44 protein-coding genes and 4 pseudogenes (1 of these 48 running past the window's edge) are annotated in these 57,671 nt (G+C 70.2%); 31 read left to right on the top strand and 17 right to left on the bottom strand.

What is annotated here, in order from left to right; all coding sequences use genetic code 11:
• A protein-coding gene (locus ABT114_RS45940) for a class I SAM-dependent methyltransferase (protein WP_351152051.1) crosses the window boundary here: on the top strand, positions 1-390 show its 3' portion. Its footprint begins 357 nt before the window's first position; the window shows 390 of its 747 coding nt (coding positions 358-747); the start codon falls outside the window, past its left edge; the stop codon is at positions 388-390.
• Positions 391-532: 142 nt separating this feature from the next.
• Here the strand turns inward: ABT114_RS45940 and ABT114_RS50795 are convergent.
• Positions 533-718, bottom strand: a pseudogene (locus ABT114_RS50795) (hypothetical protein); the annotation flags it as partial.
• Between ABT114_RS50795 and ABT114_RS45935 the strand changes: the two are divergent.
• Both ABT114_RS45935 and ABT114_RS45930 read left to right on the top strand, forming a co-directional pair.
• Positions 690-932, top strand: coding sequence for a WYL domain-containing protein (locus tag ABT114_RS45935; protein ID WP_502988510.1), 243 nt, complete (start codon positions 690-692; stop codon positions 930-932). The pseudogene ABT114_RS50795 and the gene ABT114_RS45935 overlap by 29 nt on opposite strands.
• Positions 933-1,027: 95 nt before the next feature.
• Positions 1,028-2,854 carry a rhamnogalacturonan lyase gene (locus tag ABT114_RS45930; RefSeq protein ID WP_351152097.1) on the top strand — a complete coding sequence of 609 codons (1,827 nt, stop codon included), beginning with the start codon at positions 1,028-1,030 and terminating at the stop codon, positions 2,852-2,854.
• A 159-nt stretch (positions 2,855-3,013) separates the two neighbouring features.
• Here the strand turns inward: ABT114_RS45930 and ABT114_RS45925 are convergent, their stop codons facing one another.
• Together ABT114_RS45925 and ABT114_RS45920 are read right to left on the bottom strand one after the other, a co-directional pair.
• Entirely contained in the window at positions 3,014-5,680 is a 2,667-nt protein-coding gene (locus ABT114_RS45925; RefSeq protein ID WP_351152048.1) for a cellulose binding domain-containing protein, read from the bottom strand.
• A gap of 106 nt (positions 5,681-5,786) precedes the next feature.
• Positions 5,787-8,705: a glycoside hydrolase family 48 protein gene (locus ABT114_RS45920; protein ID WP_351152045.1), complete on the bottom strand. Its 2,919-nt coding sequence runs from the start codon at positions 8,703-8,705 to the stop codon at positions 5,787-5,789.
• A gap of 252 nt (positions 8,706-8,957) precedes the next feature.
• On the opposite strand from ABT114_RS45920, the gene ABT114_RS45915 reads away from it, so the two are divergent.
• The 4 genes from ABT114_RS45915 (at position 8,958) to ABT114_RS45895 (ending at position 14,234) form a co-directional block, all read left to right on the top strand.
• Positions 8,958-10,439, top strand: coding sequence for a cellulase family glycosylhydrolase (locus ABT114_RS45915; RefSeq protein WP_351152042.1), 1,482 nt, complete (start codon positions 8,958-8,960; stop codon positions 10,437-10,439).
• A 79-nt stretch (positions 10,440-10,518) separates the two neighbouring features.
• Positions 10,519-12,231 (top strand): glycoside hydrolase family 6 protein, encoded by a 1,713-nt coding sequence (locus ABT114_RS45910; RefSeq protein WP_351152039.1) that lies wholly within the window; start codon positions 10,519-10,521, stop codon positions 12,229-12,231.
• 252 nt (positions 12,232-12,483) lie between these two features.
• Complete coding sequence (locus tag ABT114_RS45900) at positions 12,484-13,401, top strand: class I SAM-dependent methyltransferase (protein ID WP_351152036.1); 918 nt, start codon at positions 12,484-12,486, stop codon at positions 13,399-13,401.
• A 131-nt stretch (positions 13,402-13,532) separates the two neighbouring features.
• Positions 13,533-14,234, top strand: a complete 702-nt coding sequence (locus ABT114_RS45895) for an SDR family oxidoreductase (protein ID WP_351152033.1) — start codon at positions 13,533-13,535, stop codon at positions 14,232-14,234.
• 13 nt (positions 14,235-14,247) lie between these two features.
• Here the strand turns inward: ABT114_RS45895 and ABT114_RS45890 are convergent.
• The 4 genes and pseudogenes from ABT114_RS45890 to ABT114_RS45875 form a co-directional block, all read right to left on the bottom strand.
• Positions 14,248-14,535, bottom strand: a pseudogene (locus ABT114_RS45890) (glycoside hydrolase family 75 protein); the annotation flags it as partial.
• A gap of 156 nt (positions 14,536-14,691) precedes the next feature.
• Positions 14,692-15,528, bottom strand: coding sequence for an aldo/keto reductase (locus ABT114_RS45885; RefSeq protein WP_351152030.1), 837 nt, complete (start codon positions 15,526-15,528; stop codon positions 14,692-14,694).
• 108 nt (positions 15,529-15,636) lie between these two features.
• A complete protein-coding gene (locus ABT114_RS45880) occupies positions 15,637-17,463 on the bottom strand; it encodes an AMP-dependent synthetase/ligase (protein ID WP_351152027.1) in 1,827 nt (608 codons plus the stop codon).
• Between the two features lie 511 nt (positions 17,464-17,974).
• Positions 17,975-18,838, bottom strand: a complete 864-nt coding sequence (locus ABT114_RS45875) for a LysR substrate-binding domain-containing protein (RefSeq protein WP_351152024.1) — start codon at positions 18,836-18,838, stop codon at positions 17,975-17,977.
• Positions 18,839-19,040: 202 nt separating this feature from the next.
• Here ABT114_RS45875 and ABT114_RS45870 point away from each other — a divergent pair, with 202 nt between their 5' ends.
• The gene (locus tag ABT114_RS45870; RefSeq protein ID WP_351152094.1) at positions 19,041-20,051 is read left to right on the top strand and encodes a bile acid:sodium symporter family protein; all 1,011 of its coding nucleotides are present in this window, start codon (positions 19,041-19,043) and stop codon (positions 20,049-20,051) included.
• A gap of 64 nt (positions 20,052-20,115) precedes the next feature.
• Here ABT114_RS45870 and ABT114_RS45865 read toward each other — a convergent pair whose 3' ends face one another.
• Positions 20,116-21,033, bottom strand: coding sequence for a quinone oxidoreductase family protein (locus ABT114_RS45865; protein WP_351152021.1), 918 nt, complete (start codon positions 21,031-21,033; stop codon positions 20,116-20,118).
• 103 nt (positions 21,034-21,136) lie between these two features.
• Between ABT114_RS45865 and ABT114_RS45860 the strand changes: the two genes are divergently transcribed.
• Both ABT114_RS45860 and ABT114_RS45855 read left to right on the top strand, forming a co-directional pair.
• The gene (locus ABT114_RS45860) at positions 21,137-21,592 is read left to right on the top strand and encodes a MarR family winged helix-turn-helix transcriptional regulator (protein WP_351152019.1); all 456 of its coding nucleotides are present in this window, start codon (positions 21,137-21,139) and stop codon (positions 21,590-21,592) included.
• A gap of 6 nt (positions 21,593-21,598) precedes the next feature.
• Positions 21,599-21,856: pseudogene (locus ABT114_RS45855) on the top strand (cysteine hydrolase family protein); the annotation flags it as partial.
• A gap of 116 nt (positions 21,857-21,972) precedes the next feature.
• Here ABT114_RS45855 and ABT114_RS45850 read toward each other — a convergent pair.
• Entirely contained in the window at positions 21,973-22,692 is a 720-nt protein-coding gene (locus ABT114_RS45850) for an SDR family oxidoreductase (RefSeq protein WP_351152016.1), read from the bottom strand.
• Between the two features lie 140 nt (positions 22,693-22,832).
• Here ABT114_RS45850 and ABT114_RS45845 point away from each other — a divergent pair, with 140 nt between their 5' ends.
• Positions 22,833-23,672, top strand: coding sequence for a LysR family transcriptional regulator (locus ABT114_RS45845; protein ID WP_351152014.1), 840 nt, complete (start codon positions 22,833-22,835; stop codon positions 23,670-23,672).
• Positions 23,673-23,744: 72 nt separating this feature from the next.
• On the opposite strand, the gene fdhD is transcribed toward ABT114_RS45845, so the two are convergent.
• Genes fdhD through ABT114_RS45820 form a run of 5 tightly spaced genes read right to left on the bottom strand, consistent with a single transcriptional unit; the run spans position 23,745 to position 30,230 of the window.
• Positions 23,745-24,593, bottom strand: coding sequence for a formate dehydrogenase accessory sulfurtransferase FdhD (gene fdhD / locus ABT114_RS45840; RefSeq protein WP_351152011.1), 849 nt, complete (start codon positions 24,591-24,593; stop codon positions 23,745-23,747).
• 7 nt (positions 24,594-24,600) lie between these two features.
• The gene (locus ABT114_RS45835; RefSeq protein WP_351152008.1) at positions 24,601-25,461 is read right to left on the bottom strand and encodes a 2Fe-2S iron-sulfur cluster-binding protein; all 861 of its coding nucleotides are present in this window, start codon (positions 25,459-25,461) and stop codon (positions 24,601-24,603) included.
• On the bottom strand, positions 25,458-27,290 hold the full coding sequence (locus ABT114_RS45830) for an NADH-ubiquinone oxidoreductase-F iron-sulfur binding region domain-containing protein (RefSeq protein ID WP_351152005.1): 1,833 nt from the start codon (positions 27,288-27,290) through the stop codon (positions 25,458-25,460). Before ABT114_RS45830 ends, ABT114_RS45835 begins: the two co-directional genes overlap by 4 nt.
• 4 nt (positions 27,291-27,294) lie before the next feature.
• Positions 27,295-29,262: a molybdopterin oxidoreductase family protein gene (locus tag ABT114_RS45825; RefSeq protein WP_351152002.1), complete on the bottom strand. Its 1,968-nt coding sequence runs from the start codon at positions 29,260-29,262 to the stop codon at positions 27,295-27,297.
• Positions 29,259-30,230 carry a 2-dehydropantoate 2-reductase gene (locus ABT114_RS45820; RefSeq protein ID WP_351152000.1) on the bottom strand — a complete coding sequence of 324 codons (972 nt, stop codon included), beginning with the start codon at positions 30,228-30,230 and terminating at the stop codon, positions 29,259-29,261. The genes ABT114_RS45825 and ABT114_RS45820 overlap by 4 nt, the downstream gene beginning before the upstream one ends.
• 215 nt (positions 30,231-30,445) lie before the next feature.
• Between ABT114_RS45820 and ABT114_RS45815 the strand changes: the two genes are divergently transcribed.
• The 4 genes from ABT114_RS45815 (at position 30,446) to ABT114_RS45800 (ending at position 33,809) form a co-directional block, all read left to right on the top strand.
• Positions 30,446-31,780: an OFA family MFS transporter gene (locus ABT114_RS45815; protein WP_351151997.1), complete on the top strand. Its 1,335-nt coding sequence runs from the start codon at positions 30,446-30,448 to the stop codon at positions 31,778-31,780.
• On the top strand, positions 31,746-31,883 hold the full coding sequence (locus tag ABT114_RS45810) for an MFS transporter small subunit (RefSeq protein ID WP_351151994.1): 138 nt from the start codon (positions 31,746-31,748) through the stop codon (positions 31,881-31,883). The genes ABT114_RS45815 and ABT114_RS45810 overlap by 35 nt, the downstream gene beginning before the upstream one ends.
• Positions 31,884-32,050: 167 nt before the next feature.
• On the top strand, positions 32,051-32,998 hold the full coding sequence (locus ABT114_RS45805) for a beta-ketoacyl-ACP synthase III (protein WP_351151991.1): 948 nt from the start codon (positions 32,051-32,053) through the stop codon (positions 32,996-32,998).
• Positions 32,999-33,131: 133 nt separating this feature from the next.
• Positions 33,132-33,809 (top strand): GntR family transcriptional regulator, encoded by a 678-nt coding sequence (locus tag ABT114_RS45800; RefSeq protein WP_351151988.1) that lies wholly within the window; start codon positions 33,132-33,134, stop codon positions 33,807-33,809.
• Between the two features lie 59 nt (positions 33,810-33,868).
• Here ABT114_RS45800 and ABT114_RS45795 read toward each other — a convergent pair.
• Positions 33,869-34,855, bottom strand: a pseudogene (locus ABT114_RS45795) (low temperature requirement protein A); the annotation flags it as partial.
• On the opposite strand from ABT114_RS45795, the gene ABT114_RS45790 reads away from it, so the two are divergent.
• The 16 genes from ABT114_RS45790 (at position 34,829) to ABT114_RS45715 (ending at position 54,627) form a co-directional block, all read left to right on the top strand.
• Entirely contained in the window at positions 34,829-36,010 is a 1,182-nt protein-coding gene (locus tag ABT114_RS45790; RefSeq protein WP_351151986.1) for an ROK family transcriptional regulator, read from the top strand. The pseudogene ABT114_RS45795 and the gene ABT114_RS45790 sit on opposite strands and share 27 nt — an antisense overlap.
• Positions 36,011-36,171: 161 nt before the next feature.
• Complete coding sequence (locus tag ABT114_RS45785; protein WP_351151983.1) at positions 36,172-37,689, top strand: sugar ABC transporter ATP-binding protein; 1,518 nt, start codon at positions 36,172-36,174, stop codon at positions 37,687-37,689.
• On the top strand, positions 37,686-38,705 hold the full coding sequence (locus ABT114_RS45780) for an ABC transporter permease (protein ID WP_351151980.1): 1,020 nt from the start codon (positions 37,686-37,688) through the stop codon (positions 38,703-38,705). Before ABT114_RS45785 ends, ABT114_RS45780 begins: the two co-directional genes overlap by 4 nt.
• 17 nt (positions 38,706-38,722) lie before the next feature.
• Positions 38,723-39,772, top strand: a complete 1,050-nt coding sequence (locus tag ABT114_RS45775; protein ID WP_351151977.1) for a substrate-binding domain-containing protein — start codon at positions 38,723-38,725, stop codon at positions 39,770-39,772.
• A 59-nt stretch (positions 39,773-39,831) separates the two neighbouring features.
• Complete coding sequence (locus ABT114_RS45770) at positions 39,832-41,043, top strand: Gfo/Idh/MocA family protein (RefSeq protein WP_351151974.1); 1,212 nt, start codon at positions 39,832-39,834, stop codon at positions 41,041-41,043.
• Positions 41,044-41,056: 13 nt separating this feature from the next.
• Positions 41,057-42,055, top strand: coding sequence for a sugar phosphate isomerase/epimerase family protein (locus tag ABT114_RS45765; RefSeq protein WP_351151971.1), 999 nt, complete (start codon positions 41,057-41,059; stop codon positions 42,053-42,055).
• Positions 42,056-42,135: 80 nt separating this feature from the next.
• Complete coding sequence (locus ABT114_RS45760) at positions 42,136-44,640, top strand: PQQ-dependent sugar dehydrogenase (protein WP_351151968.1); 2,505 nt, start codon at positions 42,136-42,138, stop codon at positions 44,638-44,640.
• 16 nt (positions 44,641-44,656) lie between these two features.
• Positions 44,657-45,994 carry a ThuA domain-containing protein gene (locus ABT114_RS45755; protein ID WP_351151967.1) on the top strand — a complete coding sequence of 446 codons (1,338 nt, stop codon included), beginning with the start codon at positions 44,657-44,659 and terminating at the stop codon, positions 45,992-45,994.
• A gap of 111 nt (positions 45,995-46,105) precedes the next feature.
• Positions 46,106-47,278, top strand: a complete 1,173-nt coding sequence (locus ABT114_RS45750; RefSeq protein ID WP_351152091.1) for an inositol-3-phosphate synthase — start codon at positions 46,106-46,108, stop codon at positions 47,276-47,278.
• A gap of 158 nt (positions 47,279-47,436) precedes the next feature.
• On the top strand, positions 47,437-48,417 hold the full coding sequence (locus ABT114_RS45745; protein WP_351151965.1) for an SCO3242 family prenyltransferase: 981 nt from the start codon (positions 47,437-47,439) through the stop codon (positions 48,415-48,417).
• Positions 48,414-49,343 carry a sugar phosphate isomerase/epimerase family protein gene (locus ABT114_RS45740; protein WP_351151962.1) on the top strand — a complete coding sequence of 310 codons (930 nt, stop codon included), beginning with the start codon at positions 48,414-48,416 and terminating at the stop codon, positions 49,341-49,343. Before ABT114_RS45745 ends, ABT114_RS45740 begins: the two co-directional genes overlap by 4 nt.
• Positions 49,340-50,047 carry an EboA domain-containing protein gene (locus tag ABT114_RS45735; protein WP_351152088.1) on the top strand — a complete coding sequence of 236 codons (708 nt, stop codon included), beginning with the start codon at positions 49,340-49,342 and terminating at the stop codon, positions 50,045-50,047. Before ABT114_RS45740 ends, ABT114_RS45735 begins: the two co-directional genes overlap by 4 nt.
• Positions 50,047-50,895: a TatD family hydrolase gene (locus ABT114_RS45730; protein WP_351151959.1), complete on the top strand. Its 849-nt coding sequence runs from the start codon at positions 50,047-50,049 to the stop codon at positions 50,893-50,895. Before ABT114_RS45735 ends, ABT114_RS45730 begins: the two co-directional genes overlap by 1 nt.
• Positions 50,896-50,898: 3 nt before the next feature.
• Positions 50,899-52,104: a metabolite traffic protein EboE gene (gene eboE, locus ABT114_RS45725; protein WP_351151956.1), complete on the top strand. Its 1,206-nt coding sequence runs from the start codon at positions 50,899-50,901 to the stop codon at positions 52,102-52,104.
• Positions 52,101-53,498: an alkaline phosphatase family protein gene (locus tag ABT114_RS45720; RefSeq protein WP_351151953.1), complete on the top strand. Its 1,398-nt coding sequence runs from the start codon at positions 52,101-52,103 to the stop codon at positions 53,496-53,498. The genes eboE and ABT114_RS45720 overlap by 4 nt, the downstream gene beginning before the upstream one ends.
• 88 nt (positions 53,499-53,586) lie before the next feature.
• Positions 53,587-54,627, top strand: coding sequence for a sugar phosphate isomerase/epimerase family protein (locus tag ABT114_RS45715; protein ID WP_351151950.1), 1,041 nt, complete (start codon positions 53,587-53,589; stop codon positions 54,625-54,627).
• A gap of 104 nt (positions 54,628-54,731) precedes the next feature.
• On the opposite strand, the gene ABT114_RS45710 is transcribed toward ABT114_RS45715, so the two are convergent.
• Together ABT114_RS45710 and ABT114_RS45705 are read right to left on the bottom strand one after the other, a co-directional pair.
• Positions 54,732-56,138, bottom strand: coding sequence for an OFA family MFS transporter (locus ABT114_RS45710; protein ID WP_351151947.1), 1,407 nt, complete (start codon positions 56,136-56,138; stop codon positions 54,732-54,734).
• Between the two features lies 1 nt (position 56,139).
• The gene (locus ABT114_RS45705; protein ID WP_351152085.1) at positions 56,140-57,531 is read right to left on the bottom strand and encodes an OFA family MFS transporter; all 1,392 of its coding nucleotides are present in this window, start codon (positions 57,529-57,531) and stop codon (positions 56,140-56,142) included.
• Positions 57,532-57,671 lie beyond the last annotated feature (140 nt).

Here is a 57,671-nt window from a genome sequence, read left to right as displayed (position 1 = left end):
GTCGCCGAGTGCGCCAGGGTCCTGCGGCCGGGCGGGGTGTACGTCACCACGGTCGACAAGGCCGCCTCCCACAACGTGGGCAGCGACATCGACGCCGTACTCGCCTCCCGGCCACCCCGGGCGGCCCGTGACGGGGCGGCGCTCGTGGAGTCGTACGCCCTCGCGCGTGGCCTCGCCCCGGCCGGGCAGGCACGCTTCGCCGGCCGCGGCCAGGGCCGCAGCCCCCGCCGAACGGTCGCGGACCTGCGGCGCGGCTGGTTCGTCACGCTGCCGCCCGGCGAACCGCTCGGCGAGCGGTTCGCCGCCCGCCTCCAGGCCCTCCCCGACCAGGACCGCCCCCGCCCCGACCCCCGCTTCACCCTGCGGGCCTACCGGAAACCGGCCGGGTGAACTCCATGATCCAGTCGGTCAGCCAGGTCTCCCCGCCGTCCGCCGAAAAAGCCCTAGTCGCTGCCCGGGTCGAGGAAGTCGGTCCTGCGGCGGTTGTGGATCTCCCACTCGCCGTGGAAGAAGTCGAAGTCGTGCGGGCTGTTCATCGGCGGCCCCCTGTCGTGCCCTCGGGCAGGGAATCGGTCAAGTAGGCGTCCAGATCCGGGACTTCGGGTGCGAGCAGGTGCCGTACCCAGGCGTTCCGTTCGTGCAGGATCGGCGGCAGCTCCCACACACAGCCGATCCACGGCACATCGGGCGTGACGAAGTGCGCGGGGTCGCCGGCGGGAGCGGCGGTCGCCGCCAACGGCTGTACCGGAGAGGACGGTTGGACGCTGGCCACCGTCCCCATCGAATCCGTCGACCACGCGCACGGCGAGTTCCTTCGCCTGGGCGCGGACGTCGAGGTGCTCGAACCGCCCGAGCTGCGCGCGCGAATCGCCCGCACCGTAGCGGAGTTGGCCGAAAAATACGGCAACTCCCTTGCTGTCGGTGGCAACTGAGAGGACGGAACCCGCCTGTCCCTTCTTCTCAGGAGGTACGACCCGTGCAGCACCCGCACAAGCACCGCAGACGCAGCACCGCAGCCCTCTCCGCGATGATCGCCGTCGCGGCCCTGGTCGGCGCCGGACTGACCACGCTCGTCACCGACACCGCCGAAGCCGCCACCGCCCGCCAGGTCGAGGCCCTCGACCGGGGTGTGGTCAGCGTGCACACGGACAGCGGCAATCTGGTCAGCTGGCGCTGGCTCGGCACCGACCCGGGCGACGTCTCCTTCAACGTCTACCGGGCCGGTACGAAGGTCAACTCGACGCCGATCACCGGCTCCACCAACTACTTCCACTCCGGCGCTCCGGCCCAGGCCGACTACACCGTCCGCGCCATCGTGGGAGGTGTGGAACAGGCGGACTCCGTCCACGCGATCCAGTTCCGTACCGGATACAAGGACGTCCCCATCACCCCACCGGCGGGCGGCACGACCCCGGACGGCGTCGCCTACACCTACGAGGCCAACGACGCCTCCGTCGGCGACCTCGACGGCGACGGGCAGCTCGACTTCGTGCTCAAGTGGCAGCCGACCAACGCCAAGGACAACTCCCAGTCCGGCTACACCGGCGACACGATCATCGACGGCATCAAGCTCGACGGCACCCGCCTGTGGCGCGTCGACCTGGGCCGCAACATCCGCTCGGGCGCCCACTACACCCAGTTCCAGGTGTACGACTACGACGGCGACGGCAAAGCCGAGGTCGCCATGAAGACGGCGGACGGCACGGTCGACGGCACGGGCACGGTCATCGGCAGTTCGTCCGCCGACTACCGCAACTCCAGCGGATACGTGCTGTCCGGCCCCGAGTACCTGACCATGTTCAACGGCCAGACCGGCAAGGCGATGGGGACGGTCGACTACGTTCCCGCCCGCGGCACGGTCTCCTCGTGGGGCGACTCCTACGGCAACCGGGTCGACCGCTTCCTCGCCGGCACCGCCTACCTGGACGGCTCCCGCCCCTCCCTCATCATGGCCCGCGGCTACTACACCCGCACGGTGATCGCCGCGTGGGACTGGCGCGGCGGCGCCTTCACCCGCCGCTGGACCTTCGACACCAACTCCTCCACCAACAGCGGCAAGGGCTACGACGGCCAGGGCAACCACCAGCTGTCCATCGCCGACGTCGACGCCGACGGCAAGGACGAGATCGTCTACGGCTCGATGGCCGTGGACGACAACGGCTACGGCCTGTGGACGACGAAGAACGGCCACGGGGACGCCATGCACGTCGGCGACCTGGACCCGTCCCGGGCGGGCCTGGAGGAGTTCAAGGTCGACGAGGACAGCTCGAAGCCGTCGTCCTGGATGGCGGACGCCGGCACGGGCCAGGTCCTGTGGTCCACGCCCGCCAACGGCGACAACGGCCGGGGCACGGCAGGGGACATCTGGGCGGGCAGCGCGGGCGCCGAGTCGTGGTCGTCGGCCGAGAGCGGCATCCGCAGCCCGTCCGGCACGGTCGTGGCGAGCCGTAAGCCCTCCAGCACCAACTTCCTGTCCTGGTGGGACGGCGACACCGTCCGCGAACTTCTCGACGACACCCACATCGACAAGTACGGCACCTCGTCCGACACCCGCCTGCTCACCGGGGCGTCCGTCCACTCCAACAACGGCACCAAGGCGACCCCGACCCTGTCCGGCGACATCCTGGGCGACTGGCGCGAGGAGGTCGTCTGGCCGACGACCGACAACACCGCGCTGAGGATCTACTCGACGCCGTACGAGACCAGCACGAAGATCACGACCCTGCTCCACGACACGCAGTACCGCACAGCATTGGCCTGGCAGAATACTGCATACAATCAGCCGCCTCACCCGAGCTTCTTCATCGGCGACGGGATGGCGACCGCGCCGCGCCCAGTGGTCTACACCCCGTGAACGGGTAAGGCGCCCCCCGGACGGGAGGGCGCCACCGAGGCGGTCGCCGGCGTAATGCGGGCGACCGCCCCTCACTCGGCCCCAGGGGCCTTGATGATCTTGCCGTTCTCCTACCTGGTACGGAGGGCGCGCGCTGTGGTCGGCACGCGCCCTCCGGGGTCAGCTCACCGTGCAGCTCTGGTCGCCCAGCTTGAACGAGCTCGGTTTCGTGTTCGCGCTCGTCCAGCTGCCCGTGAACCCGAAGCTCACGGACGAGCCCGCCGCCACGTTGCCGTTCCAGCTCACGTTCTTCGCCGTCACCGCCGTTCCCGACTGGGTGTAGTCGGCGTTCCACAGCTGTGTGATCTTCTGGCCGTCGGCGAAGGACCAGCCGAGTGACCAGCCGCTCCAGGCGCTCGTCCCCGTGTTGGCCAGCTGTACGTCCGCCTGGAAGCCACCCGACCACTGGTTGGTGATCTTGTACGTCACCGCGCAGGCGCCGGTCGGTGCGGGGTCCGTGGGATCTGTGGGATCCGTGCCCCCGTCCCCACCGCTGGTGTCCGACGTGTCGCCGTAGATGACACCCCGGCCGTTCGTCGACACGTACACACGCCCGTACACCCTCGGGTCACCCGTGATCGCCGCACCCGTCCAACCCCACTGGTGCGCGTCGTCGTTGACGCGCGTCCAGGTCGCGCCCTCGTCGGTCGAGCGGAAGATGCCGCGTACGCCGCCGATCTTGGCGCTGGTGTAGAGCGTCTGGTACGACGCCCCTGTCGCCGCCTTGCCGAAGCCGACGGTGTCGGCCTGCTCGACGTTGGACAGTTTGGTGAAGGTCGCACCGGCGTCGGTCGAGTGCCACAGGCCATACGCCCCGTCCGTCGCCCCGCCCGCCAGCCAGACGTCGCCCTTCGTACCGGGCAGCGCCTTGAAGCGCACACTGTCGCCGCTGGGCAGCCCGGTCGCGGCGGATGCCGTGAAGGTGGCACCGCCGTCCGTACTGACGTAGAACTTCCCGGACTTGAAGCCGTAGAAGGTCTTGGCGTCCACCCGGTCCGACTCCACGATCGCGCCCGCCGGGATACCGCTCGACGCCGACCACGACGAGCCGAAGCCCGTCGTGTACTGCACGCCGGTGCCCTGCGGGCTCCACACGAAGCGGCTGCCGTCCGACGCGGCCGCGACCGTGCCGCCGCCGGAGACGCCCGAAGGGTCCGTGCCGGCGAACCAGTTGGCGCCGTTGTCCGTCGAGAACGCCACATGCGGACCCGAGTCCAGATTGCCGACCCGCACCACCGTGTTCGGGTTCGTCTCGGCGAAGTCCAGGCTGGTGGTCGTGGTGAAGTTCGGCGAGGTGTACATCATCGACGGGACCGTGGTCAGGTCCGTGTGGCGGAAGCCACCGATGTCACCCAGGGCGCTGAGCAGAGGGGCTCCCGACGGGGGCGACGCCAGGTCGTTGACGGCCGTCTCCTCCAGGCCCTGCACCATCGGCTTGATGGCGATCTGGCCGCCACTGTCCCAGTTGGTGAGGTTCTCCGTGCCGTAGATCGTGGCACCCGTCCCGTACATCATCCGGGCCGAGTTGAACGGGTCGATCTCCAGCGCCTCCGTCATCCAGCCCAGCTTCGGGGTCTGTTCGGGCGGCGACGGGTTGGCGCCCCAGGTCAGCCACGGCGAGGACGACACGTCCATCGTGAAGCGGTTCGAACGGTTGGGGTACGACGTGTAGTCCCACGCCTTCGTCCAGGTGGCGCCGCTGTCCGTGGAGCGGAAGATCTGGGTGTCCGGCCACCAGGAGCTGTACGCGGTCGCCATCACCGTGCCCGGGTGCTGCCGGTCGACGGTCAGGCCGCTGAAGCCGTAGTAGGTGTCGGCTTCGGCGACCGGGCTGATGTTCGTCCAGGTCCCGGTCGTGGTCGCGTACCGCCACAGCTGGCCCTTGCCGCCGTCGTACGGGCCACCCTTGTCGCTGTATGCGATATACAGAAAGCCGTTCTCGGCATCCAGTACACCCTTGTGCGCCAGGTATCCCGTCGGCTGGTCGGCCAGCCGCGTCCAGGTCGCCCCCGCGTCCGTCGACCGGTACACCGCGTTGTCCTTGTCGGCGACTCCGACGTAGATCGTCTTCGTCGCGCTGCCGGACGTGCCGGTGGACTCGTCGAAGGTGACCCAGACGATGCCCTGGTTGTCGTTGGCGTAGCCGGACGTGTCGCTCGGATCCTGCGCGTAGTTGCCGACGTTGGGGAAGTTCGTGACCTGCGACCAGGTGACGCCGGAGTCGGTCGACCGCCACAGGCCCTTGCCGCTGGGCGCGCCCAGGTACAGCACACTGTCGTTGTTCGGGTCGACCGCCAGGCGCTCACCCATGCCACGGCCGGGCATGTTGCCGCCCAGTTTGAACGGCAGGTCCGTCTTCTGCCAGCTCGCGCCCCGGTCCGCGGACCTGAGCACGGCGCCGTTCCCGGGATCCCAGCTGTTCGTGTACGTGCCGACGGCCGCATACACCTTGTTGGGATCCACCGAGTCGGAGGCGAGACTGACGACGCCCGTGTGCCCCCAGTCGTCCCAGCCCACCGAGTCCAGCAGTGGCGTCCACGTCTTCGTCGACTCCTGCCAGCGGTAGGCGCCGCCGATGTCGGTACGGGCGTAGGCGAGGTTCTTCTCGGAACGGTTGAAGACGATGCCGGGGACGAAACCTCCGCCGTCGATACGGGCGTTCTTCCAGGTGTACGACTCGGCGGCGATCGTCACCTGCTCGCTGTGCGCTGCCAGTGCGGGGGGTATGCCCGCGAGCAGGCCGGCCGCGAGCGCGAGCACGGCCGTGAGGATGCGGGTTCTTCGCACGGTGGGGGTCCTTCCTTGATGGGGGGCAGGAGGAGACGCGACGACCGGGCGGCCCCCAGTGCGGGTGGGGGCCGCCCGGCGCGGTACGCGGAGCATTAGCGGGGACTTATTCGAGGAGCTCCGCGTACGAACCCATGGCCAGGGCGATGTCCGCCTGGGCCCAGAAACGGTGGTACGTGAACACGGGCGCGGCACCGCCCGCGAGGTAGCTCTCGATCTTCGACCAGGCCGGGTCGTTCTTGTAGAACGACCTGAGCGAGATGAAGGTCGAGGACGAGCTGATCGTGTCGCCGTTCGGCATCTTGCCGCTGAAGGTGCTCGGCACGTACACGCTGTCGTCGAAGCGGTTGTAGTCGGCCCGGGTCTCCGGGACGGCGACACCCAGGCTGTCCTGGTAGTTGCCCCACATGCCGTCCAGCAGCGCCTTCGCCGTCGTCTTCGCCTCCGTGTCACCGGACTTGGCGGCGTAGTACGTCAACGTCTTCGCGTACGCGGCCGCCACCCCGACGTCGTTGGTGTAGTCGGCGACGGTGACGTGAAGTCCGCTGTTGGCACCGGGACTTGACGCGTTCCAGGTGTCGGGCTGGCCGGACCACTGCAGCGTGGAGGGGATCAGGTAGGTGCCGTCCGGGTTGATCGTGGTCTTGGACAGCGCCCAGTCGACCCACTTGTCCAGGACCGCCTTGGCGCCGGCGTTCCCCGTCTGCTGGTAGTACTCGGCGACCCGCTCCATCGACCAGGCCTGGAAGCCGAACCACTGGTTGGACGGCGGGTCGTGGTAGACGGGCTGCTGGTCGTAGTACATGCCGTAGAAGGTGGACGTACCGGCCGGCGGGGTCGCGTACCGGCCCGCCCAGCTGTTGGTCGCACCGCCCGCGATGGCGCCCTCGTCGGACTGCAGCCAGCGGTAGAACTCCAGCTGCCGGTCGAGCGACTTGGCCCAGTCAGCCTGCCCGGTCGCCGACTTCGGCTTCAGGTCGGCGTTGTTGCTGAGCGCGTACGCCGCCAGGGGGTTCTGGTAGCCGCCGTGGACATGGCTGGAACCGATGCGCCAGGCCCAGCCGGCGCTCGTGTCCGTGGCGCCGCCCCAGGCGTAGTACCAGGACATCAGGTAGGACGAGGCGTCCTTGCCGGTGCCGGCCGCGCAGGTCGTCGGTCCGACGCAGTTGCCGATCTTCTTGAAGTACTTGTCGTACATGGAGTAGCGCAGGTAGTCGCCCATCTTCGCCGCCTTGCCGACGGTGGCCGACACGTCACTGCCCTTGCCCTGCGCCTTGGCCCACACGTCCGCCCAGTAGGCGGCCTGCACCGCACGTGCGTCCGCGTCCGGGGCGTTGGTGAACTTCCACTGCTTGGCGTACGAGGAGTCGCCCGTGAAGAGGTCCAGGTACCCGTTCGTGCCGCCGTACTTGAAGGCGTCGCAGGTCGGCTGCGGCACCGTCTCCCACACCGACTCCTGCGCGCCGCGCTGGAAGGTGTTGATGTACGACGGGCCGGTCGCCGTCGGGCCGGCCTCGCACTGGCCGGGCTCGTTGCCGTAGCCGTAGACATTGTCGACGTCCTGGAGCCAGTGCATACCGTATACGTCGTCCGTACCGTATGCAGTCTTCAGCTCACTGGCGATCGGATCCGAACCCACCGAGACCCCGGTGTCGAGCTTCGCCGGGTACTCGTTGGGCGTGTCCAGCTCGGGCGCGTACGTCGCCGGCTTCGAGGCGTTGTAGAAGGAGTTGGTCGGCTGGTCGGCGTGCGTCGGGATCATGTACTTCTCCATGAGATCCCACGCGCCGTTGAACTTGGTCCAGTCGCCCGAGACCTTGCCGTACATGGCCTGCAGCCAGAGAAGGTAGCTGTAGGCCTCCGACGTGGTCTCGTGGCCCTGGTCCGGGGCCTCGACGATCAGCGTCTCGACCGAGTGGTAGGGGATGCCCTCGGGGGAGAAGTAGCCGTTCGCCGGGTTGGTGATCTTCCCGTAGAGGTCCAGGAAGCGGGCGTCGTACTCCTTCGAGGCGGCGATCTGGGTGACCGTCACCGTGGCCTTGGCGTGACCGGTGGCCGTCGACTCGAAGGTGGCTGCACCCGTCCCGGAGGCGGCGGCGGTGACTGTCACCGTCTGTGCGGTGCTCCAGTTCGACGGCGTGAAGGTGAGCGAGGTGCCGCCGGTGATCGACAGGCCCGTGTTGCCGTCGGTCCGTGCGGTGGTGACCGTGACGTTCGCGCTGGGCTGCGTCGACAGCTTCACCTCGTAGGTGGCCGTCTTGCCCTGCTGGACGGCGAGCTGGTTGGTCGAGGCGACCACGGCGGGACCCGACGCGACTGTGATGCCGACCGGAGTGGACTCCGCCGACGCGCCCAGGCTGTCGTAGGCCTTCGCGAGCAGCGAATGACTGCCCACGGTCAAACTTGAGACAGAGAGCGAGTACGGCGCGCTGGTGTCCGTGCCGAGCAGCGTGGTGTCGTCGTAGAACTCGACCTTGCTGATCGTCGCGTTGTCCGCGGCCGCGGAGGTGGCCGCGAGCGGGACCGCGTCACCCTGCGTGTAGACCGCGCCCGCGGCGGGGCTGGTCAGCACCGTCACCGGCGGCTGGTGCGCGCCGGCGCAGGTGGTGCCGTTGATCGCGAACGAGGTGGGGGCGGCGTTGGTGCCGCTGTAGGTGAACTGCGCGCCCGTGCTGACCGCCGCACCGGCGGCGATCGTCCCGTTGTACGAGGCGTTGTTCACGGTGATCGACGTGCCGGACTGGGTCCAGGTGCCGTTCCAGCCGCTCACCAGCTTCTGGTTGCCCGTGTAGGCATACGCCAGCGACCAACCGCTGATGGCGTCCGTGCCGCGGTTGGTGATGGTCAGGTCCGCGGTGAAACCGGAGCCCCAGTCGTTCGTCTTGTAGTCGACGCTGCACTGCAGCGGCGCCGCCTGAGCGGGAGTCGTGCCGACGGCCAGCATCGACAGGGGGAGTGCCAGGGCCGTCACGGCGGCGGCCCACAATCGCCGTACGGCTCTGCGTCTTGAAGGTGGGGGATGCATGGTGCTGGTTCCTCCTTGCGGCTCGTAGAAGTCAAGGCTTGAACCAGTGGGAGCGCTCCCATAGTGGGGATGGGGCTGGGGGTGGTCAAGATGCTTGAAGAGTCGAAAAGATTCGATGAACGCGTTTAGGGAAAGTCAAGCAACTCCCCTGTTCTTTGCCGTCACTTGGCGCTACCTTCCTTCGCACCAGTGGGAGCGATTCCAACAGTCGACGCGTCCGTCACGACGCGCCCGAGCTGCAAGGAGTCGCTCATGCGACACCCCCCGCGTTCAGGAGTTTTAGCCGTCGCCGGCGCGATCGCCCTCATCGGAACCGCGGTCGTACCGGTCGTCACGGCGCAGGCAGCCGCGCCGGCATGCACGGTGGAGTACTCCGTCGTCAGCCAGTGGGACGCCGGCTTCCAGGGCACCGTAAAGATCACCAACAACTCGGCAGCGGTGAGCAGTTGGAGCCTCGCCTTCGACTTCGCCGACGGTCAGAAGGTCAGCCAGGGCTGGAACGCCAAGTGGTCCCAGTCCGGCACGACCGTGACCGCCGCGAACGAGAGCTACAACGGTTCCCTCGGCACCGGCGCGAGCGTCAGTGCCGGATTCATCGCCTCCTGGTCGGGCGGCAATGCCGTACCGACCACGTTCAAGCTCAACGGCACCACATGCAACACCGATGTCGAACCGTCACCGTCTCCGACGCCGACGTCGACCGAGCCGTCCTCGGACGGCAAGGCGCCATCCCTGCACGTCTCCGGCAATAAACTCGTGGACGCCGACGGCACCACCCGTCGCCTGCTCGGCGTCAACCGTTCCGGCGGCGAGTTCATGTGCGTACAGGGGTACGGCATCTGGGACGGTCCGGTCGACGACGCCGCGATCAAGGCGATCGCCGACTGGAAGGCCAACACCGTCCGCATCCCGCTCAACGAGGAGTGCTGGCTCGGCCTGTCCAACATCAAACCCGAGTACGCCGGTGCCAACTACATCAACGCGGTGAAGGACCTGGTGGCGCGGGTCGAGGCGAACGGCATGACGCCGATCGTCGAACTCCACTGGACCTACGGGCAGTACACCGGCAACTCCGCGGGCTGCTCCGACGTCCATGCCACCTGCCAGAAGCCGATGCCGGACATGCAGTACACACCGTCGTTCTGGTCGTCGGTCGCGAGCACCTTCAAGGACGACCCGGCTGTCGCCTTCGACCTGTTCAACGAGCCCTACCCGGACCGTGCCACGTCCACGACCACCCAGGCGTGGCAGTGCTGGCGCGACGGCGGCACCTGCTCCGGCCTCGGGTACGAAGTCGCCGGTATGCAGGATCTCGTCGACTCCGTACGAAACGCCGGAGCGAAGAACCTGATCCTGGCCGGCGGTCTCGCCTACTCCAACGACCTGAGCGAGTGGCTGACCTACAAGCCCACCGACCCGGCGGGCAACCTCGCCGCCGCGTACCACGTGTACAACTTCAACACCTGCGCGAGCGAGAGCTGCTGGAACTCCACGCTCGCCCCCGTGGCCGCCCAAGTGCCGCTGGTGGCAGGGGAGATCGGCGAGAACACGTGCTCGCACTCCTTCGTCGACCAGGTCATGAAGTGGTTCGACGACCGAGGCCTGTCCTACCTGGGCTGGACCTGGAACACCTGGGACTGCTCCTCCGGCCCGTCCCTCATCTCCAACTACGACGGCACACCCACGTCGTACGGCATCGGGCTGCGCGACCACCTGCGCGCCCTCAATGGATGACCCACCACGTAACACCCCATCACGTAACACCCCGTCACAGAACAATCATCATGGAACACCACAAAAGGAACCCGCACTCATGAGTCGTAGCAGAACAGCGGTACTAGCCGCTCTGGCGCTGGTCGCCGGGGCCTCCGGGACGGCCCTCGCGGCCACTCCCGCGGAAGTCGGCATCGCAGCCATCCCCTGCACCGTCGCCTACACGGTGCAGAACCAGTGGGACACCGGCTTCACTGCCGCCGTGACCGTCACCAACAACAGCGCCGCCAAGAGCAGTTGGTCGGTGAAGTGGGCGTACGCCGGCAACCAGCAGATCACCAATGGCTGGAACGCGAAGATCACCCAGAGCGGTACCGCCGTCACCGCCGCCAACGAGAGCTACAACGGGACGCTGGCGACCGGCGGTTCGGTGAGCTTCGGCTTCCAGGCCTCCTACAGCGGCACCAACGCCCTCCCGACCACCTTCACCCTCGACGGCGTGACCTGCAACGTCGAGGACGGCGGCGGAACCACCGACCCCGACCCCGATCCCGACCCGTCCGGCAAGGTCGACAACCCCTACGCCGACGCCAAGGTGTACGTGAACCCGGAGTGGTCCGCGAAGGCAGCCGCCGAGACCGGCGGCAGCCGGATCTCCAACCAGCCCACCGGTGTCTGGCTCGACCGCATCGCCGCCATCAACGGCGTCAACGGCGGCATGGGCCTGCGCGACCACCTCGACGCCGCCCTCGCCCAGAAGGGCACCAGCGAGGAGGTCGTCCAGCTGGTCATCTACGACCTGCCCGGACGAGACTGCGCCGCCCTGGCCTCCAACGGCGAGCTTGGCCCGACGGAGATCGACCGGTACAAGACCGAGTTCATCGACCCGATCGCGGCGATCCTGGCCGACTCGAAGTACGCCTCCCTGCGGATCGTCACCACCATCGAGATCGACTCGCTGCCCAACCTGGTCACCAACACCGGCAGTAAGGCCACTGCCACACCCGCCTGCGACACGATGCTCGCCAACGGCAACTACGTGAAGGGCGTCGGATACGCGCTCAACAAGCTCGGCGCGATTCCGAACGTCTACAACTACATCGACGCCGGCCACCACGGCTGGCTCGGCTGGGACGACAACTTCGCCCCCTCCGCCCAGCTCTTCTACCAGGCGGCCAACGCCGAGGGCGCGACCGTCGACGACGTCCACGGCTTCATCACCAACACGGCCAACTACAGCGCCCTGAAGGAGAACAACTTCACCATCAACGACACCGTCAACGGCACCTCCGTGCGCCAGTCCAAGTGGGTCGACTGGAACCGGTACGTGGACGAGCTGTCGTACGCCCAGGCCTTCCGCAACCAGCTGGTCTCGGTCGGTTTCAACTCCGGCATCGGCATGCTGATCGACACGTCCAGGAACGGCTGGGGCGGCACCGCCCGGCCCACCGGCCCGGGCGCCACGACCAGCGTGGACACCTACGTCGACGGCGGCCGATACGACCGCCGCATCCACGTCGGCAACTGGTGCAACCAGTCCGGCGCCGGCCTCGGCGAGCGGCCGCAGGCGGCCCCGGCGACCGGGATCGACGCGTACGTGTGGATGAAGCCGCCGGGTGAGTCCGACGGTTCCAGCAGCGCGATCGCGAACGACGAGGGCAAGGGTTTCGACCGGATGTGCGACCCGACGTACACGGGCAACGCCCGCAACGGCAACAACCTGTCGGGCGCCCTGCCGAACGCGCCGCTGTCCGGGCACTGGTTCTCCGCACAGTTCCAGCAGCTGATGCAGAACGCGTACCCGCCGCTGTAGAGCGCTGACGTGATCCGCCGGGGTCAGCCCTCCCGGGCCAGGCCCCGGCGGATCGCGAACTCCACGGCCGAATGGTTTCCGTCGGGCCGGTCCAGCTCCAGCGGTGCGTTCAAGTACAGCGGGGGCTGGGCCGTCGCACCCCATTTATTGCCGCATTTCCTACCGCCGTTTTTTGCCGTCCCGGCAACAGAAGTGGCCTCCGCGGGGTGCGTCGGCGCACGCTGACGGCATTCGGACGAGAGGCTGCTTCTCATGGCGCATCATCACCACCACGGCCACGGCCACGGCCACGGCCAGGGCCACGACCACGCCGGCGGCGACCGCGACACCGACATCGACTGGGCCGAGATGGCCACGCATCTGGAAACGCAGGCGGAGCTGTTCACGCCCCTGTACGCGCAGGTTCTTTCCTGGCTCGGAAAGGAGGTGACCGAGCCCGGCCTGATCGTCGACGCCGGCAGCGGGCCCGGGGTCATCTCGTGTCAGTTCGCCGAGACGTTCCCGGGCGCACGGGTGATGGCCGTGGACGGCTCCGAACCGCTGCTGGAGCGGGCGCGAGCGCGCGCGGCCGGCCTGGGTCTCGTGGACCGCTTCGGTACGTTGGCCGGTGAACTCCCCACCGTTCTCGCGGACTTGGAGTACCCGGTCGACCTGCTGTGGGCGGCCCGCAGCCTGCACCACCTCGGCGAACAGCGCACCGCCCTCGCCGCCTTCGCCGCCCGGCTGGCACCCGGCGGGACGCTGGCGCTGATGGAGGGCGGCCTGCCCGCGCGGTTCCTGCCCCGTGACATCGGCATCGGGCGGCCCGGGCTGCAGGCGCGGCTCGACGTGATGGAGGCGGAGTGGTTCGAGCGGATGCGCGCCGACCTTCCGGGCTCCGTCGCCGAGACCGAGGACTGGCCCGCCCTGCTGACCGCCGCCGGTCTGAAGCACACCGGCACGCGCACCTTCCTGCTGGACCTGCCCGCACCCGCGTCCGAGCCGGCCCGTGCCTACGTCGCCGCGTACCTGTCCCGAGTGCGCGAAGCCGGCGCCGACGGCCTCGACGCCGAGGACCACGCCACCCTCGACCGCCTCCTCGACCCGGACGACGAAGCGAGCGTCCACCAGCGGCCGGACGTGTTCGTGCTGGCGGCGCATACGGTATACACGGCCGTGCGGACCGCGTAGACCGCGTAGACCCGTCCCTGGCGACCGGCACAGGCATCACGGCGAGCGAGTGCCCGCGGTGGCGGCGCTTGACTTCGAGAGCACTCCAAGTGATGGACTCCCTCCGTTCGTTCGAAACGCAGGGGGCAATCATGAGTGACTCTCCGGTCGCGCTCATCACCGGTGGCGGCAGCGGTATCGGTGCCGCGGTCGCGCGGCGGCTGCTGGACGCCGGGCAGCGGGTGGCCGTCACCGGCCGTGGGGAGCGGCGGTTGAGGGAGTTCGCCGAGGAGCTCGGCAATCCCGATGGTCTTCTGACGCTCGTCGGGGACGCGGCCGATTATGACCAGATCCGGTCGGCAGTCGACGCCACGCTCAAGGCATACGGTCGACTGGATACAGTCGTCGCCAACGCGGGCGTAGCCACCCACGACTCGGTCGCGGACGGCGACCCCGTTGGGTGGACCGAGATGGTCCTCACCAACGTGCTGGGGCCCGCCCTGCTGATCAGGGCCTCCATCGACGCGCTGAAGGAGACCCGCGGCCGGATCGTGCTGATCGGCAGCGTCGCCGGCTTCGTGCCCACCCCGGGCAACATCTACGGGGCCACCAAGTGGGCGGTGACCGGCCTCGCGGAGAACACCCGCCGCCAGGTCACGGAGTTCGGCGTCGGCGTGACCCTGGTCGCGCCCGGCCGGGTGGAGACCCCGTTCTGGGACGGCAACGGCAGCCTGCCGCCGGGCCGGCTGCTCACCGCCGACCAGATCGCCGACTCGGTCGTCTGGGCCGTCCGGCAGCCGGATGGAGTCGACGTCAACACCGTCGTCGTACGACCGCTCGGACAGCCGAACTGACCCACCAGCCAGGTCAGTTGTCGCCGATGAACTCCCGGGCCGGCCGGTCGCCCAGGTCCACCGCCGCGCTGTGGCTCTCGATGGGGGAGGCCTGGAAGTTCGTGAAGAGGATGTACGTCACGCCGGAGTCCGTGCCGCCCGTCGCCGGGTCCGGATCGATACCGAGGGCCTGGGCGGTGGCGTACGAGGCCTCGCCGATGATCTTCGTGGGGCCGGTGTCGCCGACGACCGCGTACTCGACCTTGTTGCCGTGGATTACCGCGACCACACCGCCGCCCTTGATGCCGGCGCCGGCGTAGTTCCGCCCGTCCGCGGTTCCCCCGGCCCGCCGGCACACGCGCACCGGTAGACGCGCGTCGGCACACGCGCACCGGCACACGCGCACCGGCACACGTACGCCGACACACGTGCGCCCCGGGCCCGTACGGGCCCGGGGCGCACGCCCCCTACGGCCGGGTCAGCCCATGTCGAACGTCGCCGGGTCGGGACCGAGCCGCCGGTCCTCGTTCAGCGCGCTGATCGCCGCGAGGTCCTCGGCGTCCAGGCTGAAGTCGAACACGTCGATGTTCTCCTTGATCCGGGACGGCGTCACGGACTTGGGGATCACGATGTTGCCGAGCTGGAGGTGCCAGCGCAGCACGACCTGGGCCGGCGTGCGGTTGTGCTTCTGGCCGATGGCCACGATCGCCGGGACCTCCAGCAGGCCCTTGCCCGAGCCGAGCGGCGACCAGGCCTCGGTGGCGATGCCCTGCTGCGCGTGGAGCTCACGGGCCGCGTGCTGCTGGAGGTGCGGGTGCAGCTCGATCTGGTTGACCGCGGGGATGACCGAGGTCTCGGAGATCAGCCGCTCCAGGTGCTCCGGCAGGAAGTTGGAGACGCCGATGGCGCGGACGCGGCCGTCCGAGTAGAGCTTCTCGAACGCCTTGTAGGTGTCGACGTACTTGTCCCGGGACGGCAGCGGCCAGTGGATGAGGTACAGGTCGAGGTAGTCCAGGCCCAGCTTCTCGAGGGACGTGTCGAACGCGCGCAGTGTCGCGTCGTAACCCTGGTCGCTGTTCCAGAGCTTGGTGGTGACGAAGACGTCCTCGCGGGGGATGCCGGCGGTGGCGATGGCCTTGCCGGTGCCCTCTTCGTTGCCGTAGATCGCCGCTGTGTCGATGCTGCGGTACCCGGCCTCCAACGCGGTGGCGACGGCCCGCTCCGCCTCGTCGTCCGGCACCTGCCAGACGCCGAAACCCAGCTGGGGCATCTCGACGCCGTTGTTGAGGATGATCGGGGGGACCTTGCTGCTCACGAGCTCTTGATCCTTCGGTTGTCCGTCAAGTGGTACTCCCATCGTCAACGATCACGGGCCGTGATGCATTCCTGAAGCGGGAATCCGCCCGAATGCCCAGGGCGCGGGTCAGGCGTGGTAGAGCGCCTCGACCTCGCCCGCGTAGGCGTTCTCGATCGCCTTGCGCTTCAGTTTCAGCGACGGGGTGAGCAGGCCGTGCTCCTCGGTGAACGGCTGGGCCAGGATGCGGAAGGTGCGGATCGACTCGGCCTGCGAGACGAGGGTGTTGGCAGCGACCACCGCGCGCCGCACCTCGGCCTCCAGGTCCGCGTCGCGCACCAGTTCGGCCGGTGACATCCGGGGTTTGCTGCGCATCTGGAGCCAATGCTCGACGGCCTCTTGATCGAGGGTGACCAGGGCCGCGATGTACGGGCGGTCGTTGCCGACGACGATGCACTGGTTGACCAGGGGATGGTCCCGGACGCGTTCCTCGAGCACCCCGGGTGAGACGCTCTTGCCGCCGGAGGTGACCAGGATCTCCTTCTTACGGCCGGTGATGGTGAGGTAACCGTCCTCGTCCAGGGAGCCCAGGTCGCCGGTGGCGAGCCAGCCGTCGTGCAGGGTCTCGTCGGTGGCCTTCGGGTTGTTGAGATAGCCCTGGAAGACGTTGCCGCCGTGCAGCCAGATCTCGCCGTCGTCCGCGATGTGTACGGTCACGCCCGGGATGGCCTGGCCGACGGTGCCGTAGCGGGTGTGCTCGGGCGGGTTGGCGGTCGCGGCGGCGGTCGACTCGGTGAGGCCGTAGCCCTCGTAGATCTGCACCCCGGCGCCCGCGAAGAACAGGCCGAGGCGCCGGTCCATCGCGGAGCCGCCCGACATCGCGTTGCGGATGCGGCCGCCCATCGCGGCGCGCACCTTGGAGTACACGAGCTTGTCGAACAGCTGGTGCTGCATGCGCAGAGCCGCCGAAGGGCCGGGCCCGATGCCCCACGCCTTGGCCTCCACCGCGTCCGCGTACTTCACGGCGATGTCGACGGCCTTCTCGAACGGGCCGGCCTTGCCGTCCTTCTCCGCCTTGCGGCGGGCCGCATTGAACACCTTTTCGAAGATGTACGGCACGGCGAGGATGAAGGTCGGTCTGAAGGCGGCCAGGTCGGGCATCAGGGCGGCGGCGTGGAGCTGCGGCTGGTGGCCGAAGCGGACCCGGCCGCGGATCGCGGCGACCTCCACCATCCGGCCGAAGACGTGCGCGAGCGGCAGGAACAGCAGTGTCGCCGCCTCGTCGCCCTTCTTGGAGTGGAACACCGGTTCCCAGCGGTCGATGACGGTGTCCGCCTCGAACATGAAGTTGCCGTGCGTGATGACGCAGCCCTTGGGACGGCCGGTCGTGCCCGAGGTGTAGATGATCGTCGCGATGGAGTCCGGGGTGACCGCCTGGCGGTGTCTGTGCACCACCTCGTCGTCGAGATGGGCGCCGGCGTCGTACAGCTCCTGCACGCAGCCGGCGTCGAGCTGCCACAGCTGGCGCAGCTGCGGCAGCCGGTCGATGACGGTGGCGATCGTCATCGCGTGGTCCTCGTGCTCCACGATCGCCGCGGCCACCTCGGCGTCGTACAGCATCCAGAAGCACTGCTCGGCCGAGGAGGTCGGGTAGACCGGCACCACCTGGGCGCCGATGGTCCACAGCGCGAAGTCGAACAGCGTCCACTCGTAGCGGGTGCGGGACATGATCGCGACGCGGTCGCCGAACCGGATGCCCCGGGCCAGCAGGCCCTTGGCGAGGGCGAGCACCTCGTCGCGGAACTCGGCGGAGGTCACGTCCCGCCACTGCTCCAGTTCGTCCTTGCGGCCGAGCGCGATGTGCAGCGGGTCCTCCTCGGCATACCGGAAGACGACGTCGGCCAGGCCGCCCACCGGCGGTGCCAACGCCGACGGAGGGTTGGTGAACTCGCGCAAACCCCGCTCCCCGCTCCTTGTGGCGCTCCGCACAGCGCCGTGAAAGCTACCCCACCGGGCGACGGGGCGGGAGGGGGTGCGAAGTCATGCAGTGCTCATGTCAGCCCTGGTCAGTGGAGGAAAATGGGCTCACATGGGGAAGGGTCGGACAGAAAACTGACGGTTGAGTAAGTTTCGAGACCGTAATCTCCACCGAATCTGTACGACTTTGTACGACTCGATGGTCGAGCCCGTTCCGTTCCGACGACGGGGTCAGCCGCGAGGTGTCGTCGTCTCCTCTGCCAGCGTCGGTGCGGCGGATTTCGTCACTCCGGTCTGTTCCGCCGCGGGCGTGCGCACCAGCAGTAGCACCACTGCCCCGGCCGCCATGCCCGTCCTCTGCCTGACCCGGCACCGCAGCCCGGCCCTGTCGGTCCTCACGTACGTGCTGCCCTCGCGTCAGGGCCTGTCGATCCGGTTCGACGGTTCGACGGTTCGGCGGTCCGGCATACCTGCGGACCGTGATCCGCGCCTACCGCCGGTGCAACCGGTCCCCGCCGCCGAGGATCGCCCCCGCCAGTGCGTCCGCCGCACCCTGGGCCGACGGCTGCCGCCGCCCGTGCATCAGGACGAAGTCGACCCGCCCCAGCTCCGGCAGCCCCGCCCGCTCCGGCAGCCGCACCAGACCCGGCGGGATCAGGCCCTTTGAGTGGGCCATCACGCCGAGCCCCGCCCGGGCCGCCGCGACCAGCCCGTTGAGGCTGCCGCTGGTGCACGCGATCCGCCACTCCCGCCCCTGCCGCTCCAGCGACTCCAGGGCGAGCGCCCGGCTGATCCCCGGCGGCGGGTACACGATCAGCGGCACCGGACGGTCGGGGTCCAGGCGCAGCCGCTCCGCGCCGATCCACACCAGCTCGTCGTGCCACACCAGCTCGCCGCGCGGGTCCTCGGGGCGCCGCTTGGCCAGCACCAGATCGAGCTTCCCGGCCGTCAGCTGCTCGTGCAGCGTGCCCGACAGCTCCACGGTCAGTTCCAGGTCGACCTCGGGATGGTCGTGGCGGAAGCGCTCCAGGATCTCCGGCAGCCGGGTCAGCACGAAGTCCTCCGACGCGCCGAAGCGCAGCCGGCCCCGCAGCCGCGTGCCGGCGAAGAACGCCGTCGCCTGCTCGTGCACCCCCAGGATCCGGCGGGCGAAGCCCAGCATCGCCTCGCCGTCCTCCGTCAGCTCCACGGAGTGGGTGTCCCGGGTGAACAGGGTCCGGCCGGCGGCGTCCTCGAGTCGCCGCACGTGCTGGCTGACGGTCGACTGGCGCAGCCCGAGCCGCCGGGCGGCCTGCGTGAAACTCAGGGTCTGCGCCACCGCGAGGAAAGTACGCAGATGGGAGGGGTCGTACACACCCACCACCGTACCTGGCTATCGGGAAACACGATGACAGTCAGAGCGGTATGACGGATTCCCGATCACGGGTCGTAAGAGGACGATGGAGAGGGGACCCCTTGAGCCGGTCCAGCCCGAGACGAGCAAGCCCGGGACGCGAGCAAACCCGTAACACGCGAGCAAGTGGAGCACCGTGAAACGCCTGCAATGGCCGAGTTGGATGCCGATCGATCCGTACATCCTGCTGCTGCTCGGGACGGTGGGCCTCGCCGCGCTCCTCCCGGCGCGCGGATCGGGCGCCGATGTCGCCTCCGGCGCCTCCACGGCCGCGATCGCCTTCCTCTTCTTCCTCTACGGCGCCCGCCTGTCCACCCGTGAGGCGCTCGACGGACTGCGGCACTGGCGGCTCCACGGCACCGTCCTGGCCTGTACCTTCGTGATCTTCCCGGTGCTGGGCCTGGCCGCCCGGGGACTCGTCCCGGTGTTCCTGACGCACCCCCTCTACCAGGGCCTGCTCTTCCTCACCCTCGTCCCCTCCACCATCCAGTCGTCGATCGCCTTCACCTCGATCGCCCGGGGCAACGTGCCCGCCGCGATCTGCGCCGGCTCCTTCTCCTCCCTCGCGGGCATCGTCATCACCCCGCTCCTGGCGGCCGCGCTGCTCGGCAGCAGCGGCGGCGGCTTCTCCGCCGACTCCCTCGTCAAGATCGTGCTCCAGCTGCTCGTGCCGTTCGTCGCCGGACAGGTGCTGCGGCCCTGGGTCGGCGGCTTCGTCGCCCGGCACAAGAAGCTTCTCGGCTACGTCGACCGCGGCTCCATACTCCTTGTGGTCTACACCGCGTTCAGCGAGGGCATGGTCCAGGGCATCTGGCACCAGGTCAGCCCGGCCCGGCTCGGCGGACTGCTCGTCGTCGAGGCCGTCCTGCTCGCGGTGATGCTCGCCCTGACCTGGTACGGCGCGAAGGCCCTGCGCTTCGACCGCGAGGACCGTATCGCCATCCAGTTCGCCGGTTCGAAGAAGTCCCTCGCATCCGGACTGCCCATGGCGAGCGTCCTGTTCGGCGCGCACGCCTCACTGGCCGTACTGCCGCTGATGCTCTTCCACCAGATGCAGCTCATGGTGTGCGCGGTGATCGCCAAGCGCCGGGCGCGCGACGCGGAACCGGTCACCGCGACCGCGCCGGCCGCACCGTCACGAACCGCGGTCGGTACCGGGACACGTTCCCGTTGACGCTCGCCGACCCGCCCTCGTCGCCGCCACTCTGGAGCATCCGGCGCCCCACGAGAAGCGTGCGTCAGGGGATCAGGACGACCTTGCCGAGATTGCTCCGCGATTCGATCACCGCATGCGCCTCAGCCGCGTCCTCCAGTGCGAACTCCCCGTGCACGGCGGGCCGCAGGACCCGTTCCGTGAACAGCTGCCACAGCTCCTGACGCCACCGCTCGTACAACTCCGGCCTCTCGCGGGCGATCCGCGCCAGCTGGAAACCGGTCACGGACTTGGCGCCCACGAGGAGGTCGTACGCCTGGATCGTCCCGCCGCCCGAGCTGTACGCCACCAGTCGCCCGCCGGGCGCGAGTGCGGACACCGCCGGGGTGAGCAGCTCACCGCCCACGGCGTCCAGGGCGTAGTCCACGGGCTCGCCCCAGCTGTCGTCGTCGTAGCCGACGACCTCGTCCGCGCCTAGGGAGCGTATGAAGTCCGCCTTGGCTGCGTCGGAGACGGCGCCCACGACCCGGGCCGCGCCGCGCAGCCGCGCGAGCTGGACCGCCAGATGTCCGACTCCGCTCGCCGCGGCCGTGACGAGCGCCGCCTCGCCGGGTTCGGGCCGTGCGGCCGTCAGGGCGCCCAGGGCGACCAGGCCGCTGCGTACGAGCGCGACCGCGTCGACGGCCGAGGCGCCGTCGGGGACGGGGGAGGCCATGGCCTCGCGCAGGAGCGCGAAGTCGGCGTAGCCGTGCCCGAAGCAGAGTCCCGTCACCCTCGCGCCGGCCCGGAATCGGGTGGCGCCCGCGCCGACGGCCACCACCTCCCCGGCGATCTCGCCCCCGAGCGGGATCGGCTCGGTGGCCTCGGTGACCTTGCGCACGACGGGAAGGGTGACGCCCACGGCCGCGCAGCGCACGAGGAGTTCACCGGGGCCGGGCTCGGGGACGGGGACCCGCTCCAGGAAGAGGGGGCCGCCGGTGGACTCGTACCGGACGCGGCGCATCCGACCTCCAGATACCGTGGGGAAGCCCAACGAATTCATTGGGAGTCCCAACGGTATCCCCGTATCATTGGGAAGTCCAATGAATTCTCGCTAGGCTGCATTCATGTCCGAAGCACCGCTCCCCGAGATCCGCTCCCTCCCCAGCTGGCTCCTCGGCCGTGCGGCCGCCCGCGGCCGGGCCCTGGTCGCTGAGGCGCTGGCGGCGGAGGGCATGAGGATGTGGCACCACGTGGTGCTCTCCGCTGTCCGGGACCTCGCCCCCGTCGCCCAGGCCGACGTCGGCCGCAGTGTCGGACTCGACCCCAAGGACCTGGTCGGCGTCCTCAACGACCTGCAGGCGGCGGACCTCGTCGTCCGTGAGCCGGATCCGAAGGACCGCCGCAAGAACGCGGTGTCGCTCACGCCCGAGGGCGAGCGGCTGCTGCGGCGCTGCGAGGACGCGGCGCGGACGGCGAACGAGGCGCTTCTCGCCCCGCTCTCTGCAGCCGAACGCGAACGGTTCATGGCCTTGTTGATCCGGATATCCGGTGTGGCGGCGCGTCCGGATGGCGCGGGCTGACCTGTCATGGCCGCACCCCTGGAGCTGGATCCCGCGCGCACCGCCCTCGTGCTCGCCGGCCTGATGGGCTGCACCGTCGTTCTTCCCTTGGTATCTCGGTAGGGCGCCGAGGTCCGCGCTGCGGCAGAGGAGTTGGCGGTCGGCTTCCGCTCGGACGCCCTCCGCTCGGCCGGCGCGCTCGTCGTCCTGATCCGCGTCGAGCAGCCCGGTGTCGCCGAGCAGCCGCCCGGCAGTCGCCCGGCGGCGGGTCGGCAGCTGCCCGGCGGCGGGTCGGCGGGCGGACTGCTGCTCCGGGACGGCGACGTCGGTGACGCCGGACCTCCCGCGACCAGGGCCGGTGGTGCGCCCGGCCGAGGTGCGCCTCATCTCCGCCTGAGCCGTCAGATCAGCACCCCACCACCGTCCACGACCACCACCGACCCGGTGGTGTAGCCGCCGCGCATCAGATACACGTACGCCTCCGCTACGTCCGCGGGTTCGCCCACCCGACCGACGGGCAGCGACCCGGCCGAGGACGCGTACAGCCCCTCCCGCTCCCGCTCCGGCAGGTCCCGCCACAGCTCGGTGCGGACCACGCCGGGCGAGACCGCGTTGACGCGGAGCGGGGCGAGCTCCAGGGCCAGTGCACGGGTCAGCGACTCCATCGCCCCGCACAGGCTCGCCGCGACACTCGTGCCCGGCATGGGACGGCGCCCGGCGGTTCCCGTGGTCAGCACGACGGAGCCGCCCTTCCGGATCGACGGTGCCCCGTACTTGACCGCCGAGTACGCGCCCCACAGCCGGGTGTCCAGGAAGCGCCGGGCCCGCGCCAGGTCCTGGGCCGCGAGGCCTTCCAGCAGCAGCGACTCGCCGGCAGTGTAGACGAGGTGGTCGAGGCCGCCGAGGCGCCCGAAGAAGGTGCGCACCGCGTCCTCGTCGGTGGCGTCCAGCACGTACCCCTCAGCGCCCTCCGGCAGCCGCTGAAGTGCCGCGTCCACGCTCTCCTGCCGGCGCGAGGCGACCACCACGTCCGCGCCCTCCCGCGCGGCCGCCTCGGCGACCGCGAACCCGATGCCCGCCGTGCCGCCGATGACGACGACGCGTTCTCCCCGCAGACCCATGACCTGCTCCTTTCCGTGTCTGCCCGGTGTCATCCCGATGTCGTCCAGCCTGCGCTCGCGCCCGCCCCGCCGTCCAAGACCTCTTCCGGCCGGGGCGATACCCTGAAGGCATCGCCACCGGTACGACGGAAGGAGCGGCCATGGACCTCGACCTGCGGAAGGTCCGCTACTTCGTCGCCGTCGCAGACCTGCTGCACTTCGGACGGGCGGCCGAGCTGCTGCACATCGCCCAGCCGGTGCTGAGCCGTCAGATCCGGGCTCTGGAGAAGGACCTGGACGCCGAGCTCTTCGTACGCGACAGCCACGGCGTGACGTTGACACCGGCCGGACGCCAACTCCTGGACGACGCCCGGCACCTCCTCGCCGGAGCGGATGCCACACGCCGGCGTGTGCACCGGGCCGCGCGGGGTCCGGGGCGCTTCGTCGTCGGGTTCCGCGCCGGGGTGGTCGTCACCCGGGCCCTGCGGGACTTCGGCGCCGCCCACCCGGACGTCGACGTCCACGCCCGCCGCGTCGAGTGGGACGACCAGGAGGCGCTGATCCTGGACGGCACCGTCGACGTCGCCTACGTACGGCGCCCGGTCCGGGAGCGGGGACTGAGGCTGTTGCCGCTGTTCAGCGAGGCGCGCGTGGCGATGCTGCCCGAGGACCACAGGCTCGCGGGCAAGCAGGAGCTGTCCCTCGCCGACCTGGTGGACGAGCCGCGGCTGAGCTACGTCCACCCCGGCCCCGACGACGTGCCGATCCGCACGATCGAGGAGAAGTTCGAGCGCGTGGCGAGCGGAGCCGGCATCACGCTCGTGCCGGAGTCGGTCGCCCTGCAGTACTCACGCCCGGACATCACCTACGTGCCGGTGCCGGACGCGGAGCGGGACGAGGTGTTGTTGGCCTGGGAGTCGAACCGACGGTCCCCGCTGATCGCCGGGTTCGTGACCGTGGCCCAGACACTGGCTCAGGCCCGGGCCGGCGCAGCCGACTGAGGCGGGGCCCCTGCGGCGCAGGGGGCGCTCCCCGCCGGCCGGGGCCCCGCCGCCGTGTCGCGGGGAGCCGGGTCAGCCCTGGGCGGCCGCGGCCCGCAGGGCGACGCGGTCCTCGCCCGCGTACACGTTCATGGAACTGCCCCGCAGGAAGCCCACCAGGGTCAGACCGGTCTCCGCGGCCAGGTCCACCGCCAGCGACGACGGCGCCGAGACCGCCGCCAGCACCGGGATGCCCGCCATGACCGCCTTCTGCACCAGCTCGAAGGAGGCCCGGCCCGAGACCAGCAGGATCACGCGGGACAGCGGTAGGTCCCCGTTCTGCAGGGCGCGGCCCACCAGCTTGTCGACCGCGTTGTGCCGGCCGACGTCCTCCCGTATGTCGAGCAGCTCGCCGTCCTCGGTGAACAGGGCCGCCGCGTGCAGACCCCCGGTCCGGTCGAACACCCGTTGGGCCGCACGCAGCCGGTCGGGGAGGCTCGCGAGCAGACCGGGGTCCACCCGGACCGGGGGAGTGTCGGCGATGGGGAAACGGGCCGTCGTACGCACCGCGTCCAGGCTTGCCTTGCCGCACAGGCCGCACGACGAGGTCGTGTAGACGTTCCGCTCCAGCGTGATGTCGGGCATCGTCACGCCCGGGGCGGTCCGTACGTCCACCACGTTGTACGTGTTCGAGCCGTCGACGGTCGCGCCCGCACAGTAGACAATATTCTGCAGATCGGATGCGGCAGCCAGTACGCCTTCGCTCACCAGGAATCCCGCGGCCAGCGCGAAGTCGTCGCCCGGGGTGCGCATGGTGATGGCGAGGGGTTTTCCGTTGAGCCTGATCTCCAGTGGTTCCTCGGCGACGAGAGTGTCCGGACGGCTGGAGACCACCCCGTCCCGAATACGGATCACCTTGCGTCGTTCCGTGACTCGTCCCATGTCCTGATCAGCCCCGGTTCTGTACGTGCTGGTAGCCGAAACGGCCCTTGATGCAGAGATTGCCGTGGGTCACCGGGTTGTCGTGCGGCGAGGTGACCTTGACGATCTCATTGTCCTGCACGTGCAGAGTGAGGTTGCAGCCCACTCCGCAGTACGCGCACACCGTGGTCGTCTCGGTCTGCGCCGACTCGTCCCACGTACCCGCCGCACGCATGTCGAACTCCGACTTGAAGGACAGGGCTCCTGTCGGGCACACCTCGATGCAGTTGCCGCAGTACACACACGCCGAGTCGGTGAGCGGCGCGTCGTGCTCGACCGCGATCCTGGCGTCGAAGCCGCGCCCGGCGACGGAGATCGCGAAGGTGTTCTGCCACTGGTCGCCACAGGCGTCCACGCACTTGTAGCAGAGGATGCACTTGTCGTAGTCGCGCACGTACAGATCGTTGTCGACCTTCGGCTCCTCGTTCAGCCGGGCCGCGTCCGGGCCGAAGCGGTCCGGCTTCGCCTCGTACTCCTTGATCCACTCGGCAACCCTCGGGGTCGTCGAGAGGTCGACCGACGAGGCGAGCAGCTCCAGGACGATCTTGCGGCTGTGCCGGGCGCGTTCGGTGTCGGTACGCACCTCCATGCCCGGTTCCGCCTTGCGGGAGCAGGCGGGCACGAGGGTGCGGGAGCCCTCCACCTCGACGACACAGACACGGCAGGCGTTCTTCGGGGCGAGGGTGTCGCCCTGGCAGAGGGTCGGCACGTCCTTCCCGGCCGCCCGGCAGGCGTCCAGGACGGTCGAGCCCTCGGGCGCCCGCACTGGCTCCCCGTCGATCGTGAACTCCAGCAGACGGCGGGGAATCCCCAGCGGTGTCACGGTCATTCGTACGCCCCCAGACGGTCGATGGCGGATTCCACGGCGTTCCACGCGGTCTGCCCGAGACCGCAGATCGAGGCGTCCCGCATCGCCCGCCCGACCTCGCGCAGCAGGGCGATGTCGTCGGCGGCAGCGGCGCCGGTGCGTTCCGCGATCCGGTGCAGCGCCTCCTCCTGCCGCACCGTCCCCACCCGGCACGGCACGCACTGCCCGCACGACTCGTCGCGGAAGAACTCGGCGATGCGCAGGAGGAGCCGGGGGAGCGGGACCGTGTCGTCGAAGGCCATCACGACCCCCGAGCCGAGCGTCGTGCCGGCCTCCCGGGTGCCTTCGAAGGTGAGCGGAATGTCCAGTTCGTCGGGTCGTACGAAGCCGCCGGCCGCGCCACCGAGCAGTACCGCCCGCACACCTTCGCGGACACCCGCGAGCGTGAGCAGCTCGCCGAGCGTGGCGCCGAACGGCAGCTCGTAGATGCCGGGCCGGTCCACGCTGCCCGACACGCAGAACAGCTTCGGCCCGGTGGACCGCCCGGTCCCGATCGCCGCGTACGCCGGCGCTCCCATCGTCAGGATCGGCAGGACGTTGACCAGCGTTTCGACGTTGTTCTCCACCGTCGGCTTGCCGAACAGGCCCTTCTCCACGGGGAACGGCGGCTTCGACCGTGGCTCGCCCCGGTACCCCTCGATGGAGTTGAACAGGGCGGTCTCCTCGCCGCAGATGTACGCGCCCGCGCCCCGCCGGATCTCGATGTCGAAGGCGTAGCCCTGGCCGAGGATGTCGTCGCCGAGCAGGCCGCGTGCGCGTGCACGGTCGACGGCATATTGCATACGGTGTATCGCCCGCGGGTACTCGCCGCGCAGATACAGATAGCCCTGGTGGGCGCCGACCGCATACGCCGCGATCGTCATCGCCTCCACAAGCGCGTACGGGTCACCCTCCATGATCACGCGATCCTTGAAGGTGCCCGGCTCGGACTCGTCCGCGTTGCACACCAGGTAGTGCGGGTGGTCGGGCTGGGACGCCGTGGCCTGCCACTTGCGGCCGGTGGGGAAGGCGGCGCCGCCACGCCCGACCAGACCGGAGTCGGTGACCTCGCGGATGACTCCGGCGGGGCCGAGCTCGAAGGCCCGGCGCAGTGCCGTGTAGCCGCCGTGGGCGCGGTAGTCGTCGAGACTGGAGGGGGCCACCCTGCCGACGCGGCTTAGCAGGGTCAACGAAGCATCCCCGGCCTGAGGGACCGCCAGTGCCGCCGACGGCTCCTCGGGCGCCGAGTCGGGCGTGCTCGCCGCGCGTACCGCCGCCTCCACGGTCGCCGGCGCGGACACGGCCGTACGCACGGGATCCCCGGCCCTGATCGCGAGCGCCGCCGGAGCCCGCTCGCACAGGCCCAGGCAGGGACTCCGCTCGACACTCACACCGCTGCCGAGACCCAGCCGGGCTTCGATGCCCGCGCACAACCCGGGTGCCCCGGCGGCGGCGCACGCGAGGTCCGTGCACACATGGAGCACGGTCGCGGGCCGGGGCTTGACCGAGAACATGGCGTAGAAGGTGGCGACGCCGTACGCCTCCGCCGGCGGCACGGTCAGCCGCCGGCACAGGTAGTCGAGGGCGCCCTCGCTGATCCAGCCGACCCGGTCGTTGATCGCGTGCAGCCCCGGCAACAGCAGGTCGCGGCGGTCCCGGGCCTCGCGGCCGCCGCGCGCCCACCTCAGGTCGGCGGCCCTCATCTCATCGCGGGCCGCCCCCTCCCAGGAGGACTCAGGAGGGCCGAGCAGGGCGTCGACGGCCGCCCGTTCCTCGTCCGTGGGTTTGCTGTCGCCGAAGTGCAGGTCCACTCCATCACCTCACGTAGGTCGCTACCGGAAGCTTCTCGATCCGGATCGCCGACGCCTTGAACTCCGCCGTCCCCGCGATCGGGCAGTTCGCCTCGATCGTCAGCTGGTTGGTGTCCACCTCGTCGGGAAAGTGCATGGTCATGAAGGCCAGTCCGGGGCGCAGGGCGGTGTCGATCCACACCGGCGCGACGACCGAGCCGCGCCGCGAGGACACCTGAACCTCCTCGCCGACCACCACCCCGTAGCGCTCGGCGTCCTCCGGGCACAGCTCGACGTACTCGCCGCGCCGCAGCGGGGACGCGTAACCCCCGCTCTGCACACCGGTGTTGTACGAGTCGAGCCGCCGCCCGGTCGTCAGCCGGATCGGGTACTCCTCGTCCGTGAGGTCGACGGGCGGGTCGTGCTGCACCAGCCCGAAGGGCGCGCGTACGCCGCGTCGAGCCGGGTCCGGCTCCCACAACCGGCCGTGCAGATAGGTCGGTTCGATCCCGTCGGTGCTCGGGCACGGCCACTGGATGCCCTGGTGCTCCTCCAGGCGTTCGTACGTCATCCCGTAGTGGTCCGGCGACACCGACCTGAGCTCGTTCCAGACGGCCTCGGAGTCCGCGTACTTCCAGTCGTGGCCGAACCGTCCCGCCAGGTCGCAGATGATGTCGATGTCCTCGCGCGCCTCACCGGGCGGGGTCACGGCCCGACGCACACGCTGAACCCGCCGTTCGCTGTTGGTCGTTGTGCCTTCGGTCTCCGCCCACCCCGCAGTCGCGGGCAGCACGACGTCCGCCAGCTCGGCCGTCTTCGTGAGGAAGATGTCCTGCACGACGAGGAAGTCGAGGGCCGACAGCCGACGTACGGCCTGTTCGCTGTCCGCCTCCGACTGGGCCGGGTTCTCGCCGATGCAGTAGACGGCCCTGAGTGTGCCCTCCTCCATCGCCTCGAACATCTCCGTCAGGGTCAGCCCGTAGTGCGGCTGGATGACGGTGTCCCAGGCCGACTCGAACTTCAGCCGGGCATCCGGGTCGAGGATGTCCTGGAAGCCGGGCAGGCGGTTGGGGATCGCCCCCATGTCGCCGCCGCCCTGCACGTTGTTCTGGCCGCGCAGGGGCTGCAGGCCCGAGCCGTAGCGCCCCACGTGCCCGGTCAGCAGCGACAGGTTGATCAGCGCGCGGACGTTGTCCGTGCCGTTGTGGTGCTCGGTGATGCCGAGGGTCCAGCACAGCTGGGCGCGCTCGGCGCGGGCGTAGGCGTGCGCCAACTCCCGTATGGCGCGGGCCGGTACGCCGGTCACCTTCTCGGCGAGCGACAGCGTCCACGGCTCGACCAGCGCCTTGTACTCCTCGAAGCCGGAGGTCGCCCGCTCGATGAACGCCTCGTTGGCCAGGCCCGCCTGGATGATCTCGCGGCCGATCGCGTGCGCCATCGGGATGTCGGTGCCGACGTTGAGACCGAGCCAGCTCTCGGCCCACTCGGCGGTACTCGTCCGCCGTGGATCGACCGCGTACATCCGGGCGCCGTTCCTGATCCCCTTCAGCACGTGCTGGAAGAAGATCGGGTGCGCGAAGCGGGCGTTGGAGCCCCACATCACGACGACGTCCGTGTGCTCGATCTCCTCGTACGACGAAGTCCCGCCGCCGGAGCCGAAAGCGGCCGACAGGCCCGCGACGCTCGGGGCGTGACAGGTCCGGTTGCAGGAGTCGACGTTGTTGGTGCCCATGACGACCCGTGCGAACTTCTGTGCCACGTAGTTCATTTCGTTGGTCGCGCGGGCGCAGGAGAACATGCCGAACGCGCCGCGCGCCGCTGCCAGACCCCGGGCGGCGCGGTCCAGCGCCTCCTCCCACGTGGCTTGTCGGAAGGGCTCGTCGCGGGAGTCCCTGACGAGCGGGTGCGTGAGCCGCGTGTAGGTCTTGGAGGCTCGGTCGCGCTTCCTCGTCCGGCGTTCCTCGGGCTTCGGTTTGCGTTCCTCAGGGTTCATGCGGCGCTCCTCAGCGCGAGCAGGTCCGAGATGGCGTGGACGGTGCGCAGCGTGGGCACCGCCACGCCGGTGATCTCCGCCAACTCGACGACGGCGGCGAGCAGTACGTCGAGTTCCAGCGGCTTGCCGCGTTCCAGGTCCTGGAGCGTGGAGGTGCGGTGGTCGCCGACGCGCTCCGCGCCCGCGAGGCGGCGTTCGATGGAGACGCCGACCTCACAGCCGAGGGCCTCGGCGACCGTGAGCGTCTCGCGCATCATGGTCTCGATGACCTTGCGGGTGCCGCCGTGCAGGCACATCTGCCGCATGGTCGCGCGGGCGAGCGCGCTGATCGGGTTGAAGGAGATGTTGCCGAGCAGCTTGAGCCAGATGTCGTTGCGCAGGTCCGGCTCGACGGGGCACTTCAGCCCGCCGGCCTGCATGGCCTCGCTGAGCGCCAGACAGCGTGGCGAGACGCTGCGGTCGGGCTCACCGATGGAGAACCGGGTGCCTTCCAAGTGCCTTACGACACCCGGGGCTTCGAGCTCGGTCGCCGCGTAGACGACACAGCCGACGGCCCGTTCGGGCGCGAGCACCGCACTGACCGCGCCGGCCGGGTCCACGCTCTCGACGCGGTGACCGTCGTAGGGGCCGCCGTGTCGGTGGAAGTACCACCAGGGGATTCCGTTCTGGGCGGCCACGACCGCCGTGGTGTCGTGCAGGAGAGGCTCGATCAGCGGCCCGCACGCCGCGTACGAGTTGGCCTTCAGGCCCAGGAAGACGTAGTCGACCGGGCCGACCTCGGCCGGGTCGGCGGTGGCGTGGGCGCGGGCGACGAAGTCGCCGCGCGGACTGAGTACCTGCACGCCGTGCCGCCTCATGGCCGCCAGATGCGGTCCACGGGCGATGAGGTGCACGTCGGCGCCCGCGTGGTGGAGTGCGGCACCGACGTAGGCGCCGATCGCACCGGCGCCGAGGACTGCGACTTTCACTTCGGAACGCTCCGTTCGGTCGAGGGAGTACCGCGGAGGTGGGGGACGGGTGTCGACGATGGCGAAGCCTGTCAACGAAATATTGTCTACAGTATGGAGGATGCCCCAGCAAGGGTTTGTACCGTGACCGTTCGGCGCTCTCTGGATACCGCTCACCGCATACGGTCGACGTGGCTCCTTCTCAACACCCCCGTCCCTCCCTACCGTCCGGGATCATGAGTCCCCCCGTCGCGCCTGCGGGCTGGAGCCGCTGGCTGGTTCCGCCCGCCGCGCTCTCCGTCCATCTCTCCATCGGCCAGGCCTACGCCTGGAGCGTGTTCAAGCCGCCGCTTGAATCAGCGCTCGGTCTCAGCGGCACGCAGAGCGCGTTGCCCTTCCAGCTCGGCATCGTGATGCTCGGTCTGTCGGCCGCGTTCGGCGGCACCCTGGTGGAACGCAAGGGGCCGCGCTGGGCGATGACCGTGGCCCTGGTCTGCTTCTCGTCCGGCTTCCTGATCTCCGCCCTCGGTGCGGCGAGCGAGCAGTACTGGCTCATCGTCCTCGGCTACGGCTTCGTCGGCGGGATCGGCCTCGGTATCGGCTACATCTCGCCCGTCTCCACCCTCATCAAATGGTTCCCGGACAGGCCCGGCATGGCGACCGGCATCGCGATCATGGGCTTCGGCGGCGGCGCGCTCATTGCCTCGCCGTGGTCGGCGCAGATGCTGGAGTCGTTCGGCGCCGACAGTTCGGGGATCGCGCTCGCGTTTCTCGTACACGGGCTGTCGTATGCGGTATTCATGCTGCTCGGTGTGCTGCTGGTCCGGGTGCCGCGCGGTGAGAAGCCCGTCAAGTCGGCGCCCAGCGTGGTCGAGGGCGTGCAGGTGTCGGCGCGCAGCGCGGTGCGCACCCCACAGTTCTGGTGCCTGTGGGTCGTGCTCTGCATGAACGTCACCGCCGGCATCGGCATCCTGGAGAAGGCCGCCCCGATGATCACGGACTTCTTCGCCGACACCTCCACCCCGGTGTCCGTGACGGCGGCCGCCGGCTTCGTCGCCCTGCTGTCGGCAGCCAACATGGCCGGACGCATCGGCTGGTCCTCGACCTCCGACCTGATCGGGCGCAAGAACATCTACCGCGTCTACCTCGGCGTCGGCGCCCTGATGTACGCGCTGATCGCGCTGCTCGGCGACTCGTCGAAGCCGTTGTTCATCCTGTGCGCGCTGGTGATCCTCTCCTTCTACGGCGGCGGCTTCGCGACGATCCCCGCCTACCTGAAGGACCTGTTCGGCACCTACCAGGTCGGTGCCATCCACGGCCGGCTGCTCACCGCCTGGTCCACGGCAGGCGTCCTCGGACCGCTGATCGTGAACTGGATCGCCGACCGCCAGGAGGAGGCCGGCAAGCACGGCTCGGCCCTGTACGGACTGTCGTTCGTCATCATGATCGGGCTGCTCGTGATCGGCTTCGTCGCCAACGAACTCGTCCGGCCCGTCCATGCCCGTCACCACATCCCCGCACCGAGAAAGGCCGCCGATGTCGGACAACGACAGCAGCCAAAGTCCGCCTGACCGGCGGGGGCTGATCGCCTTCGCCTGGCTGTGGGTGGGTGCACCCCTCGCCTACGGGCTGTACGAACTCGTACAGAAGGCCACGCAGCTGTTCACCGGCTGACGCCCCGAACCGCAGGGGAGGGATTCCAGGTGTTCGGGCGTCCGACGGTCTGACGGAAGCCGACAAGCCTGGCGCACGATTCCTGTGGCTTCACCTGTCCTCGTACCCGTGAGTCACTGATCAGACTGGTTGGTCCCGCTACTCACGGCAACGAGGGGGACCCTCCCATGCACGGCTCGCGTATCGCCGCCGTCGGCCACTACCAGCCCGCCAGGGTGCTCACCAACGAGGAACTGGCGGGCATGGTCGACACCAGTGACGAGTGGATCCGGTCCCGGGTGGGCATCCGGACCCGGCACATCGCAGGCCCCGACGAGCCGGTCGACGAGTTGGCCGCGCACGCCGCCGCCAAGGCGCTCGCGGCGGCCGGCCTGGCGCCCGGCGACATCGACCTGGTCCTCGTCGCCACGTCGACGGCCGTCGACCGCTCCCCGAACATGGCCGCCCGCGTCGCCGCCCGGCTGGGCATTCCCTCGCCTGCCGCGATGGACGTCAACGTGGTGTGCGCCGGCTTCACCCACGCCCTCGCCACCGCCGACCACACCGTCCGAGCGGGCGCCGCGACCCGCGCCCTCGTCATCGGGGCCGACAAGATGTCCGAGGTGACCGACTGGACGGACCGGACGACCTGCGTGCTCGTCGGCGACGGTGCGGGGGCCGCCGTGGTCGAGGCGTGCGGAGCGGGCGAGGAGCCGGGGATCGCGCCCGTGCTGTGGGGGTCGGTGCCCGAGATGGGACACGCCGTGCGCATCGAGGGGCAGCCCGCGCGGTTCGCGCAGGAGGGCCAGAGCGTCTACCGGTGGGCGACCACCCAGCTGCCGCCGCTCGCCCGCCGGGCCTGCGAGCGGGCCGGACTCGCCCCGGAGGACCTCGCAGCCGTCGTCCTGCACCAGGCGAACCTGCGTATCATCGAGCCTCTCGCCGGGAAGCTCGGCGCGGTCAACGCCGTCGTGGCCCGTGACGTGTCCGAGTCCGGCAACACCTCGGCGGCCAGCATCCCGCTCGCCTTCTCCAAGCTGGTGGAACGGGGCGAGATCAGCACGGGAGACCCGGTGCTGCTCTTCGGCTTCGGCGGGAACCTGTCCTACGCGGGGCAGGTCGTGCGGTGTCCGTGAGCCGTCACCCGTGAGTGTGATGACGCCGACTCTCCGTTCCCCTGGCCACTGTGCGCCGTAGACTGTAGACGAAAACCAATCCATACTGGCGCTCCGGCTGCTGTGCAACGGCCCGCCGAGGAGGGGGACCGCGATGTTGTCGACAGGACTGCCGCAGGGGGCGGTGCCCAAGCTCGAGCGGCCCGGGCCGCTGCGCGACCGTGTCTACGAGGCGCTGCTCGAACTCATCACCACGCGTGCCCTGCAGCCCGGCCAGCATCTGGTCGAGAGCGAACTCGCCGGGCACCTCGGTGTCTCCCGGCAGCCGGTGCGCGAGGCGCTGCAGCGGCTCAACACCGAGGGGTGGGTCGATCTGCGGCCCGCGCAGGGCGCGTTCGTGCATGAGCCGACGGAGGAGGAGGCCGACCAACTCCTCACCGTACGCACGCTGTTGGAGGCCGAGGCCGCCAGGCTGGCCGCGGCGAACGCCAACAGCGACGGCATCGCGGCCCTGGACGAGCTGCTGGCGCAGGGGCTCACGGCCGTCGCCGCCGACGACGTGGACGCCGCCGTCACCCTCAACGCCCGCTTCCATGCGAAGATCATGGAGTTGGCGGGCAACGCGGTCCTCGCCGAACTCGCGGCCCAGGTCGACCGCCGGGTGCGCTGGTACTACACGCCCGTCGCCCGCCAGCGCGGGGCGCAGTCGTGGATCGAGCACCGGGACCTGATCGCCGCGATCGCGGACCGGAACGAGCAGGAGGCCACCGAGCTCATGCGCGAACACACGGAGCACACCCGGCGCTCGTACCACGCCCGCGCCAAGTCCTGAAACTCGGCCGAGCGCACACCCCAGCGTGCCTCGGCCGCCGGCATCCCCACCAACGCGGCCACCGGAGCCAGGAGTTCGGTGGCCGCGGACAGGTGGATGCCGAACGGTGCGGTGGTCAGGGCCACGGGTGTCGCGGTCGCTCGGAAGCGGACGGGGTAGAGGCGTAGGACCGCGCGGAACGCCACGTCGCCGGCGAGGAAGAGTGCCACGCCGCCCGCGAGGGCCAACGCGGGGCCGGTGTGCAGATGCTCGGTGAGATGGCCGAGCGTCTTCTTCGCGCCCGCGGCCAGGTAGGCGATGCCGAGCAGCATCGGCAGGAAGGCGTAGTGGTACGCGTTCATCGCCAGCCGGAAACGGGCCGGCGCCGGCGTCCGCCGGAACGCCGCCTCGGCCGGCTCCTCGTCGCGTACGAAGTACGTCCACCACAGCGCGATCACGAGGGCCAGGGAGAGGAACGCGCCGCCGAACAGGCCCGCCGTGAGCGGCAGATCGCCGATTCCGATGCCGATCGCGATGACGGACTCGCCGAACGCGACGATCAGCAGCAGCCCGTGCCGCTCCACGAAGTGAGCCGGATCCAGGCTGCCCAGCTGCACCCGCATGGTGACGGCCGACCAGGTCGAATCCCAGCCGTGGCTGCGGGTGCAGAGCGCGGCGTGCACGACGACGACCGCCAGGAAGCCGAGGCCGAAGACCACACCCGTGTCGTCGAAGACGCGCGGGATGGCCAGCGCGCACACCAGGAAGGCGCTCATGCCCAGCATCAGCAGGAGACGGCGTGAGGGACGGTCCGGCGGGACCTGGTTCGTCAGGTACGCGTAGACGCCCAGGCCCCAGGCCCGGCCCCCAGGCCCCAGCCCCCGGCCCCCGGGCGCGCGGTTCTTCTTTGTCCTGTGAGTGGAGAAAGTAGGTGCCAATTCGCGCACAGCTTCTTCCCAGGTTCGGCGCCCGCTGCTACGTTCCCTTCGAAAGCCCGAACACAGGTGGCCGGTTGAGGCGGTGAGGGGCTCGTGAGACGCATGACGGAACGACCCGCGAACGCCCATCAGGCCCGGCTGCTCAAGCTGTTGCGCGACGGGGGTCCCAACTCCCGTGCACAGCTCGGTGATCAGGTCGACCTCTCGCGGTCCAAACTGGCCGTGGAGGTGGACCGGCTGCTGGAGACGGGCCTGGTCGTGGCCGACGGACTCGCCGCCTCGCGCGGCGGCCGCCGCTCTCACAACATCCGGCTCGCCCCGGGCCTGCGTTTCCTCGGCGTCGACATCGGCGCGACCTCGGTCGACGTCGCCGTCACCAACGCCGAGCTGGAGATCCTCGGACACCTCAACCAGCCCATGGACGTACGCGAAGGGCCGGTCGCGGTCTTCGAACAAGTCCTGTCCATGGCTGCGAAGTTGAAGGCCTCGGGACTCGCGGAGGGTTTCGACGGCGCCGGCATCGGTGTCCCGGGACCGGTCCGCTTCCCCGAGGGCGTACCGGTGGCTCCGCCGATCATGCCGGGCTGGGACGGCTTCCCCGTACGGGAGGCGCTCAGCCAGGAACTCGGCTGCCCGGTCATGGTCGACAACGACGTGAACCTGATGGCGATGGGGGAGATGCACGCGGGCGTCGCGCGCTCCGTGGGCGACTTCCTCTGCGTCAAGATCGGCACCGGAATCGGCTGCGGCATCGTCGTCGGCGGTGACGTCCACCGTGGGGTGACGGGCAGCGCGGGCGACATCGGGCACATCCAGGCCGTGCCCGACGGGCGTCCGTGCGCCTGCGGCAACCGGGGCTGCCTGGAGGCTCACTTCAGCGGGGCTGCCCTCGCCCGGGACGCCCTGGAGGCGGCCCAGCAGGGGCTGTCGGAGGAGCTCGCGAGCCGGCTGGAGGCGAACGGCGGCCTGAGTGCAGTCGACGTCGCCGGCGCGGCCGCCGCGGGCGACGCCACCTCCCTCGACCTGATCCGCGAGGGCGGCAACCGCACCGGCCAGGTCATCGCCGCACTGGTCTCCTTCTTCAACCCGGGCCTGGTGGTGATCGGCGGCGGGGTGACCGGCCTCGGCCACACCCTGCTCGCCGCGATCCGCACCCAGGTCTACCGACAGTCGCTGCCCCTCGCTACGGGCAACCTGCCCATCGTGCTCGGGGAGTTGGGCCCGACCGCCGGGGTCATCGGCGCGGCTCGGCTCATCAGCGACCACCTGTTCTCGCCCGCGTAAGCACCGACTTCATACGACTCTCAGTCGACTGTATGCGATATACGGCATATCGCCGACCGTAGGTGGCTCACCAGTACCGCTTCCTGCTCCGCCCTGCCCTGAACACGCCTGCCCGAAAGGCGCCCTGAAACCGGCCCGCATGCCCGCCAAGGGGAAACCGCATGGCACCAGAACCATCGCTGCTCAGTATGTCCGGCATTACCAAGTCGTTCCCCGGAGTCCGGGCCCTCGACGGCGTCGACCTCGACGTCCAGGCCGGCGAAGTGCACTGCCTGCTCGGCCAGAACGGGGCCGGGAAGTCCACCCTCATCAAGGTCCTGTCCGGCGCCCACCAGCCCGACACCGGAACGATCCGCTGGCGTGGCGAGCCGGTCACGCTCCGCTCGCCCATCGCCGCCATGCGCCTCGGCATCGCCACCATCTACCAGGAACTCGACCTGGTGGAGCACCTGTCGGTGGCCGAGAATGTCCACCTCGGCCACGAACCCACGGCTGCCGGATTCGTCGTACGGGGAAAGGCGGCCCGAAGGTCAACCACACTGCTGTTGAAGCGCCTTGGGCATCCTGAGATCGATCCCGCCCGGCTGGTGGGGGAGTTGTCGGCGGCCCAGCAGCAGATCGTGTCCATGGCTCGGGCGCTCTCCCATGATGTACGGCTCATCGTGATGGACGAGCCGTCCGCCGCCCTCGATCCGGACGAGGTCGACAACCTCTTTCGCATCGTCGGCGATCTGACGGCCGACGGGGTCGCCGTCGTCTACATCTCCCACCGTCTGGAGGAGATCCGCCGGATCGGCGACCGGGTCACCGTCCTCAAGGACGGGCGGGCGGTGGCCGGAGGACTGCCCGCGAAGGCGACGCCGACCCGCGAGGTGGTCGCGCTGATGACGGGGCGCAACGTCGAGTACGTCTTCCCGGAGCGGCCCGCGTCGGTGCCGAGCGCAACGCCGGTGCTGGAGGTCCAGGGGCTGGCGCGGGAGGGGGAGTTCGCGCCCTTCGATCTGGAGGTCCGCCCCGGCGAGATCGTCGGTCTCGCCGGACTCGTCGGATCGGGGCGCTCCGAGATCCTGGAGACGATCTACGGGGCCCGGAAGCCCACCGCCGGGCAAGTCCGCATCGAAGGGCGGGCGTTGCGGCCCGGAAGCGTGCGCGCGGCCGTCCGTGCCGGGCTCGGGCTCGCGCCCGAGGAACGCAAGGCGCAGGCCCTGCTGATGCTGGAGTCCGTCACCCGCAACGTCTCCGTGTCCTCTCTGTCCCGCTTCTCCCGCGCGGGTTGGATCGACCGGGGTGCCGAGCAGGGGGCGGCGCGGGCCGCGACGCGCGAGCTGTCGCTGCGGCCCGACAACCCGTCCGTGCCCGTTCGCACCCTCTCCGGCGGCAACCAGCAGAAAGCCGTCCTGGCGCGCTGGCTGCTGCGCGGCTGCCGTGTGCTGCTGCTGGACGAGCCGACCCGCGGCGTCGACGTCGGCGCACGCAGTGAACTGTATGCAGTCGTCCGTCGACTGGCGAACGAAGGCCTCGCCGTGCTGCTGGTCTCCAGCGAGGTGCCCGAAGTGCTCGGGCTCGCCGACCGTGTGCTGGTGCTCCGCGAGGGCCGCGTCGTCCACACGGCGCCCGCCCGGGAGCTCGACGAACACCGCGTACTCGACCTGGTCATGGAAGGAAGCCCGGCGTCATGACGCAGCCAGTCTCCCCGCCCCGGGGCAGCACCGACAAACTGCCCCTGGTCGGCCAACTCCCCGCGTGGCGGGGCCTCGTGGCCCGCACCGACGTCCGCACCCTCTCCCTCCTCGGCGTCCTCGCCGCGCTGATCCTCATCGGCGGCATCACCAAGCCGGACGAGTTCCTCGACACCCGCAACCTCCAACTCGTCCTCACCCAGGCCTCGGTGATCGGCGTCGTCACGGTCGGCATGACCTTCGTCATCACCTCCGGCGGCATCGACCTGTCGGTCGGCGCGATCGTCGCCCTCGCCTCCGTGTGGGCGACGACGGTGGCCACCCAGGAGTACGGCTTCGCGGGCATCCTCTTCACGGCGGTGATCGTCGGCGTCGGATGCGGCCTGGTCAACGGTCTGCTCGTCGCGTACGGCGGGATGGTCCCGTTCATCGCCACGCTGGCCATGCTGGCCTCCGCCCGGGGGCTGGCGCTGCAGATCACGGACGGCAGGACCCAGATCGTCACCATCGGCAGCATCCTCGACCTCGGCGAGCGTGACTCCTACGTGCTGGGTGTGCCGCCGCTCGTCATGGTCTTCGCGGTCGTGACGATCATCGGCTGGCTGGTGCTCAACCGGACGACCTTCGGGCGCCGCACGGTCGCCGTCGGCGGCAACGCGGAGGCGGCCCGGCTCGCCGGCATCGACGTCCGCCGCCAGCGGCTCTATCTCTACCTGCTGTCGGGGCTGTGCTGCGGCATCGCCGCGTTCCTGCTGATCATCCTGTCCGGCTCGGGCCAGAACACCAACGGCAACCTCTACGAACTCGACGCCATCGCGGCCGCGATCATCGGCGGCACGCTGCTCAGCGGGGGCCGCGGCACCATCACCGGCTCCGTGCTCGGCGTCCTGATCTTCACCACGATCACCGACATCTTCGCCCTGAACAACCTGCAGAGCGACGTCCAGCAGATCGCCAAGGGCGCGATCATCGTCGCCGCCGTGCTGGTCCAGCGCCGTACCGCGAGCACGAACTGAGGAAAGGGTTCACCGACATGCCAGAGCCGACGCCTTTCACGAGCCGCAGAGGACTGCTCTTCGGGGCCGCCGCCGTATCCACCGGTGCCCTCCTCGCAGGTTGCACGAGTAACGAGTCCAAGGACGACAAGCCCGCCGCGAACGGCCAGTCCGCCGCCGACGACAAGCCCGGCAAGCACGTCACCATCGGTTTCGCCGGCCCGCAGGCCGACCACGGCTGGCTCAACGCCATCAACGACAACGCCAAGAACCGTGCCAAGAAGTACTCCGACGTCACCCTGGAGATCACCGAGGGCTCGAACGACACCGCCGCGCAGATCGGCCAGATCGAGACCCTCATCAACAAGAAGGTCGACGTCCTGGTGGTGCTGCCCGCCGACGGCAAGGCGCTCACCCAGGTCGGGCTCAAGGCGATGCGCGCGGGTATCCCGGTCGTCAACCTCGACCGGATTTTCAACTCCCCGCAGGCGTACCGCTGTTGGATCGGCGGCGACAACTACGGCATGGGCCTCAACGCCGGTACGTACATCGGCGAGAAGCTCAAGGGCACGTCGAACGCCAAGGTCATCGAACTGGCCGGGCTGGACAACCTGGAGCTGACCAAGCAGCGCACCCAGGGCTTCGACGACGCCCTGAAGAACTACCCCAACATCAAGAAGGTGGCTCGTCAGGCCGCCGAGTTCACGGTCGAGTCCGGGCAGGCCAAGATGGCCCAACTCCTCCAAGCCCAGTCCCAGTTCGACGCCTTGTGGAACCACGACGACGACCAGGGCGTCGGCGCGCTGCGCGCCATCGAGCAGGCCGGCCGCGAGGACTTCCTGATGGTCGGCGGCGCGGGCGCGCTCTCCGCCTTCCAGGCCATCAAGCAGGACAACGGCGTGCTCAAGGCGACGGTCCTCTACCCGCCGACGATGGCTGCGTCCGCGATCGACCTCGCGCGGGCGCTGGGTCAGGGCAAGGGGGTCGGCGGACTCGCCGAGTTCGAGATCCCGGCCTCGCTGACGCTGTACTCGGCCGTCGTCGACAAGGACAACGTCGACCAGTACATGCCCACCGGCTTCCGCTGACACGTTCCGCCCCGCACCCCCCACGGCGCCATCACGACGAGGACGAGGAGGACATCCGTATGGGACAGCCCCAGCAGTCGGACGGATCGGAGGGCGCGAAGCCGCCGCTGCGCGTCGGTATGGTCGGCTACGCCTTCATGGGCGCCGCCCACTCCCAGGGCTGGCGCACCGTGGGTCACGTCTTCGACCTGCCCCGGCGGCCGGTGTTGGCCGCGATCTGCGGCCGGGACGCCGCCGCCGTGCGCGCGGCGGCCGACCGGCTCGGCTGGGCGGCCGCGGAGACCGACTGGCGTGCGCTGATCGCCCGGGACGACGTCGACCTCGTCGACATCTGCACCCCCGGCGACAGTCACGCCGAGATCGCCCTCGCCGCCCTCGCGGCCGGCAAGCACGTGCTGTGCGAGAAGCCCCTCGCGAACACCGTGGCGGAGGCCGAGGTGATGGCGATGGCAGCCCAAGCAGCCTACGAGCAGGGGAAGTTGACGATGGTCGGCTTCAACTACCGGCGTGTACCCGCCACCGCGCTGGCCCGGCGGATGGTCGCCGAAGGCAGACTCGGCACGCTCCGGCACGTTCGGGTGACGTACCTTCAGGACTGGCTCGTGGACCCCGGGTTCCCGCTCACCTGGCGGCTGCGCAAGGAGCGGGCCGGATCCGGCTCGCTCGGCGATCTGGGCGCCCACATCGTCGACCTCGCGCAGTATCTCGCGGGCGAGCGGCTCGCCGGAGTCTCTGCGCTCACCGAGACCTTCGTACGCGAGCGTCCGCTGCCCGGCGGTCCGACGGCAGGCCTGTCCGCCGGCTCGTCCGCCGTGGGCACCGGACAGGTCACCGTCGACGACGCGGCCGTCTTCACCGGCCGCTTCATCTCCGGCGCCCTCGCCTCCTTCGAGGCGACCCGGTACGCCACCGGCCGCAAGAACGCCCTGCGCATCGAGCTCAACGGCGAGCGCGGCTCGCTCGCCTTCGACCTGGAACGCCTCAACGAACTCCGGTACCACGACGGCACCGAGCCCGCGACGCACGCCGGTTTCCGCCGCATCCTCGTCACCGAATCAGGCCACCCCTATCTGGACGCCTGGTGGCCGCCGGGCCACGGCCTCGGCTACGAGCACACCTTCGTCCACCAGGCCCGTGACCTCGTTCACGCGATCGCCGAGGGCCGCAGGCCGGAGCCTTCCTTCGCGGACGGTCTGCAGGTGCAGCGCGTCCTCGCCGCGGTGGAGGAGAGCGCCGAGAAGAACTCCGTCTACACGCCCATAGCGGTCTGAGGAGGCCACGATCATGCCGCGCACCTTCACCCTCTTCACCGGCCAGTGGGCGGACCTCCCGCTCGAAGAGGTCTGCCGCCTCGCCCGCGACTTCGGCTACGACGGGCTCGAACTCGCCTGTTGGGGAGACCACTTCGAGGTCGACAAGGCGCTCACCGATCCCTCGTACATCGCCTCGCGCCATCAACTCCTCGACAAGTACGGCCTGAAGTGCTGGGCGATCTCCAACCACCTGGTCGGTCAGGCCGTCTGCGACGCCATCATCGACGAGCGCCACCAGGCCATCCTGCCGGCCCGCATCTGGGGCGACGGCGAGGCGGAGGGCGTACGGCGGCGGGCCGCCGCGGAGATCGCCGACACCGCCCGGGCGGCGGCCGCCTTCGGCGTCGACACCGTCATCGGCTTCACCGGCTCGGCCATCTGGCACCTGGTCGCCATGTTCCCGCCCGCCCCCGAGTCGATGATCGAGCGCGGCTACACGGACTTCGCCGAGCGCTGGAACCCGATCCTGGACGTCTTCGACGCCGAGGGCGTGCGGTTCGCGCACGAGGTCCACCCGAGCGAGATTGCATACGATTACTGGACGACACAGCGCACACTGGATGCAGTCGACCGTCGACCGGCCTTCGGCCTCAACTTCGACCCCTCCCACTTCGTATGGCAGGACCTCGACCCGGTCGGCTTCCTGTGGGACTTCCGCGACCGCATCTATCACGTGGACTGCAAGGAGGCCCGCAAGCGCCTCGACGGCCGTAACGGCCGCCTCGGCTCCCACCTGCCCTGGGGCGACCCGCGGCGCGGCTGGGACTTCGTGTCCGCCGGGCACGGCGACGTCCCCTGGGAGGACGTCTTCCGCATGCTGCGCTCCATCGGCTACCAGGGCCCTGTCTCCGTGGAGTGGGAGGACGCCGGCATGGACCGGCTCCAGGGCGCCCCCGAGGCCCTGACCCGCCTCAAGGCCTACGACTTCGAGCCGCCGTCGGCCTCGTTCGACGCGGCGTTCGCCAACTGACCTTCCTCAGGCTTCCGGGATGACGGCGCATCCCGGCGCACGCACCCGCCCGTACAACCGGCCCCTTTCTGGAGGCACCCGTGCACGGGAACGACCGCACCACAAGCACCGGCAGAAACGAGACCCACAGACGACGCCCGTCGCTGCGCCGAGCGATCGCCCTGCTCACCGGCGCCCTGCTGGCAGGCGCTTCCCTCACCCTCACCACACCCCGGGCCGACGCAGCCGTCGCCGGCGCGGGGGCCGCCGCGGCGGAGGACTTCCAGCAGGTCACCCTGGCCAAGGGCGAACCGGAGGTCGGTGAACCCATGTCCCTGGCGGTCCTCCCCGACCGCTCGGTCCTGCACACCTCACGCGACGGCGAACTCCGTATCACCGACGCCGCCGGCAACACCCGCGTGGCCGGCAAGCTGGACGTCTACTCGCACGACGAGGAAGGCCTCCAAGGCGTCGGAGTCGACCCGGGCTTCACCGCCAACCGCTTCATCTACCTCTACTACGCACCCCCGCTGAACACCCCGGCCGGAGACGCCCCCGAGACCGGCACCGCCGCCGACTTCGCGCCCTTCGACGGGGTCAACCGCCTCTCCCGCTTCGTCCTGAACACCGACGGAACCCTGGACGCGGCGAGCGAGAAGCAGATCCTCGACGTCCCGGCCTCCCGCGGCCTGTGCTGCCACGTCGGCGGCGACATCGACTTCGACGCGGCCGGCAACCTGTACCTGTCGACGGGCGACGACACCAACCCGTTCCAGTCCGACGGCTTCACCCCGATCGACGAACGCGCCGACCGCAACCCGGCCTTCGACGCCCAGCGCTCGGCCGGCAACACCAACGACCTGCGCGGGAAGATCCTGCGCATCAAGGTGAACGCCGACGGCTCCTACTCCGTCCCCGACGGCAACCTCTTCGCGCCCGGCACCGACCGGACCCGCCCCGAGATCTACGCGATGGGCTTCCGCAACCCGTTCCGCTTCAGCGTCGACAAGGCGACCGGCATCCTCTACGTCGGCGACTACGGCCCAGACGCCGGCGCCGCCGACCCCGCACGGGGACCCGCCGGCCAGGTCGAGTTCGCCCGCGTCACCGCCCCCGGCAACTTCGGCTGGCCGTACTGCACCGGCGCCAACGATCCGTACGTGGACTACGACTTCGCGACGAAGACATCGGGCGCGTCCTTCGACTGCGCCGCCCCGAAGAACACCTCGCCCCACAACACCGGTCTGACCGACCTGCCCCCGGCCCAGCCCGCCTGGATCCCGTACAACGGCCCGTCCATGCCCGACCTCGGCGACGGCTCCGAGTCCCCGATGGGCGGCCCCGTCTACCACTACGACGCCTCGCTCGACTCGCCGGTGAAGTTCCCCGAGGCGTACGACGGGAACTTCTTCGCCGGGGAGTTCGGCCGCCGCTGGATCAAGCGGATCGTGAGCGACGGCAGCGGCACTGTGCAGTCGATCAACGCGTTCCCGTGGACCGGCACCCAGGTGATGGACATGGCCTTCGGCCCCGACGGCGCGCTGTACGTCCTGGACTACGGCGTCTCCTGGTTCGGCGGCGACGACAACTCGGCTCTGTACCGCATCGAGAACGCCACCGACGGCCATTCCCCGGTGGCGCAGGCCGCGGCCGACCGCACCTCCGGCCAGGCGCCGCTGCGGGTCCGCTTCTCGTCCGAGGGGACCACCGACCAGGACGGTGACGCGCTCACCTACAGCTGGGACTTCGGCGACGGCACCACCTCGACCGGGACAGACCCGACGCACAAATACCGCAAGAACGGCACCTACACCGCGACACTCACCGCCGAGGACCCCTCCGGCCGCACCGGCAGCGCGAGCGTGCAGGTCGTGGTCGGCAACACCGCGCCCACGGTGGTCCTTCGGACACCGAAGGACGGGCAGCTGTTCAGCTTCGGCGACGCCATCCCCTTCACCGTGAAGGTCACCGACCCCGAGGACGGCCGGACCATCGACTGCGCCAAGGTCAAGGTCACCTTCATCCTCGGCCACGACACCCACGGCCACCCGCTCACCTCGGCCAACGGCTGCACCGGCACCCTGCAGACCAGCGCCGACGGGGGCCACGACGAGGACGCCAACATCTTCGGGGTCGTCGACGCCGAGTACACCGACGGCGGAGGCGGCGGCCAGGCCCCGCTCACCTCGCACGACCAGAGCGTCACCCAGCCCCGGCACCGCCAGGCCGAGCACTTCGGCAACGGCTCCGGCGTCTCGGTGATCACCAAGGCCACCGCGCACGGCGGCAGGACGGTCGGAGACATCGACAACGGAGACTGGATCTCCTTCACGCCGTACGTCCTGAGCAACGCCAAGAAGATCACGGCGCGGATCGCCTCGGGCGGCGCGGGCGGCACCCTCGAGGTCCGCGCGGGCTCCTCGTCCGGCACCCTGCTCGGCAAGGCGGCCGTGCCGGTGACCGGCGGCTGGGAGACGTTCCAGGACGTGACCGCCGACCTGTCCCGCGCGCCGAGCGGCACCACCACGCTCTACCTGGTCTTCAAGGGCGGCAGCGGCGCCGGAGCCCTGTTCGACGTGGACGACTTCACCTTCACGACCGGCTGAGAGGAGGAGACGACAGATGCGTTCCAGCCCGACCGCCAGACTCACCACCACGTTCCTGGGCGCGGCCCTGCTCCTTGGCTGTGTCACCGGGCCCGCCGTCCCGCACTCCTCGGACGGCACGAAGCGAATCCTGGTCTTCTCCAAGACGGCCGGCTTCCGGCACGACTCGATCCCTGACGGCGTGGCGGCCGTCCGCGACCTCGGCGCGGCGGGCGGCTTCACGGTCGACGCGACGGAGGACGCGGGCGCGTTCACGCGGTCGAACCTGCGACGCTACGACGCGGTCGTCTTCCTGTCGACGACAGGAGACGTCCTCGACTCCGCCCAGCAGAAGGCCTTCGAGGGCTACATCCACCACGGCGGCGGTTACGTCGGCGTCCACGCGGCCGCCGACACCGAGTACGACTGGGCGTTCTACGGCGGCCTCGCCGGCGCCTACTTCCAGTCGCACCCGGCGATCCAGCCGGCCACGGTGGACGTCGAGGACCGCGCCCACCCGGCGACCTCGGGACTGGCGCCGACCTGGAACCGCACCGACGAGTGGTACAACTACCGCTCGAATCCCCGGGAACGCGCCCACGTCCTCGCCTCGCTCGACGAGACCTCGTACACCGGCGGCACCATGAACGGCGACCATCCGATCGCCTGGTGCCAGACCTACCAGGGGGGTCGGGCCTTCTACACCGGCGCCGGTCACACGAAGGACTCGTACGCCGAACCCGCCTTCCGCGCACACCTGTTGGGCGGAATCCGCTGGGTCATCGGGGACGCCCAGGCCGACTGCCGGCCGGAGAACGGCTACACCTCCCTGTTCGACGGCACCTCGCTGAACGGCTGGCGGCAGGCGGGCCCGGGCTCCTTCACCCTCGACGACGACGGCACACTGACGTCGTCGGGCGGCATGGGCCTGCTCTGGTACGCCGACCGGAGCTTCGGCTCGTACTCGCTGAAACTCGACTGGAAGGCGGCCGGCGACGACAACTCGGGTGTGTTCGTGGGCTTCCCGCCCTCGGACGACCCCTGGTCGGCCGTCGACAACGGCTACGAGGTCCAGATCGACGCCACCGACGTACCCGAGAAAACCACCGGATCCGTCTACGGCTTCCAGTCGGCAGACCTGGAGCGGCGCGACCGCGCGCTGAACCCGCCAGGGGAGTGGAACACGTACGAGATCCGCGTGGAGGGCGAGCGCCTCCGCGTCTGGCTCAACGGTGTGAAGATCAACGACTTCACCAACACCGATCCGGCCCGGAGCCTGCGTGACGGGCACCTCGGCATCCAGAACCACGGAGTCGAGGACCAGGTGTCCTTCCGCGACGTCCGGATCAAGGAACTGCCCGCACCGGGCAACTGAGCGGCGGCGGGCGGGGGACGCCGGACCCCCGCCCGCCGTCTTCCCCCCCACCCTTCTGGGGGTTCCCGCACACCAAGGAGGCTGTCCGTGTCCGTTCCCGTGTCCGTGCCAGTGTCCGCGTCCCCTTCCCGAACCCGTGCGGGTGTGTGGCTGATCGGCGCCCGCGGCTCGGTCGCCGCCACCGTCGTCGCGGGGTGCGCCGCCGTCACCGCGGGCCTGCACCCGCCGACGGGCCTGGTCACCGAGACGCCGCCGTTCAACGCCGCGGGCCTGCCACCCCTGTCCTCCCTGGTCTTCGGTGGCCACGACACCACGGACTGCCCCCTGCCCAAACGGGCGGAGACCCTCGCGGCGGACGGCGTACTGCCGCCCGGCCTGCCCTCGGCGGTCGCCGCCGACCTGGCCGCCGCCGACCGTGAGATCAAAGTGGGCGGCCCGCTCCCCGGCGACACCAGGAACGCGGAGGAACTCATCGAGGCGTTCACCTCCGACATACGACACTTCGTGCGACGTCACCGCCTGGCCCGCGTGGTGGTGGTGAACGTCGCGTCCACCGAACCGGCTCCGGCCGGCCCGGACCTTCCCGCCAGCTCCCTGTACGCGACGGCGGCCCTCCGCGCGGGCTGCCCCTACGTCAACTTCACCCCGTCGGCTGGGCTGAACCACCCGTCGCCGGCCCGGGAAGCGGCGGCGAGCGGTCTGCCGTACGCCGGCCGCGACGGCAAGACCGGTCAGACCCTGCTCCGCGCCGTACTGGGCCCGATGTTCGCGCACCGGGCGCTCACCGTGCGGGCCTGGTCCGGCACGAACCTGCTCGGCGGCGGCGACGGTGCCTCCCTCGCCGACCCCGCCGCCGCGGCGGCGAAGAACGCGGGCAAGGAACGCGTCCTCGCCGACACCCTCGGCACGACCCCCCAGGGCCAGGTCCACATCGACGACGTCCCCGCCCTCGGCGACTGGAAGACCGCCTGGGACCACATCGCCTTCGACGGCTTCCTCGGCACGCGCATGGTGCTTCAGACCATCTGGCAGGGCTGCGACTCGGCGCTGGCCGCACCGCTGGTACTGGACCTGGCCCGCCTGCTGCTGCGCGCCCACGAGGCAGGCCTGTCCGGCCCGCTGCCCGAACTCGGCTTCTACTTCAAGGACCCGGTGGGGGACGGACCATCGGCGCTGGCCGACCAGTACGCGGAACTGACGGCCTTCGCCCACCGGCTCGCGCAAGCACGCGCGGGAGCACATACGGACGACCGGCCGACGGAGCACACCGGGGAGCAGCGGTGAGACGGCGGCCGGCGGTGGGCGCGGATGTCCCTGGCCGTGTGGCCGCCGCCGGGTCGGACGGTGTGGTTGCTGACGCGCCGAGCCGTGTGGGCGCGGATGTCCCTGGCTGTGTGGCCGCCGACGGGTCGGACGGTGTGGTTGCTGATGCGCCGAGCGGTATGGCCGCCGATGCCCCGGCCCGCGTGGCCGTCGAAGTCCGGCACCGCGCGCATGACTCGCCCCCCGACCACGTCCACGCCCGGAACACCCCCCGTGCCTGGGCCGAACTGCTTCGCCTGCCCGCTCTGTTCACGGTTCCCGGCGACGCCCTGGCGGGCGCGGCGACGACCGCAGCGCATCCCGACTCCCGCACCCTGCTCGCCATGGGCTCCTCCCTCTGCCTGTACGAGGCCGGCATGGCCCTCAACGACTGGGCGGACCGCGAGGAGGACGCCCGGGAACGCCCGCACCGTCCCGTCCCGTCCGGCCGCATCCGACCCGCCACGGCGCTCACCGCGGCCTGCGTCCTGACCGCGGGCGGCCTGGCTCTCGCGGCCCGCGCGGGCCGCCCCGCCCTCGCCGTCGCCGCACCCCTCGCGGCAACCGTCTGGACCTACGACCTCGCCCTCAAGCACACCCCCTTCGGTCCCCTGGCCATGGCGGCGGCCCGCGGCCTCGACCTGCTCCTCGGCGCCGCGGCCACCTCCGGCCACCTCCGCGAGGCCCTCCCCTCCGCCGCCGTCCTCGGCACGCACACCCTCGCGGTCACGGCCGTGTCCCGCCAGGAGACCCGAGGCGGCTCACCGCTGGTCCCCATGACGGCGTTGGCCATCACCGGCCTCCTGACCGGCCTGCTGAGGCACCACCCGTCCCGACCCCGCCCCAACCATCCGGGGCCACCCGTCCGAGGCCTGCCCGACAGCCTGCCGCGCACTGCCCTGACCGCCGCCTACGCCGTGACAGCGGCCCGTCCCTACTTCCACGCCACCCTCAATCCCTCACCCCCACTCACCCAGCGAGCCGTGGCAGGCGGCATCCGCGCCACGATCCCCCTCCAGGCCACGCTCGCCGCCCGCTCCGGCGCCGGCGTCACCGCGCTGTTCGTGGCGGCCCTCGCCCCGCTCGCGGGGAGGTTCGGGAGGAAGGTGAGCGTCACATGAGCCCCCTCACGCACCTCTCCGGGCCGGACCCGGACCAGGACCCCGAGCCGAGGAAGGGGGGACTTCGCTTCGGCTACGGCACCAACGGTCTCGCCGATCTCCGCCTCGACGACGCCCTCGCCCTGCTCGCCGACCTCGGCTACGACGGCGTCGGGCTGACCCTCGACCACATGCACCTCGACCCGCTCGCCCCGGACCTCGCCGCCCGCACCCGCCGGGTCGCGCACCGCCTGGACGCCCTCGGCCTCGACGTCACCGTGGAGACGGGCGCCCGCTATGTGCTCGACCCGCGCCGCAAGCACGGCCCCTCCCTGCTGGACGCCGATCCCGACGACCGCGCCAGGCGGGCCGACCTGCTGATCCGGGCCGTGCGGGTCGCCGCCGACCTGGGCGCCCACGCGGTCCACTGCTTCAGCGGCACCACCCCGGCCGGCACGGATGAGGACGCGGCCTGGCAGCGCCTGGCCGAGGGTCTCGCCCCGGTCCTGGACGCGGCCACCGCCGTCGGCGTCCCGCTCGCCGTCGAACCCGAACCGGGCCACCTCCTCGCCACGCTCGCCGACTTCCACCGTCTGCGCCGCACCCTCGGCGACCCGGAACTCCTCGGCCTCACCCTCGACATAGGCCACTGCCAGTGCCTCGAACCCCTTCCTCCCGCCGACTGTGTCCGCGCCGCCGCCCCCTGGCTGCGCCACGTCCAGATCGAGGACATGCGCCGCGGCGTCCACGACCATCTCCCTCTCGGTGCCGGGGACATCGACTTCCCGTCCGTCCTCGCCGCCCTGACCGCCGTCGGCTACCGGGGCCTGACCGTCGTCGAACTGCCCCGCCACTCCCACGCCGGCCCCCACCTCGCCGAACTCTCCCTTCCCTTCCTCCGCACCGCGGCCGCCTCCTCACGAGGGAGCACCCCATGCACCCCATGACCCACCCGCACGCCGACCCGGGACCGCGGGCGGCAGGCAGCCGGGGCGCCACCCCCGCCCTCATCCCGCCGAACGAACTGCGCGCCCACCTCGAGGCCCGCCTCGGTGGCGCCGCCCACGCCTGGCTCGGCCAAGCCCTCGACGAGGCCGCCGCGCACCCCGGTACCCACGGCCCCATCTCCGTGTGGGAGTTGCGCCTGGCAGAGGCCGGTCGCCGCTGCGGCCCCGGGTACGCCGACGCCGCCCGTGTCCTCATCCTCGACGCGGCCCGCGCCGACCCGGCCGCCCTCGCCCGCGTCTACTCCCAGGGCACCGCCGACGAACGGCGCGCCGTCCTGCACGCCCTGCCCCACCTGGTTCCGGGCCCCGACGCCCTCCCGCTCGTCGAGGACGCTCTGCGCACGAACGACACCCGGCTCCTGGCCGCAGCCGTCGGCCCGTACGCCGCCCGGCACCTCGGCCCTCACCAGTGGCGGCATGCCGTCCTGAAGTGCCTCTTCACCGGAGTGCCCGTCACCGCGGTGGCCGATCTGGCCCGACGCGCCCGCGGCGACGCGGAACTCGCCCGCATGCTCGACGACTACGCCGCCGAACGCACCGCCGCGGGCCGTCCCGTCCCCGAGGACCTCCACCGCGTCCTGGCCCTGACGAGGGCCACCACCACGCCGCGCGGTACGGACGACCCCCACGGCAAGGAGGCCTGATGCGCATCTTCGACCCCCACATCCACATGACGTCCCGGACCACCGACGACTACGCGGCCATGCGGGCCGCGGGTGTCCGCGCCGTGGTCGAGCCGTCCTTCTGGCTCGGCCAGCCCCGCACCTCTCCCGCCTCCTTCCTCGACTACTTCGACTCCCTGCTGGGCTGGGAGCCCTTCCGCGCCGCCCAGTACGGCATCGCGCACCACTGCACGCTCGCCCTCAACCCCAAGGAGGCGAACGACCCGCGCTGTGTCCCCGTCCTCGACGAACTGCCCCGGTATCTCGTCAAGGACCAGGTGGTGGCCGTCGGCGAGATCGGCTACGACTCGATGACCCCCGCCGAGGACACCGCCCTGGCCGCCCAGCTCCAACTGGCCGCCGACCACGGGCTGCCCGCGCTGGTGCACACGCCGCACCGCGACAAGGCCGCCGGTCTGCGCCGCACCGTGGACGTCGTCCGGGAGTCCGCACTGCCCCCGGACCGTGTCCTGCTGGACCACCTCAACGAGACCACCGTCGAGGAGGCCAAGGACAGCGGCTGCTGGCTGGGCTTCTCCGTCTATCCCGACACCAAGATGGACGAGCGGCGCATGCTCGACATCCTCCGCCGGTACGGCCCCGAGCGGGTCCTGGTGAACTCCGCCGCCGACTGGGGCAGGAGCGATCCCCTCAAGACCCGCAAGGTCGGCGACCTGATGCTCACGGACGGCTTCACCGAGGACGACGTCGACCGGGTGCTGTGGCGCAACCCCGTCGCCTTCTACGGCCTCAGCGGCCGCCTGAACCTCGAGGTGGCGCCGGCCGGCGCCAGCCACGAGGGCAACTCCGTGCTGCGCGGCGGGGAATGAGCGATGCGCTTCCGCCACCGTGACGGGTCCACCGTCCACCTCGCCTACTGCACCAACGTCCACCCCGCGGAAACCCTCGACGGCGTCCTCGCCCAGCTTCGCGACCACTGCGAACCCGTCCGCCGCCGACTCGGCCGCGACCGCATCGGCATCGGCCTGTGGCTCGCCAAGGACGCTGTCCAGGTACTGGTCACCGACCCCTCCGCACTGCGCGGTCTGCGCACCGAACTCGACCGGCGCGGACTCGAAGTCGTCACCCTCAACGGGTTCCCCTACGAAGGCTTCGGCGCCGAACGGGTCAAGTACCGCGTCTACAAGCCGGACTGGGCCGACCCCGAACGCCTCGAACACACCACCGCCCTGGCCCGCGTCCTTGCCGCACTCCTCCCCGACGACGTCACCGAAGGCAGCATCTCCACGCTGCCTCTCGCCTGGCGCACCGCCTACGACGAGCGGCGTGCCGAGACCGCGCGGACGTTCCTGCGCACCCTCGCCGACCGCTTGGACGCGCTCGAGGAACTGACCGGCCGCTCCATCCGGGTCGGCCTGGAACCGGAACCCGGCTGCACGGTGGAGACCACCGGCGACGCCATCGCCCCGCTGACCGCGATCGCCCGCGACCGCATTGGCGTCTGCGTCGACACCTGCCACCTCGCCACCTCCTTCGAGGACCCGCACACCGCCCTGGACGCGCTCGCCCGAGCCCGCGTCCCCGTCGTCAAAGCACAGCTCTCAGTTGCCCTGCACGCCGAACACCCCCATCTCCCCGACGTCCGCGAAGCCCTTGCCGCCTTCGACGAACCCCGCTTCCTGCACCAGACCCGTACGTCCCCCACTCTCGACTCCGTTCGAGTGGGAGGGACCCCCGTCGCCGCCGGTCTGCGCGGCACCGACGACCTCGGCGAGGCCCTGAAGGGCGAATCCCTGCCCGACGGCTCTCCGTGGCGGGCCCACTTCCACGTCCCGCTCCACGCGGCCCCCGCCGCACCCCTCACCTCCACGCTCCCCGTACTGAAGGACGCGCTGAACCGGCTCGTCGGCGGCCCGCAACCGCTCACCCGTCACCTGGAGGTGGAGACCTACACCTGGCAGGCACTCCCGCCCCGACTGCGTCCCCGGGGCCGGGCCCAGCTCGCCGACGGCATCGCCGCCGAACTCACCCTAGCCCGCGACCTGTTGACGGACCTAGGTCTGAAGGAACTCCCATGAGCACCCACCGCACCGGCACGGGCCCGACCCCCCTCCTCGTCCTCGACGTCGTCGGCCTCACCCCCCGTCTCCTCGACCACATGCCCCACCTCAAGGCCCTCGCCCAGTCCGGCTCCCGTGCGCCCCTGGGCACCGTCCTGCCCGCCGTCACCTGCGCCGCCCAGTCCACCTTCCTCACCGGCACCCTCCCCTGCGAGCACGGCATCGTCGGCAACGGCTGGTACTTCCGCGAACTCGGCGACGTACTGCTGTGGCGCCAGCACAACGCACTGGTCGCCGGGGACAAACTGTGGGACGCCGCCCGCCGCGCGCACCCCGGCTACACGGTCGCCAACATCTGCTGGTGGTACGCCATGGGTGCCGACACCAACATCACCGTCACCCCCCGTCCCATCTACTACGCCGACGGCCGCAAGGAGCCCGACTGCTACACCCGGCCCACCGCCCTGCACGACGAACTCACCGGGAAACTCGGTACGTTCCCCCTCTTCCACTTCTGGGGTCCCGGTGCGGACCTCGTATCCAGCCGGTGGATCATTGACGCCACCCGTCACGTCCTGCGCACCCGCCACCCCGACCTGGCGCTGTGCTACCTCCCTCACCTCGACTACGACCTGCAGCGCTTCGGCCCCGACGACCCGCGCTCCCTGAAGGCGGCCGCGGACCTGGACGCCGCCGTGGCTCCGCTCCTGGACGACGCCCGCGCCGAGGGCCGTACGGTCGTGGCGCTCTCCGAGTACGGCATCACCCGCGTGAGCCGGCCCGTCGACATCAACCGGGCCCTGCGCCGCGCCGGCCTGCTCGACGTGCACACGCAGGACGGCATGGAGTACCTCGACCCGATGGCGTCACGCGCCTTCGCCGTCACCGACCACCAGATCGCCCACGTCTACGTGCGCCACCCCGAGGACCTCGATGCCACCCGCGCAGCGCTCGACGGTCTGCCCGGCGTCGAACAACTCCTCGATGACGAGGGCAAGAAGAGCCATCACCTCGACCATCCGCGCTCCGGCGAGCTGGTCGCTGTCGCGGAGCCGGATGCCTGGTTCACGTACTACTACTGGCTCGACGACGCCCGCGCACCCGACTTCGCGCGACTCGTCGAGATCCACCGCAAACCCGGTTACGACCCGGCCGAACTGTTCATGGATCCCCTCGACCCCTACGTCAGGGTCAAGGCGGCGACCGCGCTGGCCCGCAAGAAGCTCGGCCTGCGCTACCGCATGGCGGTCGTGCCCCTGGATCCGGCACCTATTCGCGGCAGCCACGGTCGGCTTCCCACGAGCGACGACGACGGTCCGCTCCTCATCTGCTCCACCCCCCGCGCCGTCGGCGACCGCATCGCGGCCACCGACGTGAAAGCACTACTGCTCCAACTGGCCGGTCTCACCTGACCGGCACCACAGGACCGGTCTCTTCCGACTGGTCACAAGTGAAGCACTCACCACTGACAACGCCCTCCGACCTCGAGGAGTTCCAGGCATGAGCCGCATGTCCCAGACCGATCCCGAACTCACCCATCGCCTCACCCGACGCGGCATGCTCGGTGTGGCCGCCGGCGCCACCGCCGCGGCACTGCTCGGCGCCGCCGCGGTACCGGCGACCGCCGCCACCGAGACCGCCTCCGGCACCGCGGGCCGCGGCCGTCCCGTGCTGCCGCCCGGGCGCCTCGGCATCCAGCTCTACAGCCTGCGCGACAAGGTCTCCACGCTCGGCTTCGCCCCCGTCTTCGCCGAACTGGAGGCGTACGGCTACGACGAGATCGAGTTCGCCGGGTACACCCAGGGCTCCGCGGGCCCGATCACCCTCGCCCAGCTCAAGCGGCTGGCGAGAGACCACGGCCTGACCCCGATCGGCAGCCACGTCGGCTACTACTCCGACGACCCGAACGCCTACACCTTCGCCCAGAACCTGACCAAGGTCCTCGACGACGCCCAGGCCCTCGGCCTCAAGCACATCGGCACGGCCTCCGGCCCGTTCCGCTACGGATCGACCGTCGACGCCTGGAAGCGGGCGGCCGAGGAGTTCAACACCTATGGCGCGGCGGCGAAGGCGCGAGGCATGAAGTTCTACCAGCACAACCACTCCGACGAGTTCTCCTTCGCCACCGACAATCCGAAGGTCCGCCTCTACGACGTCCTGCTCGCCGAGACCGACCCCGACCTCGTGTTCCTGGAGATGGACATCTTCTGGGCGTACGCGGGCCAGTTCCGCTTCGCCAAGCGGCCCGACGGCTCACCCGCCCCCTTCGAGCCCCTCGACTACGTCCTCAAGCAGCCGCACCGCTACCCGCTCTTCCACGTCAAGGACGGCGTCAGCGACCCGTCGAACCAGTTCGGCTACCGCATGGTCGACGTCGGTGACGGCGACATCGACTACCAGCGGTTCATCTCCGCCGTCAGCCGGCTGCGCGGCGAGCGCCTGGCCCACCACTGGCAGACCGAGCACGACAGCCCGACCGAGTCGTTCACGTTCGCGCGGCGGTCCAGTGAGTACCTGCACTCCCTGCGTGAGAACTGCTGAGAGCGCGCACCCGAGCGCATGAGGCGGCCCTCCCCGAGTCCCGGGGAGGGCCGCCTCATGCGCACGAAATCGATCGACGCCCGATCGACGCCCGTTCGGTGCCGTCAGCCCGCGGGCTGCGGCTGGACGGTCGGCGTGGTGTCCCGGCTGTGTCCCGGCTGCCGAAGCAGCAGGGTGATCGCCGCCGCGACCATCGAGACGGCGCCGGCCAGGGCGTACGCGCCGTTGTAGCCCCAGGCCGCGACCACCATGGAGCCCAGGCCGCCGCCGAACAGGCCGCTGATCAGCTTGCCGCTGTACACCAGCCCGTAGTTGGTGGCGTTGTAGTTCTCGCCGAAGTAGTCCGGGGTCAGCGCCGCGAACATCGGGTAGAACGCGCCGCCGCCGAAGCCGGAGAGGAACGCGAAGAACAGGAACAACCACTCGCTCTTCAGGTCGCCGGCCAGGATCACGCCGAACTGCGCGAGGCCCAGGACGACGATGACGAACACCAGGGTCGACTTGCGGCCCCACTTGTCGGACAGCCAGCCGACGACCCCGCGGCCGATTCCGTTGATGACCGCCATGACGCCCATCGACGAGGCCGCCACCAGTGGACCGAAGCCGACCTCCTTGGCGAAGTCGACCTGGAAGGAGATCCCGAAGATCGACACGCCGGCGGTCATCACGATGGAGATCCACATCAGGGGGAGCATGCCGGTCCTGATGGCCTCCTTGGGCGTGTACTGCTTCACCGCCGGAGGGTTCTTGGCGAGGCTCGCCGCGTTCTTCGCGTCGCCGGAGAACGTCAGGGGATCGACGTCCGCCGGCCACCAGTTCTTCGGCGGGTCCTTGAAGAAGAACGCGCACCCGAACACCACGATCAGGATGTAGCAACCGATCAGGTCCAGCACCCGGTGGTAGTTCCCGGTGTCGAACGCGTAGTTGAAGATGAAGATGAACGGCAGCGACCCGTACGCGAAACCGCCGTTGACGAACCCCGTCTTCGCGCCGCGCCGCTCGGGGAACCACTTGCCGACCATGTTGATGCAGGTCGCGTAGACCAGTCCGGCACCGATCCCACCGACGACGCCGAAGCCCAGGATCGCCAGCAGGACGTTGCTCAGGTGGGAGAGGGCCAGGAAGCCCACGACGCACATGCCGGAGCCGATGTACATGGCCCTGCGGGCGGTCAGGATGCCCTTCTCCCGCAGCCAGCCCGCCGGGAAGGCGATGCCGGCCTGGAAGAACACCCAGACGCTGAGGATCCAGAAGGTGTTGCTCTGCGTCCAGCCGTGCGCGTGGGACAGGGTGTCCTCGGCCGAGCCGTACGCGTATTCGAAGACGCTGATGGCCATCATGGCGATCCACGGCAGATACACCATGATCTTGCGGGAGTACCCGAGGATGTCCCGGTCGGTCTCACCGACACGGTAGACGCGGCCACGTGAGTCGGTCACTTCACGGTAGGGACGGTGTGCGGCGTCGGGGTCTGCCGACGAACTGTTGGTCGCGATGGGATCTGCCGTCATATCAGGCCATCTCCTCGCCGAGCGGCTGCGGGTTGGGAACGATGCGACGACGGGCCTGCGGCCGTCCGGGCGGCCTGAGGAAGAGCGCCAGTACCGCGGAGGCCAGCCCGATGGAACCTGCGATGATGAACGCGCCCTCGTAGTCCCACGCGCCGACTACGATCGAGCCGACGCCGGAGCCCACGAGGCCCGAGATGAGCTTCGAGCTGTAGACCATCCCGTAGTTGGTGGCGTTGTTGTTCTCGCCGAAGTAGTCCGCCGTCATGGCAGCGAAGAGCGGGAATATGGCACCGCCGCCGAAGCCGGAGACCATGGAGCAGAACAGGAAGAACGGCATGCTGCCCATCTGGCCGGAGACCAGCACGCCGAACTGGGCCGTGCCGAGCACGATGCAGACGATGATCAGTGTGTTGCGGCGCCCGTAGCGGTCGGATATCCAGCCGATCACGCCGCGCCCGGTCCCGTTGACGATCGCCTTCAGGGACATCGCCGTGGCCACGATCCCGCCCGCGAAGCCCATGTCCTTGCCGAACGGCACCTGGAAGGCGATACCGAAGATGTTGATCCCGGCCGTGCACAGCAGACAGAACCACATCATCCACAGGACGGGCGTACGGGCCGCCTCCTTGGGGGTGTACTGCTTCAGCGCCGGCGGGTTCTTCTCCAGCGCCCGCCGGATCTTCGGGTCGTCGGTCATCTTGAGCGGGTCGACGTGCGGCGGCCACCAGCTCTTCGGCGGGTCCTTGAAGAACCACCCCGCGAACGCCACGACGGCGCAGCAGACGAGGCCCACCGTCACCAGGACGCCCTCGTAGTTGCTCAGGTCCATGTACGAGGTGAACAGGAAGACGAAGGGCACCGAGCCGTAGGCGAAACCGCCGTTGACCATGCCGGTCTTGCCGCCCTTGCGCTCCGGATACCACTTGCCGACCATGTTCACGCAGGTCGCGTAGACAAGGCCGGCGCCGATGCCACTGCACACGCCGAAGCCGAGATAGGCGACGATCACGTTCGGCGCGTACGCGAGGGAGAGATAGCCGAGGATCGTGCCCAGCGCGCCGAGCATCATCGCGTACCGGGCGGGCAGCCTGCCGCTCTCCCGCAGCTGCCCGGCCGGGAAGGCCACGGCCGCCTGGAAGAACACCCAGACGCCCATCAGCCAGAAGATGTGCCCACTGCTCCACAGATGGGCCTCGTGCAGTGTGTCCTCGGCCGACGTGAACGCGTACTCCGAGGAACTGATGCCCAGCATGCCCATCCACGGGAAGAGCACCATGGTCCAGCGTGGCCGCCCCATGATGTCCCGGTCGGTCTCGCCGATCCGGTACACGCGGCCGTTGCGGTCCGTCACCTCCCTGTAGGGGACGGACGTCGAGTAGTCGGTGGTTGTCATGTCGCTCAGCACCCCTTGCGTCGAAAGCTCTGGCCAGCGCCCCCTGTCCAATGCCGTACGCCCCTCCCGCCACCGCGCCAGCAGCTCGTCCGGCGGGAGCGCGGCCCCCTCTTCCGCGCCCTGGTCGACGAACGAGTCGG

It is taken from the genome of Streptomyces sp. NPDC002088 (genome assembly GCF_040296605.1).
GTDB lineage: Bacteria > Actinomycetota > Actinomycetes > Streptomycetales > Streptomycetaceae > Streptomyces.
This window is presented reverse-complemented; position numbering and strand designations above follow the sequence as displayed.

What these genes read in the sequence shown, in the direction of transcription:
- ABT114_RS45930 (WP_351152097.1), top strand. Translation starts at nt 1,028, where the DNA reads ATGATCGCCGTCGCGGCCCTGGTCGGCGCCGGACTGACCACGCTCGTC.
- ABT114_RS45920 (WP_351152045.1), bottom strand. Translation starts at nt 8,705, where the DNA reads ATGCATCCCCCACCTTCAAGACGCAGAGCCGTACGGCGATTGTGGGCC.
- ABT114_RS45915 (WP_351152042.1), top strand. Translation starts at nt 8,958, where the DNA reads ATGCGACACCCCCCGCGTTCAGGAGTTTTAGCCGTCGCCGGCGCGATC.
- ABT114_RS45910 (WP_351152039.1), top strand. Translation starts at nt 10,519, where the DNA reads ATGAGTCGTAGCAGAACAGCGGTACTAGCCGCTCTGGCGCTGGTCGCC.
- ABT114_RS45900 (WP_351152036.1), top strand. Translation starts at nt 12,484, where the DNA reads ATGGCGCATCATCACCACCACGGCCACGGCCACGGCCACGGCCAGGGC.
- ABT114_RS45895 (WP_351152033.1), top strand. Translation starts at nt 13,533, where the DNA reads ATGAGTGACTCTCCGGTCGCGCTCATCACCGGTGGCGGCAGCGGTATC.
- ABT114_RS45870 (WP_351152094.1), top strand. Translation starts at nt 19,041, where the DNA reads ATGCCGATCGATCCGTACATCCTGCTGCTGCTCGGGACGGTGGGCCTC.
- ABT114_RS45865 (WP_351152021.1), bottom strand. Translation starts at nt 21,033, where the DNA reads ATGCGCCGCGTCCGGTACGAGTCCACCGGCGGCCCCCTCTTCCTGGAG.
- ABT114_RS45860 (WP_351152019.1), top strand. Translation starts at nt 21,137, where the DNA reads ATGTCCGAAGCACCGCTCCCCGAGATCCGCTCCCTCCCCAGCTGGCTC.
- ABT114_RS45850 (WP_351152016.1), bottom strand. Translation starts at nt 22,692, where the DNA reads ATGGGTCTGCGGGGAGAACGCGTCGTCGTCATCGGCGGCACGGCGGGC.
- ABT114_RS45845 (WP_351152014.1), top strand. Translation starts at nt 22,833, where the DNA reads ATGGACCTCGACCTGCGGAAGGTCCGCTACTTCGTCGCCGTCGCAGAC.
- fdhD (WP_351152011.1), bottom strand. Translation starts at nt 24,593, where the DNA reads ATGGGACGAGTCACGGAACGACGCAAGGTGATCCGTATTCGGGACGGG.
- ABT114_RS45835 (WP_351152008.1), bottom strand. Translation starts at nt 25,461, where the DNA reads ATGACCGTGACACCGCTGGGGATTCCCCGCCGTCTGCTGGAGTTCACG.
- ABT114_RS45825 (WP_351152002.1), bottom strand. Translation starts at nt 29,262, where the DNA reads ATGAACCCTGAGGAACGCAAACCGAAGCCCGAGGAACGCCGGACGAGG.
- ABT114_RS45815 (WP_351151997.1), top strand. Translation starts at nt 30,446, where the DNA reads ATGAGTCCCCCCGTCGCGCCTGCGGGCTGGAGCCGCTGGCTGGTTCCG.
- ABT114_RS45810 (WP_351151994.1), top strand. Translation starts at nt 31,746, where the DNA reads ATGTCGGACAACGACAGCAGCCAAAGTCCGCCTGACCGGCGGGGGCTG.
- ABT114_RS45805 (WP_351151991.1), top strand. Translation starts at nt 32,051, where the DNA reads ATGCACGGCTCGCGTATCGCCGCCGTCGGCCACTACCAGCCCGCCAGG.
- ABT114_RS45800 (WP_351151988.1), top strand. Translation starts at nt 33,132, where the DNA reads ATGTTGTCGACAGGACTGCCGCAGGGGGCGGTGCCCAAGCTCGAGCGG.
- ABT114_RS45790 (WP_351151986.1), top strand. Translation starts at nt 34,829, where the DNA reads ATGACGGAACGACCCGCGAACGCCCATCAGGCCCGGCTGCTCAAGCTG.
- ABT114_RS45785 (WP_351151983.1), top strand. Translation starts at nt 36,172, where the DNA reads ATGGCACCAGAACCATCGCTGCTCAGTATGTCCGGCATTACCAAGTCG.
- ABT114_RS45780 (WP_351151980.1), top strand. Translation starts at nt 37,686, where the DNA reads ATGACGCAGCCAGTCTCCCCGCCCCGGGGCAGCACCGACAAACTGCCC.
- ABT114_RS45775 (WP_351151977.1), top strand. Translation starts at nt 38,723, where the DNA reads ATGCCAGAGCCGACGCCTTTCACGAGCCGCAGAGGACTGCTCTTCGGG.
- ABT114_RS45770 (WP_351151974.1), top strand. Translation starts at nt 39,832, where the DNA reads ATGGGACAGCCCCAGCAGTCGGACGGATCGGAGGGCGCGAAGCCGCCG.
- ABT114_RS45765 (WP_351151971.1), top strand. Translation starts at nt 41,057, where the DNA reads ATGCCGCGCACCTTCACCCTCTTCACCGGCCAGTGGGCGGACCTCCCG.
- ABT114_RS45755 (WP_351151967.1), top strand. Translation starts at nt 44,657, where the DNA reads ATGCGTTCCAGCCCGACCGCCAGACTCACCACCACGTTCCTGGGCGCG.
- ABT114_RS45745 (WP_351151965.1), top strand. Translation starts at nt 47,437, where the DNA reads ATGGCCGCCGATGCCCCGGCCCGCGTGGCCGTCGAAGTCCGGCACCGC.
- ABT114_RS45740 (WP_351151962.1), top strand. Translation starts at nt 48,414, where the DNA reads ATGAGCCCCCTCACGCACCTCTCCGGGCCGGACCCGGACCAGGACCCC.
- ABT114_RS45735 (WP_351152088.1), top strand. Translation starts at nt 49,340, where the DNA reads ATGACCCACCCGCACGCCGACCCGGGACCGCGGGCGGCAGGCAGCCGG.
- ABT114_RS45730 (WP_351151959.1), top strand. Translation starts at nt 50,047, where the DNA reads ATGCGCATCTTCGACCCCCACATCCACATGACGTCCCGGACCACCGAC.
- eboE (WP_351151956.1), top strand. Translation starts at nt 50,899, where the DNA reads ATGCGCTTCCGCCACCGTGACGGGTCCACCGTCCACCTCGCCTACTGC.
- ABT114_RS45720 (WP_351151953.1), top strand. Translation starts at nt 52,101, where the DNA reads ATGAGCACCCACCGCACCGGCACGGGCCCGACCCCCCTCCTCGTCCTC.
- ABT114_RS45715 (WP_351151950.1), top strand. Translation starts at nt 53,587, where the DNA reads ATGAGCCGCATGTCCCAGACCGATCCCGAACTCACCCATCGCCTCACC.
- ABT114_RS45710 (WP_351151947.1), bottom strand. Translation starts at nt 56,138, where the DNA reads ATGACGGCAGATCCCATCGCGACCAACAGTTCGTCGGCAGACCCCGAC.
- ABT114_RS45705 (WP_351152085.1), bottom strand. Translation starts at nt 57,531, where the DNA reads ATGACAACCACCGACTACTCGACGTCCGTCCCCTACAGGGAGGTGACG.